At 67.6% G+C, this 57,671-nt stretch carries 35 protein-coding genes and 2 pseudogenes (1 of these 37 running past the window's edge); 22 read left to right on the top strand and 15 right to left on the bottom strand.

All coding sequences use genetic code 11. From position 1 onward, the window contains the following. Nucleotides 1-86 (bottom strand): annotated as a pseudogene (locus tag ACFV5H_RS26920) (IS6 family transposase); its annotated part reaches 133 nt to the left of the window's first position; the annotation flags it as partial. 44 nt (nt 87-130) lie between these two features. Between ACFV5H_RS26920 and ACFV5H_RS26915 the strand changes: the two are divergent. Then, on the top strand, nt 131-1,453 hold the full coding sequence (locus ACFV5H_RS26915; RefSeq protein WP_385197641.1) for an IS30 family transposase: 1,323 nt from the start codon (nt 131-133) through the stop codon (nt 1,451-1,453). A gap of 332 nt (nt 1,454-1,785) precedes the next feature. On the opposite strand, the gene ACFV5H_RS26910 is transcribed toward ACFV5H_RS26915, so the two are convergent. Continuing rightward, nucleotides 1,786-2,940, bottom strand: coding sequence for an IS701 family transposase (locus ACFV5H_RS26910; protein WP_385197640.1), 1,155 nt, complete (start codon nt 2,938-2,940; stop codon nt 1,786-1,788). Between the two features lie 346 nt (nt 2,941-3,286). Between ACFV5H_RS26910 and ACFV5H_RS26905 the strand changes: the two genes are divergently transcribed. The 3 genes and pseudogenes from ACFV5H_RS26905 (at nt 3,287) to ACFV5H_RS26895 (ending at nt 4,852) form a co-directional block, all read left to right on the top strand. Beyond that, nucleotides 3,287-3,370, top strand: a complete 84-nt coding sequence (locus tag ACFV5H_RS26905) for a hypothetical protein (RefSeq protein WP_385197660.1) — start codon at nt 3,287-3,289, stop codon at nt 3,368-3,370. A 250-nt stretch (nt 3,371-3,620) separates the two neighbouring features. After that, nucleotides 3,621-3,857, top strand: a pseudogene (locus tag ACFV5H_RS26900) (MarR family transcriptional regulator); the annotation flags it as partial. Between the two features lie 59 nt (nt 3,858-3,916). Further along, complete coding sequence (locus ACFV5H_RS26895) at nt 3,917-4,852, top strand: transposase family protein (RefSeq protein ID WP_385197639.1); 936 nt, start codon at nt 3,917-3,919, stop codon at nt 4,850-4,852. A 72-nt stretch (nt 4,853-4,924) separates the two neighbouring features. On the opposite strand, the gene ACFV5H_RS26890 is transcribed toward ACFV5H_RS26895, so the two are convergent. Beyond that, nucleotides 4,925-6,610 (bottom strand): ISAzo13 family transposase, encoded by a 1,686-nt coding sequence (locus ACFV5H_RS26890; RefSeq protein WP_385197638.1) that lies wholly within the window; start codon nt 6,608-6,610, stop codon nt 4,925-4,927. A 200-nt stretch (nt 6,611-6,810) separates the two neighbouring features. On the opposite strand from ACFV5H_RS26890, the gene ACFV5H_RS26885 reads away from it, so the two are divergent. Then, nucleotides 6,811-8,166: an IS4 family transposase gene (locus ACFV5H_RS26885; RefSeq protein WP_385197637.1), complete on the top strand. Its 1,356-nt coding sequence runs from the start codon at nt 6,811-6,813 to the stop codon at nt 8,164-8,166. 175 nt (nt 8,167-8,341) lie between these two features. Here ACFV5H_RS26885 and ACFV5H_RS26880 read toward each other — a convergent pair whose 3' ends face one another. From ACFV5H_RS26880 to ACFV5H_RS26860, 5 genes are all read right to left on the bottom strand, one after another. Next, nucleotides 8,342-10,336, bottom strand: coding sequence for a DUF2264 domain-containing protein (locus tag ACFV5H_RS26880; RefSeq protein ID WP_385197635.1), 1,995 nt, complete (start codon nt 10,334-10,336; stop codon nt 8,342-8,344). Continuing rightward, nucleotides 10,333-11,415 carry a LacI family DNA-binding transcriptional regulator gene (locus tag ACFV5H_RS26875; protein WP_385197634.1) on the bottom strand — a complete coding sequence of 361 codons (1,083 nt, stop codon included), beginning with the start codon at nt 11,413-11,415 and terminating at the stop codon, nt 10,333-10,335. Before ACFV5H_RS26875 ends, ACFV5H_RS26880 begins: the two co-directional genes overlap by 4 nt. 43 nt (nt 11,416-11,458) lie before the next feature. After that, complete coding sequence (locus tag ACFV5H_RS26870; RefSeq protein ID WP_385197632.1) at nt 11,459-13,105, bottom strand: extracellular solute-binding protein; 1,647 nt, start codon at nt 13,103-13,105, stop codon at nt 11,459-11,461. A gap of 62 nt (nt 13,106-13,167) precedes the next feature. After that, on the bottom strand, nt 13,168-14,055 hold the full coding sequence (locus tag ACFV5H_RS26865) for a carbohydrate ABC transporter permease (protein WP_385197630.1): 888 nt from the start codon (nt 14,053-14,055) through the stop codon (nt 13,168-13,170). Beyond that, nucleotides 14,052-14,909: an ABC transporter permease gene (locus ACFV5H_RS26860; protein WP_385197628.1), complete on the bottom strand. Its 858-nt coding sequence runs from the start codon at nt 14,907-14,909 to the stop codon at nt 14,052-14,054. Before ACFV5H_RS26860 ends, ACFV5H_RS26865 begins: the two co-directional genes overlap by 4 nt. Nucleotides 14,910-15,650: 741 nt before the next feature. Here ACFV5H_RS26860 and ACFV5H_RS26855 point away from each other — a divergent pair. The 3 genes from ACFV5H_RS26855 (at nt 15,651) to ACFV5H_RS26845 (ending at nt 20,370) form a co-directional block, all read left to right on the top strand. Then, complete coding sequence (locus ACFV5H_RS26855; RefSeq protein ID WP_385197627.1) at nt 15,651-17,372, top strand: hypothetical protein; 1,722 nt, start codon at nt 15,651-15,653, stop codon at nt 17,370-17,372. A gap of 193 nt (nt 17,373-17,565) precedes the next feature. Next, a complete protein-coding gene (locus tag ACFV5H_RS26850; protein ID WP_385197659.1) occupies nt 17,566-17,925 on the top strand; it encodes an alpha-L-rhamnosidase C-terminal domain-containing protein in 360 nt (119 codons plus the stop codon). A 105-nt stretch (nt 17,926-18,030) separates the two neighbouring features. Further along, nucleotides 18,031-20,370 carry a glycoside hydrolase family 28 protein gene (locus ACFV5H_RS26845; RefSeq protein ID WP_385197625.1) on the top strand — a complete coding sequence of 780 codons (2,340 nt, stop codon included), beginning with the start codon at nt 18,031-18,033 and terminating at the stop codon, nt 20,368-20,370. Between the two features lie 61 nt (nt 20,371-20,431). Here ACFV5H_RS26845 and ACFV5H_RS26840 read toward each other — a convergent pair whose 3' ends face one another. Then, nucleotides 20,432-21,418: a hydroxyacid dehydrogenase gene (locus ACFV5H_RS26840; protein WP_385197623.1), complete on the bottom strand. Its 987-nt coding sequence runs from the start codon at nt 21,416-21,418 to the stop codon at nt 20,432-20,434. A gap of 311 nt (nt 21,419-21,729) precedes the next feature. Here ACFV5H_RS26840 and ACFV5H_RS26835 point away from each other — a divergent pair, with 311 nt between their 5' ends. Next, nucleotides 21,730-24,465, top strand: a complete 2,736-nt coding sequence (locus tag ACFV5H_RS26835; protein WP_385197622.1) for a Tat pathway signal sequence domain protein — start codon at nt 21,730-21,732, stop codon at nt 24,463-24,465. Nucleotides 24,466-24,579: 114 nt separating this feature from the next. Beyond that, the gene (locus tag ACFV5H_RS26830; RefSeq protein WP_385197620.1) at nt 24,580-25,701 is read left to right on the top strand and encodes a substrate-binding domain-containing protein; all 1,122 of its coding nucleotides are present in this window, start codon (nt 24,580-24,582) and stop codon (nt 25,699-25,701) included. Between the two features lie 6 nt (nt 25,702-25,707). Here ACFV5H_RS26830 and ACFV5H_RS26825 read toward each other — a convergent pair whose 3' ends face one another. Beyond that, nucleotides 25,708-26,538 (bottom strand): DeoR/GlpR family DNA-binding transcription regulator, encoded by an 831-nt coding sequence (locus tag ACFV5H_RS26825; protein ID WP_385197618.1) that lies wholly within the window; start codon nt 26,536-26,538, stop codon nt 25,708-25,710. A 165-nt stretch (nt 26,539-26,703) separates the two neighbouring features. Here ACFV5H_RS26825 and ACFV5H_RS26820 point away from each other — a divergent pair, with 165 nt between their 5' ends. Continuing rightward, a complete protein-coding gene (locus ACFV5H_RS26820; RefSeq protein WP_385197616.1) occupies nt 26,704-28,224 on the top strand; it encodes a glycoside hydrolase family 31 protein in 1,521 nt (506 codons plus the stop codon). A 55-nt stretch (nt 28,225-28,279) separates the two neighbouring features. Further along, the gene (locus tag ACFV5H_RS26815) at nt 28,280-29,995 is read left to right on the top strand and encodes an acyltransferase (protein WP_385197614.1); all 1,716 of its coding nucleotides are present in this window, start codon (nt 28,280-28,282) and stop codon (nt 29,993-29,995) included. A gap of 34 nt (nt 29,996-30,029) precedes the next feature. Here the strand turns inward: ACFV5H_RS26815 and ACFV5H_RS26810 are convergent, their stop codons facing one another. Next, nucleotides 30,030-31,091, bottom strand: a complete 1,062-nt coding sequence (locus tag ACFV5H_RS26810; protein ID WP_385197612.1) for a rhamnogalacturonan acetylesterase — start codon at nt 31,089-31,091, stop codon at nt 30,030-30,032. A gap of 165 nt (nt 31,092-31,256) precedes the next feature. Between ACFV5H_RS26810 and ACFV5H_RS26805 the strand changes: the two genes are divergently transcribed. Next, nucleotides 31,257-32,225 carry an acetylxylan esterase gene (locus ACFV5H_RS26805; RefSeq protein ID WP_385197610.1) on the top strand — a complete coding sequence of 323 codons (969 nt, stop codon included), beginning with the start codon at nt 31,257-31,259 and terminating at the stop codon, nt 32,223-32,225. Between the two features lie 276 nt (nt 32,226-32,501). Here ACFV5H_RS26805 and ACFV5H_RS26800 read toward each other — a convergent pair whose 3' ends face one another. Further along, entirely contained in the window at nt 32,502-35,195 is a 2,694-nt protein-coding gene (locus ACFV5H_RS26800) for a carboxypeptidase regulatory-like domain-containing protein (protein WP_385197608.1), read from the bottom strand. An 835-nt stretch (nt 35,196-36,030) separates the two neighbouring features. On the opposite strand from ACFV5H_RS26800, the gene ACFV5H_RS26795 reads away from it, so the two are divergent. Together ACFV5H_RS26795 and ACFV5H_RS26790 are read left to right on the top strand one after the other, a co-directional pair. Further along, a complete protein-coding gene (locus ACFV5H_RS26795) occupies nt 36,031-38,358 on the top strand; it encodes a glycoside hydrolase family 28 protein (RefSeq protein ID WP_385197607.1) in 2,328 nt (775 codons plus the stop codon). 257 nt (nt 38,359-38,615) lie between these two features. Further along, the gene (locus ACFV5H_RS26790; protein ID WP_385197605.1) at nt 38,616-39,497 is read left to right on the top strand and encodes an alpha/beta hydrolase fold domain-containing protein; all 882 of its coding nucleotides are present in this window, start codon (nt 38,616-38,618) and stop codon (nt 39,495-39,497) included. Nucleotides 39,498-40,187: 690 nt separating this feature from the next. On the opposite strand, the gene ACFV5H_RS26785 is transcribed toward ACFV5H_RS26790, so the two are convergent. Next, nucleotides 40,188-41,216 (bottom strand): LacI family DNA-binding transcriptional regulator, encoded by a 1,029-nt coding sequence (locus ACFV5H_RS26785; protein ID WP_385197603.1) that lies wholly within the window; start codon nt 41,214-41,216, stop codon nt 40,188-40,190. 614 nt (nt 41,217-41,830) lie between these two features. Here ACFV5H_RS26785 and ACFV5H_RS26780 point away from each other — a divergent pair. The 6 genes from ACFV5H_RS26780 to ACFV5H_RS26755 all read left to right on the top strand — a co-directional run bounded on the left by ACFV5H_RS26780 (nt 41,831) and on the right by ACFV5H_RS26755 (nt 51,093). Next, nucleotides 41,831-44,599, top strand: a complete 2,769-nt coding sequence (locus ACFV5H_RS26780) for a family 78 glycoside hydrolase catalytic domain (protein ID WP_385197602.1) — start codon at nt 41,831-41,833, stop codon at nt 44,597-44,599. Then, nucleotides 44,596-45,912 (top strand): ABC transporter substrate-binding protein, encoded by a 1,317-nt coding sequence (locus ACFV5H_RS26775; RefSeq protein ID WP_385197600.1) that lies wholly within the window; start codon nt 44,596-44,598, stop codon nt 45,910-45,912. The genes ACFV5H_RS26780 and ACFV5H_RS26775 overlap by 4 nt, the downstream gene beginning before the upstream one ends. 70 nt (nt 45,913-45,982) lie before the next feature. Next, nucleotides 45,983-46,909, top strand: coding sequence for a carbohydrate ABC transporter permease (locus tag ACFV5H_RS26770; protein WP_385197598.1), 927 nt, complete (start codon nt 45,983-45,985; stop codon nt 46,907-46,909). Further along, on the top strand, nt 46,906-47,733 hold the full coding sequence (locus tag ACFV5H_RS26765) for a carbohydrate ABC transporter permease (protein WP_385197597.1): 828 nt from the start codon (nt 46,906-46,908) through the stop codon (nt 47,731-47,733). Before ACFV5H_RS26770 ends, ACFV5H_RS26765 begins: the two co-directional genes overlap by 4 nt. Then, nucleotides 47,730-49,301, top strand: a complete 1,572-nt coding sequence (locus ACFV5H_RS26760; RefSeq protein WP_385197595.1) for a glycoside hydrolase family 31 protein — start codon at nt 47,730-47,732, stop codon at nt 49,299-49,301. Before ACFV5H_RS26765 ends, ACFV5H_RS26760 begins: the two co-directional genes overlap by 4 nt. A 466-nt stretch (nt 49,302-49,767) precedes the next feature. After that, on the top strand, nt 49,768-51,093 hold the full coding sequence (locus ACFV5H_RS26755) for an SGNH/GDSL hydrolase family protein (protein ID WP_385197593.1): 1,326 nt from the start codon (nt 49,768-49,770) through the stop codon (nt 51,091-51,093). A gap of 49 nt (nt 51,094-51,142) precedes the next feature. Here ACFV5H_RS26755 and ACFV5H_RS26750 read toward each other — a convergent pair whose 3' ends face one another. Together ACFV5H_RS26750 and ACFV5H_RS26745 are read right to left on the bottom strand one after the other, a co-directional pair. After that, a complete protein-coding gene (locus ACFV5H_RS26750; RefSeq protein WP_385197591.1) occupies nt 51,143-53,002 on the bottom strand; it encodes a DUF1566 domain-containing protein in 1,860 nt (619 codons plus the stop codon). Between the two features lie 166 nt (nt 53,003-53,168). Continuing rightward, nucleotides 53,169-55,166 carry a hypothetical protein gene (locus ACFV5H_RS26745; RefSeq protein WP_385197589.1) on the bottom strand — a complete coding sequence of 666 codons (1,998 nt, stop codon included), beginning with the start codon at nt 55,164-55,166 and terminating at the stop codon, nt 53,169-53,171. A gap of 373 nt (nt 55,167-55,539) precedes the next feature. Between ACFV5H_RS26745 and ACFV5H_RS26740 the strand changes: the two genes are divergently transcribed. Next, nucleotides 55,540-57,126 carry a sigma-70 family RNA polymerase sigma factor gene (locus ACFV5H_RS26740; RefSeq protein WP_385197588.1) on the top strand — a complete coding sequence of 529 codons (1,587 nt, stop codon included), beginning with the start codon at nt 55,540-55,542 and terminating at the stop codon, nt 57,124-57,126. Nucleotides 57,127-57,671: the final 545 nt, after the last annotated feature.

Genomic DNA, 57,671 nt, shown 5'->3' with positions numbered 1-57,671 from the left:
AACGCGGACAGGAACCGCTGCGCTCCGCCGACGGAGCGGAAGCCCTTCATCGCGCGTTCGCGTTGCCGCGTCGGCTGATGACTGGGTGAGTTCAACCGGTCGATGCAACACCTCGTCCTCGGAGGTGTTGATGGGCAGGCCAGCAGGATGGATAGCGGCGTTGACCGGGCGGTCGCCGATGAAGTCTCCGGGTGCGCCGGCACTTTGGCAGGAGGTCGAACGTCAGTTCTGGCGGGAAATCGCGAAGGGACTGCTCGCCGAGGAGGCGGCAGCTGCGGTTGGCGTATCCCAGGCGGCGGGTTGCAGGTGGTTCCGTCACGGTGGCGGCATGCCACCAATGGATCTTGCTCCGCAGTCCGGCCGGTACCTGTCCTTTCACGAGCGTGAAGAGATCGCGATTCTCAAAGCACAGGGCATCGGAGTCCGGGAGACCGCGCGGCGTCTCGGCCGCGATCCATCAACGGTATCCCGGGAGCTGCGGCGCAACACCGCGACCCGCGGTGGTCGGCTGGACTACCGGGCTTCGGTCGCGCAGTGGAAGGCCGATCTCGTGGCCCAGCGCCCGAAGACAGCGAAGCTGGCCGCGAACGACCGGCTGCGGGACTACGTGCAGGAAAGGCTCGCGGGCCAGGTCAGCCGCCCGGACGGGACGGTACTGGGGCCGCAGGGCCCGCGGTGGAAGGGGAGGAACAAGCCCCACCGCGGCGACCGCCAATGGGTCATGGCGTGGAGTCCGGAGCAGATCGCGAACCGGCTGAAGGTCGTCTTCCCCGATGATGAGTCCATGCGGATCAGCCATGAGGCGATCTACCAGGCCTTGTTCATCGAAGGCCGTGGAGCGCTCAAGCGTGAGCTCGTTGCCTGCCTGCGCACCGGCAGGGCCCTGCGGGTGCCCCGGGCCCGGTCCAAACGGACGGCGTGGGCCCACGTCACGCCCGAGGTACTGATCAGCGAACGACCGGCTGAAGCCGACGACCGCGCCGTACCGGGACACTGGGAGGGCGACCTCCTGATCGGACTCGAGCGATCGGCGATCGGCACGCTGGTCGAGCGCACGACCCGATTCACAGTGCTTGTCCACCTGCCCCGCCAGGACGGTTACGGCATCGTCCCTCGTACCAAGAACGGACCGCCACTGGCCGGCTATGGCGCGGTGACGATGAAAGACGCGTTTGCGGCCACAGTCTGCACCCTGCCCGGGCAACTATGGCGGTCGTTGACCTGGGACCGGGGCAAGGAGCTGTCGGCACACGCCCAGTTCACGGTCGAGACCGGCGTCCCGGTCTACTTCGCTGACCCGCACAGTCCCTGGCAGCGCGGCACCAACGAGAACACGAACGGCTTGTTGCGCCAATACTTCCCGAAGGGCACGGACCTTTCTCGATGGGCGGCGGAGGATATCGAGGCGGTCGCTGCCACCCTCAACAGTCGCCCTCGCAAGAGCCTCGGTTGAAAGACACCCGCCGAAGCCCTCAACGACCATCTACTATCGATTACATACCGGTAGTTCGTTAAATCCGGCGGTAGAGATCAATGCCGTGTCCGGTGGTGACCGCGTCGATCAGGGCCTGGAGCTCGGCGGGCGGGTCGGTGTCCGTCCAGGCTTGCCACCATCGGTTGAGGGTGACGGCGGGGGTGAGCCAGGAACGGATGGCGCGTAAGGCCCTGGGCCAGCAGGGCGGTTGGGGCTGGTGGGGTATGGCTGGGCCCCCTCTCTGGCCCCTCGTCGGGGCAGAGGTCCGGCGCGGTGGCGTCCAGGGGTCCGGGTGGGGCGAACCATTGGTCCTAGCAGAAGGAGAAGGCGCAGTTGACCAGGGTCTGGTGGCGGCGGATGGCGCGGTCGGAGCGGACTTGGAAGTCGGCCCAGCCGAGTTCGTCCTTGATCTGCTTGTAGCTCTGCTCGATCCAGGGCCGCATACCGTAGAGGCAGACGATCTCGGCAAGGTCGGCCGACGGGTGTGGGCTGGTGGCGGCGGGGGGTGCGTCGGGGTGGGGCAGGTTGGTGGCCAGGTACCAGGTGGCCTTCTCCGGCAGGCTGGCTGGGTCGGTGGTGGCCACGACCAGCCGGCAGGGTGAGTCGGGGCCGTAGCCGCCCAGGTGGGCATCGGCGGCCCACCAGGTCTCGGTGTGCCCGTCGCGGAAGTGACGCTCCACGGGTGTCCAGTCGCCGGGATGTCTGGCATCCTTCCAGGTCAGGGCGTGGGCGGCGTCGATGGGGGTGTGCGGCTGGCCGGCCGGAGCCCAGGTGCCGCGGTGCGGCTTGAGTGCGACCACGTAGGCCAGGCCGGCCTTGCGCAGTGCGAGGTACCAGTCGTCGCTCACGGAGTAGGCGCAGTCGGCGACCACCGCCCGGCAGCCGAAGCCCGCCTCCTTCCCGCGGGCCGCGAGGGCAGCAGCCAGCTGCGGCTTTGTACGGAAGGCCGGATCGGAGCGGCCGCGGGCGAAGTGATGGGCGGGGGTGTAGGGAGTCGCGTGCAGCGGGTAGTACACGCGTCCGTCGGTCCACACCGTGGTCACCGTGACGATGCCGTTGTCGGTCTTACCCAACCGGCCCAGCCACTGCCGGCCCACGTGCGCGGTGGCCGTGCCGTCCTTGCGGTCCCCGGAATCGTCGATCACGATGACCCCGCCGTCGTGCGGAGCCGTCGCCGGCTGCTCGCGCAGCAGCTCAAGGCGCCGGTCGTTGATCCGCTCGGCCTCCCAGGGGGACTCGGACAGGAAGAACTGCAGCCGCTGCACCGCTGGCATCCCCGCACCGGCCACCGGTTCCGCCCCTGCCAGGCAGGTGATCGTCTTGTTCCGCTCCCGCGGCGCCAGCAGTCCGGTCAGGTACTCGCGAAACCCTCGCCGCTGGGCGAGGCTGAAGAAGAGGTCGTCGAACCGGGCGGCATAGTCCTCCAGCGGTCCCGGCGCAGGCGGACACGGACGGCGAGCAGTCATCTTCAGCCCCCAGCAAGGCAGTTGACTCCTACCACCGGCCTACGGCCAACCGAACCGGCCGTCAACCCACATCACCGCCGGATTTAACGAACTACCGGTAGTAAGCCGTTTTCCTCCTGTCCTGCGGAGGACGCAGGTCAGGAGGGTGGTGTGACGTGGCGAGGCCCTTGGGCGTTGCGACGGTGTTCTCTACGCACTACGCCTCGCCCGAGGAGCCTCGTTCATCCCGTATCGAACCACGTTCAACGTCTCTCATGAGCTGGTCGAGCACGTCTCGTGACTCATCTGTGCCCGCAAGTGTGAAAACGGCATGTAATGGCGCAAGTTGGGCTAATTCAACCAGGTCCTGCTCGCGCTGGTGTATCTGCTCAAGAATGAGATGCTGCCTCAGCTTGCGGTGGGATTCGGGATTTCAACCGCGACCGTGTGACGGTACGGGGATGAAACTCTTGAAGTCCTGGCCTCCTAGTACTCCAGTACGGTTTCGTGATCTACCCGCTGGCTGCGGGGGCGAGCGGTCGTCGGTAGTCGCCACGTCGGGTCGTGGCATGGTGCCGTGTGAGGCTGCGGCGCCCCTGAGGATGACGGTGGTCGGCGTTCCGACGCACATTCAGGACGAGTTGCAGTGAATGGCGCATTCCGGTGGTTCAGTGCGCCGGAGGGAATGTAGCGTCGCGATCATGGAATCGCTGATAGGCACCACCACTGACCAGGCGCCGGCGAACCCGGCCGCGACCGATGACATGCTGGCCACCCAACCGATCGGCTACTGGAGCGGCTTGGCCCATGCGACCGTCACGCGGTATCTACGTGACGCGATGGCCAAGCTCGACGTCACGCAGCCGCAGTACTGGGTACTCAACCGCGTGAACGGCGGCCCTGTGGCGCCGAGCCGCGAGGAGGTCGTCGCGCAGCTAGCGAGCTCGTGCACGGTAGGCGGTGAGGCGTCGAGCTTCTGATCGTCGATCATGGTCGTGTGGTGGGGAATGCGTCTCGTGCAGCGATCATCAGCGACCGGAGGGTCACGGGCCTGTCGGCCGACGTGATCGCTGAACTCGTTGCTGAACTGGGCCCGTTGTGGCATGAACGGCACCAGGCCAGGCTTGCGTCTCGGCCGCGGAAGCGTGCTGTGGGCGCGGGTGCGAAGCATCGGTTGGTGTTCGTCGACCGGCTCCTGGCCACGCTCGTGCACCTCCGACACGGGGTCACGCACGACGTGCTCGCCTGCTGGTTCAAGGTGGACCGCTCCACCATCACTCGGGCCATCGGCGAGGTGCGGCCCTTGCTCGCCGAGCGAGGGTGCACCGTCAGCCTGGGTGTACGGCTGCGGACCCTGGCCGAGGTCATCGACCACCTCGGTGCCGACGGGAAGACCGGGATCATCGACGGCACCGAGATCCGGGTCCGCCGGCCGGCCGCCGGAAGTAAGGACCGGGACAGGTTCATCTCCGGCAAGAACAAGCAGAACGCCGTCAAGACCATGGTGATCACGGATGGCGACGGGCGGGTGCTGTTCTGCAGTCCGACTAGGCCCGGAAGCTGCGCGGACATCACCCACGCCCGCCAGCTCGGGCTGGTCAAGCTCCTGGCCGACGGGCCCGCGGTGGAGATCCTTGCCGATGCCGGCTATCAGGGCCTGGGCGCCCAGACCGGCGGACGGGTGATCACACCGCCACATCGCAAGTTCAAGAAGAACGCTCCGGACTGGTACGAGGAGATGTACGAGCGGCAGCGCAAGGCGCACTCCTCGAGGCGGATCCGTGTCGAGCACGGCATTGCTCACTTGAAGAACTGGCGTGCTCTGACCCGCCACCTCGGCCGCCGCGAGCACATGAGTCACACCGTCCAAGCCATCGCCGGCCTGCTGTCCCACCAACAGACCGCGGACCTGACATCAGCACGACCGATGTGAACGCCGAGGCCCGCCGCGATTCTCGACGCCTCACCGCCTACCGTGCACGAGCTCGTTAGGGCTCGCAGAGAATCAACATGTTGGTTTGATCTTCGTGGGGTTGCTGTTGGCGAGGAACGCGGTGACGTCAGCAGGTGTCCGGAATCTGGCTGTCGAGGGTGGGATGGTGCGGCCGTGCTCGGCCAGGAGGGGCTGGACTTGGTGAACGGCCCTGGTGAGGGTGCTGGTGTTGACTCCGAAGAGCTGGGCGAGCAGGTCGCGGGTGCCGAGTTTGCGCAGGTAGAGCACGGTGGCCAGGACTCTGTCGGCGGTGGTCAGCTTGTCCTTGGCGCCAGCGCCCCGGGCACGGATGCGCTGGCCTCCTCGCTGCCGGAGCCGTCCTTGCTCACGTAACTCATCCAATTTCCCGGTCAGTTGGCTGATGAGTTCGTCCAGCGCCGGTTCGGGCATGCCGGTCAGCTCCGGGTTGCGCAGACACCCGGTGCAGGGCTGTGGGGACGGGTCACCGGCCGGTGGTGGGGTCGTGGCTGCACTGGTGGTGTCGCGAGGTCGGGGGTGGAGGGTGTAGTTCCAGTCGCCGTGGAAACGATGTCGGTGCATGGGCAGAGCGTCGATGTCGCTGTCGGTGACCTTGATGCCGGTGTCGTAGGTGCCCGGGTCGAGTTCGGCGTGGACGGTCAGCCCGGTGCGGGTGGTGGTCGCCGCGATGCTGTTCACGATGACGTCGTGGCTGGTCAGCGGGCGGCCACGCCAGTTCATGGAGATGTGGGAGAACAGCCGGTGCTCGATCTTGTTCCACTTCGAAGTGCCCGGCGGCATGTGGCAGACCGTGATGTCCAAGTGTGTCTCGGCAGCCAGGGCGGCGAGTTCGGTCTTCCAGGCGCGGGTGCGGTAGCCGTTGGACCCGCCCGCGTCCGCGGTGATCAGCAGACGGGTGGCGGCCGGGTAGTCGTGCCGGCCCCGGGCCTGCCACCAGCGGCGGATGGAGGCGACGGCGAACGCGGCGGTGTCGTGATCAGTGCCCACGGTGACCCAGCCGGTGTTCGCGGCGATGTCATAGATCCCGTAGGGGATCGCCTTGCCCGGTCCCTGCCGGTCCGGGAAGTCGTGCGTCTTGACCAGGGCCGGCTCACCGGCCGGCCGCCACTGGCGGCCCGCGTTCTTGTAGTCGCCGACGAGTTCCTTCTTCTTCGTGTCCACGCTGATCACCGGCTGGCCGGCGCCCATGTGTCCTCTGGCCTGCTCGTTGATGTAGCGGAACTGGGCGTCGCGGTCCGGGTGCTGCCTGCCCTCGATGGTCTTGGCGCCGGCCTGCAGGCTGAAGCCCTCCTCACGCAGCAGGTCCCCGACCGTGTCCGCGCTCACCCGGTGCCCCTGACCGGTGAGCTCGGCCGCGAGGTTTCTGGTCGACTTCACCGTCCAGCGCAGCGGCGACATCGGATCACCCCGTTCGTCGGGTTCCACCAGGGCCAGCAGCGCGGGCCGCAGCCCCGGATCAAGATCCGCGGACCTCTTCCGGCCACCACCGGGCCTGCGCACTCGGCCCAGGGGTTCCTCGCCGGTCTCCAGCTCGTCCACGCCCTTGCGGACCGTCGTCTCGCTGACCTGGGCCGCCCGCGCGACCGCCCGGATACCGCCGTGGCCCAGGATCCGGGCTTCGGCCCCCATCATCAGCCGCCGCTGTCGCTCGTCGAGGTGCGGGAACAACACCTCGAACCTCACAGTGAGTTGGCTGCGAACCTCGTCAGAGACGCTCATACCACAACAACGAGCCGCATCACGGGAAGCAACACCTTGATTCTCTGCGAGCCCTTAGGCCGGTGGGTGGGTCGTCAAGGAGGCGAACAGCAGGACGGGACCTCGGGTAAGTCTCTTGGTGTCGAGCCAGGGCGAGTAACCCGGAGGTCCCGTTGTTACCGAAGTCTGCCAGCGTCTCGTCGGTACTGACAGGCCCCGACGTGTACGCACCGGGCCATGTCGGTGAGCTGACCCAGATCATCGATCCCGTCCTCGTTGATGCGGTCATCGAGGAAACCACCGCGAGGGAACAACGGCTGCGTCTGCTCCCGGCGCGAGTCGTGGTGTACTTCGTCCTCGCCCTAGCCTTCTTCGAACGCTCCTCCTACCAGGGCGTCTGGGGCAAACTCACCGCGGGCCTCGGCAACACCGTCGTGGCTCATCCGTGCGCGTCGTCTCTGTCACGGGCTCGCCGCCGGCTGGGCGTTGCCCCGCTGCGTGCCCTGTTCACCGTTCTGGCCGGGCCAGTGGCCACCCCTGCCCAGACCTGCGCCTTCTACCGCGGGCGGCGCGTGGTCGCCATCGACGGCACCACGCTGAACGCCCCCGACGAGCCCGCTATGACCTGGCACTATCCCAAACACATCGGCCCCGTGCGCGAGTTCGGCTACCCGATCGTGCGTCTGGTGACCCTGGTCGAATGCGGCATCCGCGCCCTGGTCGACGCCGTCTTCGGCCCGGACCACACGGGGGAGATCTCCTACGCCCACCGCCTGCTGGACAGCCTGGACGCCTCGATGCTGCTGCTGGCCGACGCCTACTACGACGCCGTCGGCTTCCTGACCGCGGTCTCCGACACTGGCACGGCCTTCCTGCTGGGCTCCACACGCAAACGCCGCCCAACCGTCCGACATCCACTGTCGGACGGCTCCTACCGAACCTTCATCCAGTCCAACAACTACCGGGCAGGCCGCGGCTACGGGCAGCGTCTGGAAGTCAGGGTGATCGAGGCGTGGGTGACCGTCACTCTCGCCGACGGGACCCGGCGCACCGAGTTGTGGCGCCTGCTCACCACACTCCTGGACGCCGAACGCCATCCGACGGCGGAACTGATCGAGCTCTACCACCGGCGGTGGCAGGCGGAGACCTGCTACTTCTCACTGAAGTCCACCATCCTCGACGGACACATCCTGCGTTCACGGACGGTTCCCGGCCTGGAGCAAGAGATCTACGCTTTGCTGACCGTCTACCAGGCGTTGATCCGGATGGCCGGCGACCTCACCACTGCGCATCCTCGGTTGTCTCCCCGGCAGGTGAGCTTCACGGTCCTGCTGCAGGCTGCCGCCGACCAGATCGTCGCCGGGAACGGCATCACCGCGAGGGAGCCGGTGACGCTGGTCGGCGCGATCGGCCATGCCGTTCTGGAGAACCTGATCCCACAGCAACGACGGTGGCGGGTGAAGTCACGGATGTTGAAGAGGTACAGCAAATACCCCTTCAACCGGAAACGGCACCCCCGGAAGGCCCAGAAATATACCCTCCACACACAAGTGATCCCTGACGGATGGGCCCCTTGACATCAGCGTCCCCCGCCAAAGGCAACGGTGTTGACACCAAGTCAATCGGCCGATCCCGTAAAAGGCTGACCGCGCACATCCCCCTCTGACCGGATCAGGGCGGGGCAGACCGGCGGCCCCGCCCGGAAGCGGAGCAGACGGCCATGACGCTCCACGGCACCTGCAGTTCCGCAACTCACCCCTCCCGGCTTGCGCCGTCGTGGCCGCCGTCGGTGAGGTGCAGCACCTCCACAGCCCCATCCGGAAAGCAAATCCGGACACTTCCCTCCGACGACAACACCGCACGCACACCGGCGGCGCGCAGAACGTGCTGGTCCCACGGGACGGCGGGATCCGCCGTCAGCACGACCAGGGTGGCGAGGACGAGGGCGCCGCCCGGGTGCGCGGGGAGGGTGAGGACCGGAGTGGCCGAGTGGCGGCCGTAGGCATTGTGACCGACGGCGTGGACGACCGAGCCGTGGACCGGATCGGAGGCATGATCCCAGCCGAGAAGGCCGAGCACCGCCGAGGTGAGACCGTCACGTCGACACACACCTGCCCAATCGGGACCGACCGCTGCGGCGGGGGCTTCGTTGTCGTCGGCGACGGCCCAGCCACCTTCCTGCACAGCGGTCCCGACCGGCGCCTCGACACGGTGGACACGGACTTCCCACGGCCCTCGCACCACGCTCCAGGAGGCGATGCGCCCCACGTGCTTCTGCTCATCGGCCATCGTGGGGCTGTGCCAGGAAGACGCCTGCCCGGTCGCGACCCGGAGTGGGTGGATCCGGCCCCTGAGCGACGCGCCGCCCGGGCCCAGAAGCGTGATGTGGTTGTCCGGCCCGGCCGGGAGACCCGGACCGGGGGTTTCCGGCGCGGTCACGCTGGAGTAGGCGAACTTCGCGTAGTGCGGGCTGTCCTCGACCGGCACGGGAGGCGGGGGCAGCCGGTCGCTGCCGTGGTTGACCAGGCGCACGATGCCGTCGGCGGCTGTGGAGTGCAGCAGCCAGCCCGGCGCGGGCAGAGCCAGGCTACGGTCCGCCGTGTCGACAGGTCCGTGCTCCTCCACGTCCGTCCACACGGGATGCTCGGCGGGCAGCAGCAGCCCGAGGAACGCCTTGCTCGCCCAGTACGGAGATGCCGGCCCCGAGTAGGCCTGTGTGACGGGGAGGAACGGACCGTGCCAGCCCAGACTCAGCAGCCCATCGGGGCCGGGCACCCCATGGTCGGTGAAGTACTTGAGCGCCCCGGAGGCCAGCCGGCGGGTCAGACCGGGCCGCAGGGGAGAGGCACCGGCGAGAGCACCGGCCCACAACGGGGCGGCGGTGGCGTAGCGATAGGTCAGGGAACGCCCCTGATGCACGGGCGCCCCGTCGGAGCCGAAAAAGTACTGGTGGTGCTCGAGGAACGCGCCGAGCCGACGGTGATGGGTGGCCACCACGGCGGGATCGGCCCGGGGCCCCGCGATGCGGGACCAGAACACGGGGTACAGGTGCAGGGCCAAGGCGTTGTAGTAGTCGAACTTCCTGCCGTCGCCGTCCGTGTACCAGCCCTGGCCGCGATACCAGTCGTCCAGACGGGCCAGACCCGCCTCGATCTCGGCCGGATCGTGCGCGGCACCCACCGACCTCAAAAACTCCTCGACGATGACCTGGAACAGCCGCCAGTTGGAGTCGTTCGGTGTCGCGCCCACGAACCCGCCGAGCCAGTCGGCGACACGCTGGCGGACGGCGTCGGGCAGCCGATCCCACAGCCAGGGCCGGGTCTCGTGCAGGGCGATGGCCACGGACGCCGCTTCAACCATGGGCTGGCCACGGTCCTCGATCGGCGGCCAGTGCTCCGGGTGGTGCGGATCGGTACCGGCGGCCAGGCCGGCCGCGTAGCGGTCGACGAGATCGCCGATCACCGTGCTGCCCGGCGTGTCCGCGCCGCCGGCGCCCGCGATGCGGAACGCCGCCAGCAGGAAGGACCGGGCGTACCCCTCCAGACCGTCGGACCAGGCCCCGGCGTGACCGGTGCGCCCGGGGAGCCGGTACTGGGCCAGACCCGGTGTCGCGTACGGCACGAGAGCCGTCAGCAGCCGGTCGGCCATGCCCTCCCAGTGGGCCCGCGTGTACCCCGTGACGGGGGACAGGCTCAGGTCGGGGGGCGGCAGGTGACTGAGGGAGACCGAAGAGTACGACGCTGTCATTCCGGGACGGATCCTCCTGTAGGGAAACTGGCGCGCCAGGCGGAAGGCGGGCCCACACTGTCGCGAATGACGATGTGGGTACCCAGCACGTGAGACGTGCCGGTGCTCTCGTCCGTGTCCCGGAACGCGAGCCGGACCGCCTCCCGGCCCAACGCCTGGGCGGGAGTGCGTACCGTGGTCAGCGGCGGGTTGAGATCCATGGCAGCGGGGATGTCGTTGTAGCCGACCACGGAGATGTCCTTCGGCACGTGGAGCCCGGCGTCGGCGATGGCGCGCAGGGCTCCCCCGGCAACCACGTCGTCACCGGCGAAGACGGCGGTGAACTCCCGTTCGGAGGCGAGCAGGACGGCCATGGCCATGTATCCGGCGGCCCGGCCCAGCCCGCAGTTGACGACGTGCGCGGCCTCGGCCGGCAGCCCGTGCGCGGCCAGAGCCGCGTGGTAGCCGGCCACCCGGTCATCCACGGCGGTGTTGCCCGGCAGACCGCCGAGGAACACGATGTCGCGGTGGCCCGCCGACAACAGGTGACTGGTGATGGCCCGGGCCCCGGCCTCGTTGTCGAAGACGACCACCGAGGCCGGCAGCCGCAGATCCGGGGAACGGCGCCCGCACAGGACCAGGCGGGCCCCGGCGACGTCCAGCGCATGGGCGTAACGGGTCACCCGCTCACGGTAGGCATCGTCCTCGACGACACCCCCGACGAGGATGACGACGCTCGCTCCCTCCTCGCGCATCAGCTGGACGAAGTCCATCTCCCGCTGCGGGTCCCCGCCCGTCGCGCCCACCAGGCACAGCCAGCCGTTGGAGGCCGCCTCCGCCTCGACGCCCTCGGCGACCTGGGCGTAGAAGGGGCTGGTGAGCTGGCGCAGGACGACGGCGACCATCTTGCGGCCGCCACCGACCAGCGCCCGGGCATGAGCGTTCGCCACATAGTCCAGGGCGCGCGCCGCCCGCAGTACCCGGGTGCGGGTGGACGGCGGCGTCGGGTACTTGCCGCTCAGCACTCGGGAGACGGTGGCGACGGACACCCCTGCCCGCTCCGCCACGTCACGTATGGTGACCCGTCTCCTTGCCGCCATGCCCGTCCTCGTTTCCTCGTAGCTGTTCTCGTCCGGCGCCGTATCAACTGTTCGCCGCGTACTCCTCGGCGTACTCCTCGGCGATCTTGTCGCCGCCGCGCGACCTCCACTGCTTGGCGGCCTCGTCGAACTTCGACAACGACGAGCGCCCTGCGATCACAGACGTGACCGTGTCGTTGACCAGCGCGGAGAGAGTCGCCGCTTGCGCGGTGTTGGTGGGCGACTGGAGTCCGAAGGAGGCGTCGCGGATCGCGACGGGCACTACCTTCTGCTGCCAGGAGTGCAGTGCGCGTACGGCGTCCGGCATCCCCGGCACGAACAGCACCTGCGGGCCCTCGGCCAGGTAGCGGAAGGGCAGGTTGGTGATGTTCTCTACCTCGCCGAGCTTGGTGTACTGCGGGGAGCCGTCCTTGCCGCGGGTGAAGTGGGTGCCCTCCAAGCCGTAGTGGACGAGCTCCCACTCCTTCGTGCCGAACGGGGCGGCCAGGTAGTCGAGAATGCGCAGCAGAAGCTCGATGCGCTCCTTCTTGGCCTTCTTGAGGATGGTGTAGCCGAACGCGCGCCGGGCGGCGACGATCCCGCCGGGAGTGCCGTCCACGCTGTACGGGAGGGCGGTCACCGGGGTGAGGAGACCCTTGGAATCGGGGTACAGGGTCTGGTAGGCGCCGAATCCGTTCTGCTGGGACGCCACAGTCCCGTTGAGGAACAGGGTGTTGAGGTCCGGAGTGGACAGCGATGTGGCGTCGGGGTGGTAGGAACCGTCCTTGCGCAGCTGCGACTGGAAGGCGATCGCCGCCTTGAAACGTTCGTCGAGAATCCCGGCGTGAAAGGTGCCGTCCTTGTCCACGCGCCACCCCTGGGGGGCGTTGTGCGCGGCGGTGTGTACCGCGTTGCCGAACAGCGAGCCGACCGCGGCACCCAGCGCGTACGTCTTGCCCTGCGTGGCCTGCTTCGCCACGGCGGCGAAGTCCTCGGCGCTCCAGCTGTCCTTCATGCCGGCGTCGGCGAACTTCTGCTGGTTGAGATACAGGGTCGACCCGGGCAGCGGTCGCTCGAGCGGGATGCCGTAGATTTTCCCGCCGATGCGGCCCATGTCCCGCCAGGCATGCGTGGGAATGCCGGCCAGATTGGGGTAGTCCTTGACGGCGTCGCCGGACAGGAACGGGGTCAGGTCCTCGGCACGCCGCTGGATGAACTCCGCCTCGCGTGGCAGTTTGGCGCTGGCGAACAGATTGATGATGTCGGGCAGCGAGTCCTCGTCGCCGGCCATCACCGTGGCCATCTTCTGCGCGTAGTCACCCTGCGGGATGACCGTGAACTCGATCTTGACGCCGAGGGCCTTTTCGACCGCACGCCAGTACTGGTTCTCCGCCGACCCTTTGGGCGGCACACCGAAGGTGACCGACATGACCCGGATGGTGGAGCCGTCGCCCGGCGTGCGGGCGACCGACGTGGTCAGGTCGGCGGGGTAGGAGATGTAACCGGCCTGGACGCCCTGGTCGGTGGGCGCGAGGTCGGGCTTGGGTCCGGCGGCCGCCTGGTACGTCGGCCAGGGAGCCAGCTTCTTTCCGGCATTGGAGACATCTCCGCCTGATCCGGTGGAACAGGCGGTGAGCAGGCCCGGGACGGTGACGGCGGCGCCGCCCACGGCTATCGAGCGCAGCAGGGTGCGGCGGGAGAGGGTGGACATGGCTGAGGGACCTCTTTTCGGTGCGGCTCTGGGAAAGGCTGTGGGCGGGGACGGCGGCGGGATCAGCTCTTGATGGCGCCGGTGAGTACGCCCTTGGTGAAGTACTTCTGGAGGAAGGGGTAGACGAGCAGGATGGGCACGGTGGCGATGACCAGGACCGCCATCTGGATGGTCTGCGGCGCGTTGACGCTGGCCTCGCCTGTGGTGGTGTCGGTCAGCCCGACACCGGCCACGACGTAGGTGCGCAGTACCTGCTGGAGCGGCCAGTGATCGCTCTCCATGAAGAGCGAGGCGTAGAACCAGGAGTTCCAGTACGCCACGGCGTAGAACAGGCCCACCACCGCCAGAGCTGCCTTCGACAGCGGCAGCACGATGGACCACAGCACCCGCAGGTCGCTCGCCCCGTCCAGCTTGGCCGCCTCGAACAGCTCCTCGGGGATGCTCTGGAAGAAGCCGCGCAGCACCACCAGGTTGAAGACGTTGATCAGCACCGGGAGGATCAGCGAGGCGTAGGAGTCGAGCAGTCCCAGTTCCTTCACCAGCAGGAAGTTCGGGATCATGCCGGGCGGAAAGAGGAACGTGAACAGGATGAGCAGCAGCACGGGCTTGCCGCCCAGCACGCCGGGCCGGGACAGCGAGTAGGCCAGCGTCACCGTGCAGGCGAGGCTGAGCAGCGTGCCCACCACGGTCACCCCGGCACTGACCCCGAGCGCGTGTGTGACGATCCCGCCGTCGAAGATGTCACGGTACGCCTGGAGCGTCGGTTCGCCGGGCCACAGCACCCAGCCTCCGTTGGCGACGACCTCGCGCTGGGAGGCGAGCGAGGTGGACAGGATGACGAGAAAGGGGACGCAGACCAGAGCCACGACGACCAGCAGAGCCAGCACCTTGGCCACCTGGGTCACGGGCTTGGGCTTCTCCAGCCAGCCAGGACGGACTTGAGTGCTCACTTGTAGACCCCCTGCTCACCCAGACGGTGCGCGACCTTGTTGGCGGCGTAGATCAAAAGTGCGCCGATGACGCCCTTGAACAGGCCGGCCGCCGTGGCGAATCCGTAGTCACCCGAGACGATGCCCTGGTAATAGACGAAGGTGTCGATGATCTCGGCGGCCTCCGGGCCGACCGCGTCGCGCTGGAGCAGCATCTGCTCGAAGCCGACCGAGAGGATGTCGCCGAGCCGCATGATGAGCAGCAGGATCACGACCGGCCGGATGGCAGGCAGGGTGACGTGCCAGAAGCGCCGCCAGGGGCCCGCGCCGTCGATCGCGGCGGCCTCGTACTGCTGCTCGTCGACCTGGGAGAGGGCGGCGAGGAAGATGATCGTCCCCCAGCCTGCGTCCTTCCAGATGACCTGGGCGACGACGAGCGGTTTGAAGGCGTCGGGGTTGCCGATGATGTCGACCGTGTGCAACCCGGCCTCGCCGAGGTAGCTGTTGAGCATGCCTGTGTCACCGAGAACCTGCTGGAAGAGGGCGACGACGATCACCCACGAGATGAAGTGCGGCAGGTAGGCCACCGACTGCACGAAGCGGCGGACCGTCGACCAGGTGAGGCTGTGCAGCAGCAGGGCCAGAGCGAGCGGCACGGGGAAGTAGAACACCAGTTGCAGGACCGCGATCCACAAAGTGTTCAGCACCGCGTCCCAGAAGGCCCCGGCATCCTGGAACATCCGCGTGAAGTTGTCGAGTCCCACCCAGGGGCTGGCCCAGAGGCCGTCGAACGGTACGTACTCCTTGAAGGCGATGACGTTGCCGGCCAGTGCCCCGTAGTGGAAGACCAGGAAGTACAGAAGCCCGGGCACCATGAGAAGGAACAACGACCAGCCGCCGCGCCGGTGTGAGCGCTTTCGGTCTGGATGAGTGCCCGGCTTGAAACGGGGGGGTTGGCGAACCGCCTCCTTGCCGGAGCGGTCACGCAACAGCGCCGCCACAATGCCTCCTCGCCGTTGGGGGATCAGTGCGGTGGAAGCTAAAACGCTTTCATGCCACAGGTCAACACTTCTGACAAAATCTGATGCGTGTCTGAAGCAAAATGAAGCGTTTGTGGTTCGATCGGAAGGCTGCCCTCCGGTCGTGGCCGGGCCGCGCACACCCGTCACGGGTGACTGACCCGGCGCGTCCGTCGTGGTGGGGATTCCCTTCTGAAAACCTTTTCGAAGCCGTACGGACCCCGTCACGGGCGCACCGGCCGACTTCTTCTACGAGCTCCAACCGGCGTGGTGGCCGGCATCGCCAGGGCTGGTCCCCCTGGGAGCGCACATTGATGTTTGCGTTATGTATTGACTCACTTCGGAGGCGAGCGCAGCATCATGAAGCAAGTTGAAAGACGATGAGTCCATCGATACCCCACACGGATGACTCAGGGAGCCGCAATGAAACACAGGCACCACAAGAGAGACGCGAGGCTGCGGTCGGCGCTCGTCGGAGCGTCGGTCCTGGCGATGAGCGCGGCGCTCATCGCTGGGTTCGGTCCGACGGGTTCGGCCTCGCCATCGGCTGCTGGGGCGAAGCCCCGAGCACTCGCCTCGGCCACCACCTCCCGGGTGATGGAAGACCTCGGCCGGGGTGTCGTTGCCGTCCGGGCCGGCGGCACGGATGTCCTGGTCTCCTGGCGTCTGCTGGCGCTCGACCCGACCGGCATCGGCTTCAACGTCTACCGCTCCGCCGACGGCGGCGCCTACCGGAAAATCAACGACGAACCCGTGACGGGTAAATCCAACCTCATGGACGGCGAGGCAGATCTGGCGGTGGACAACAGTTACCGCATCCGGCCGGTCGTCGACGGCAGGGAACAGGTGCCCAGTGCGGCCTTCACGCTGTCAGCCGGCGCGGCGGACGAACCTGTGGTCCGCGTGCCCCTCGAAAGCGGCGGCCCGGTGAAGTTCGTCTGGGTCGGCGACCTCGACGGCGACGGTGAGTACGACTACGTCCTGGACCGGCAGACGTCCCCACAGACGCTGGAGGCCTACCGCAGGGACGGCACCCGCCTGTGGTCGGTGAACATGGGCCCCAACAGCGTCAACCAGAACAACATCGAAGGCGGGTCGGCCACCGTCGACGTCGGCAACTGGGACGGCGTGACGGTCTACGACTTCGACAGCGACGGCATTGCTGAGATCGCCGTGCGGATCGCCGACGGTGTCACCTTCGGCGACGGTGAGACCTTCACAGCCGAGGACGACGCACACCAGTTCATCACCATGCTCGACGGCAGAACAGGCGCCGCCCGCGCAATCGCTCCGGTACCGGACGACTACATCGCCGACGGGCCGATGTACGCCCGCTTCGGTGTGGGCTACCTCGACGGCGTCCGTCCCAGCCTGGTCGCCTTCATGAAGAACCGGATCGGCTCCGGCGACTTCAACTGCATGATCACCGCCTGGCGGTTCGACGGGAAGGGCTTGAACCGTCAGTGGACCTGGAAGCGGGGGGACACCAACGCCCCTGACGGCCACAACACCCGCATCGTCGATATCGACGGCAACGGCACCGACGAGATCGCGGAGATCGGTTTCGTCCTCGACGGCGACGGGAGCTTGCGTTACTCGATGGCGAGCCAGGGCATCGTCCACGGTGACCGCTTCCAGATCGCGGACATCGATCCAACGCGTCCCGGCCTTGAAGGCTATGGCGTCCAGCAGAGCAATCCCAGTGGACTGCGCGAGTACTACTACGACGCCGCCACCGGCAAGCTGATCTGGCAGCACACAGAGGAGGGAACCGCGGACGTGGGGCGGGGCGAGGCCGCCGACGTCGATCCGCGGTATCCCGGGATGGAGGTGTGGTCCTTCTCCGGCGTCTACAACGCTTCCACCAACACACTCACCCAGACCGAACCGGCCCTGAGCCCCTGGCCGCAGCTGAGCCTGTGGTGGGACGACGACCTCGGCAGGGAGTTGCTCAACAACGGCAAGCTGGAGAAGTGGGACCCGGAGAACCCGACGACGAGCGGCCGTCTTCCGAGGATTCTCTCGACCTGGAACCACGGGGCGGTCGACGCCTCACAGGGAGTCAACCCCACCATGGTCGGCGACATCCTTGGCGACTGGCGCGAAGAGGCCGTGTACACCAACGCCGACTACGACGAGCTGATCATCTTCACGACGAACCGGCCGACCGGGACCGGGCTCTACACCCTGGCGCACAACCCCGAGTACCGGAACTCGATGACCGTGAAGGGATACCTGCAGGACACCCATGTGGACTACTACCTCGGCCACGGCATGACGCGGCCCCCTCGACCGAACATCACCTACGTCGGCGGCTGACGAACTTTCCCAACTCAGCCAAAGCGCAGGGGACTCACCCCTGAACGGCCTGTTGCCACCCCACTTGGCTTACTGTTACTTTCCAATCGGAAGATTCAAGAAAACCGATGGGTTGTAACCGTGACAGGCAAACCAGTCGGCACCGACCGGGCAGCCGGGTCGGTGACAGGCCCCCGGGTGAACCACCGAGTCGATCCGCCCGGCATCGACACCCCGCACCCCACTTCTCCTGGCAACTGTCCTTGCCGCAGCGAGACGCTCAGCAGAGCGCCTACCGAATCCAGGCCTCCAGCGCGACCCCCACCACCCCGGCTGCCGGTACTTCTTCCTGCAACCGCATCTCGAATCCACCAGACGCATCACCCATGTGGCGGCGCATCACGAGTCCTCCTGTAGCCGCCTCGAGAGCGAGCGACGCATCGTTGGCCCCACGCTCTCCCACCGCGTCATGGAGCCCGCGAATACGACAGCCTCCCTGCGAAGCCCGGCCCTCGACGTCTCGCCCGTCACCGAGGACCGGGTGCCGCTCGCCGGGGCCGAGGGTGTGAGCTGACTGGACTCGGCGACTGGGTCCGCGTCCTTCCGGCTGGCGTCCGGCCCCCACCACATCACCAGCATTCTCCACTGAAGCACTTCAGAGACCAGGAGTCGCACCGCCATGCATCACCCGCCCCGGTCCGCCTCCCCGGCCGACAGCCCCCCGGCGTCCACCGGCACGGTCGTGATCGCCGCGACGGACACCGCCGACATCATCCACAACGTCGGCACCAGCACCATCACCGTCCACCCGGACGTCACCGCACCCCAGCTTCTCGCCTGCCTGGTCGCAGCGGACGGATCCCGGCAGCGGCACACCATCATCGACGCGGCCGGCACGGCCAGGCCCCACGGACCTGTCGCAGCCGGCGACCGGCTCGTCGTCGCCGCCGAGGACGACCGCACCCAAGGCTGCTACAGGCTGGCGGTATACGACACGGCCGCTCGCGCACGCGACGGTGACTACTGGGACCACGCGCTCTACGAGCAGGTGGACCGAACCGTCAACCGCCACACCCCGGTGTTCCCGGACCGCCGCTACGACATCACCGCGCCCGCCTACCGCGCCAGGATCCGTCGTGCCACCGAGACGTACGCCGTGGGCAACGAGGCCGGTGACCCGGCGGCCAAGGACTCGCCCCTGCTCTTCCGTTCCCGTGAGGTCTGGTTCTACGGCGACGCCCTGGACGCGGCGATCCGGGACTGCCACGCGGCGGGCGGCGGTATCGTCGTCGTTCCCGCGCAGGAGTCGCAGAACGAGGACGGCGCGTACTACACCGGCGCCATCCGACTGCTCAGCGGCGTGAACCTGAGGGTCGAGACCGGTGCCGTCGTGAAATTCATGCGCACACCGAGCAACGCGTACTACCCCGTTGTCCTCACCAGTTTCGAGGGCACCGACCTCTACAGCTTCTCGCCGCTGGTCTACGCCCTGGGTCAGCACGACATCGCGGTCACCGGCGGCGGCACCCTGGACGGCCAGGAGGACATGTGGAACTGGCGTCCCTGGAAGAAGGGCTACTGGGGCGAACGCTGGGCAGACGACAAAGACCCTGCTGGGTCGTTCGGACAGCAGGGCGTCATCAACCGTATGAACCGCGACGACCTGCCCGTCGAAGAACGCGTTTTCAGCGACGACGGGCAACTGCCCGAACACATCCCCGTGATCGAGGACGGAGCCGTGCGCCTGGTTCCTCCGCCGGCCGGCGCCCGCGCCATGAGGTCCGCTTTCCGGCCGTCGTTCATCCAGCCCAACCACTGCTCGAACGTCCTGATCGAAGGCATCCGGATCCGCAACCCTCCCTTCTGGACCATTCACCCGCTGAACTCCATGCACGTGCTCATCCGGGACGTCGACATCCACAGCGACAAGACGACCGGCTTCGAGGAGTGGTGGAACAACGACGACGGCATCGATCCGGAGTCCTGCCGTGACGTCGTGCTGGAGCGCAACAAGGTGACGGTCAGCGACGACGGCGTGGCGGTGAAGTCCGGCCGCAACACCAACGGCCGCAGACACCGCGAGCCCAGCCGGAGCATCATCATCCGCGACTCCGTGTACCGCAACGACGGCGGATGGTCGGCCGCCGTCTCCCTGGGCAGCGAGGCGTCCGGCGGCATCCATGACGTCTTCCTGCACGACCTGACCTTCGAAGGCCCCGGACTCGCCATGGGCATCAAGATCAAGACCAACGCGGCACGCGGCGGCGTCATCGAAAAGCTCTATGTGCGTGACTGCGTGCTGCAGCGGACACCGGCCCCGTACGGCCTGATCGAATTCAACGTGGACTACGAGGAGACGGCCCCTCACCCGCACACGGACGTCTTCGACCCCCTCGTACGCCATGTCTACCTGGACAACGTCAACACGGCGCATCCTTTGAACCGTGGCAGGACCACCTTCTCGTTCGCCACCTCGGCAGCGCGGTCGCCCGTGCGCGGGGTGCACTACCGCAACTCGGTATTCCACTCATCGGGCACCCTCGCGGACGGGTTCGCCCGCAACAAGAACATCGCGGACTTCGCCGTGGAGAACGTCACCTACATCGACCCGCGGACGAGCGCCGTCACCCGCTACGACACCGTCCCGCTCGACCTGCTGGACCTCACCGAGGCCGTCACCGACTCCGGAGACCGCATCCGCCTGGCACCGGCCGGCCTGGGAACGTCAGCGGTGACCGGGCTACCCGTCCCGACCTTCACACTCACCGGCCGCCTCGACCTCTCGTCCTGTCCTGCGTTCCCCCGCACCGGCCACGTCCGTCTCTTCGTCGACCGTGACACCGCTCCTGTCCCCGTCCAGATGGACCAGTCCGGAATCTTCGTGAGCGGCCCGGTCGAACTGGGCCATGAGCCCTACTGGTACCGGGACCGCCATTACCTCGCCGTCAACCTGTACGACGGCATCAGCATCAACACGGTGGTGTACCACGTGACCGTGCCGAAGACGGCCATCTCCTAAACGGCCCTTCCTGACGGCCTTGCGGTGCAGGAGCGCACTCACACCCTGCACCGCAAGCCAGTCACGCACGCAGCAGCGCAGCCTCCTGGGTCACCGCGTGGCGCGGGGCCGTACCGGCCGCGACGCGCGCCAGTTCGTCCAGGAGCAGCCGGCCGATGGCCCTGCGTTCCGTCCCGACCGTGCCGGCGACATGCCCCGTCAGCATCACGTTCGGCAGCGTGTACAGCGCGGAGTCGGGCGCCGGCGGCTCCGCGGCCGTCACGTCGAGCACCGCGTACAGGTCCGGGCGCTCGGTGAGGACCTGAAGCATGGCGGGCTCGTCGATCACCGCACCGCGCGCGGTGTTGATGAGCGTGGCTCCGCTGGGGAGCAGCCGCAACAGCTCACCGGTGATCAGGCCCTCGGTCCCGCCGGGGATCAGAGGGGTGTGGATGCTGAGGACGAGGGAGCGGGCCACCAGATCGGGCAGCTCGCCGATCCGCTCGGTACCCGCGGCGCGGAAGACGTCGTCGTCCTGGTACGGGTCCCAGGCCAGCGTGCGCGTCCTCAGCCGGGTGAGGTGGCCCGCCACCTTCTGCGCGATCGATCCGAACGAGACCAGACCGACCGTCTGCCCGTTGACGCCGGGTACCTCCTTCAGCGGCGGCAGCGTCTGCTCCCTCGGGATCCGCTGCGCACGCCGGTGCACGTCCTTGAGGGCCAGGACGGTCTGGGCGTAGACGTACTCGGCGACCGGCGCGTTATTGGCCTCGGCCGCGGACACCATGGTCAGACGACGCTTCCAGCAAGCCTCGGTGGTCAGCCGACGGATCGAGCCGGCCCCGTACAGCACGGTGTGCAACGCGGGCAGCTCGACGAGTACTTCTTCCGTGAGCCGGGGGGCGCCCCAGGAGATGACGAGCACTTCCGCCTCCGAGCGCCGGGGATGCGACAGCAGTTCCGCGGTGTCCGTGCAGTGGGCGACGACGTCGCCGATGCCGGTCAGCTCCCGCCATTCCGCCGGACCGAACAACTCCCCGCGCACCGTCGGGTCGAGCAGGACTGCCACGCGTGGGCGAGGTGACGGCCGGTCATGGGACATACGTACTCCAGGTGGTTGATGAGCCGAAGCAGTTTGTGTTCACATTGAATCGCAACGCATCAAGTGCTCGCTAGTTTTGTTCAGACTATGGCTCGGCTATTCAGCTTGGTGTAAGCATGTCCGCGCAGCGGAAGTGTCCGGCAGGCGACGTCATGCAGCCGCAGCGCTTTCCCCATGCCCCGCTCCCCGGACGTTTCCCCCCGGTCGGTGTGACCCGGCCGTAGCCCTGTCCGCACCGGCACGACCGCCCACCTTCCCGATCTTTAAGGAGCTGTCCCGTGGTTCAGTTGAGTCGTCGCTCCATGATCGCGTCAGCCGCAGGCGGCACCGCGGCCCTCTGGGTCTCGGCCGGAGCCGCCTCCGCCGAGCAGCGATCCACTCCGTCGGCAGCCCCGCTCGACCTGACGGGCCACGACCCCGTGGCCCTGCGCTGGCTCGAAGGCGGCACCCCGGCCCAACTCGCCGGCGGCACCACATGGGGCGTGCCCTGGCCCAGAGGAGCCTTCGCCCCCGACCAGGAGTTCGCCCTCACCACGGCGTCGGGCGAGGCCGTGCCCGTCCAGACCTGGCCCACGGGCTGGTGGCCGGACGGCTCGGTCAAGTGGACGGCGCACGCGATCGGCGACGCCGCGCCTCGCGACGAGACCTACCGGCTCGCCGCCGGCACCCCCGCCCGGCCGAAGAACACCGTCAGCGTGCACGCCGGACGCGACGACATCACCGTGAGCACCGGTGTGATCGACGTGGTGTTCCCCCGCAGCGGGGACCGAGTCGTCAAGGCCATCTACCGGGGCAGTACCGTCATCGCCAAGGACGGCCGCCTGGTCGCCTCCCGCCAGGACCGGCCCAGCACGGAGGGCTCCCCGGTGATCAGGGCGGAGGCATTCACGGGCTTCGTCACCTCGGTGCGCGTCGAACAGGCCGGGCCGGTGCGCGCGGTGGTGAAGGTGGAGGGCAAGCACCGCAAGGGACGGCGCGCCTGGCTGCCCTTCGTCCTGCGGTTCTCCCTGTACGCCGGTTCGGACGCCCTGCGCGCGGTGCACAGTTTCGTCTTCGACGGCAACGCTGACAAGGACTTCATCAACGGACTCGGTGTTCAGTTCAAAGTCCCGATGCGGGGACAGCTGCACGACCGGCACATCCGCCTCGCGGGCGAGGGCGAGGGTGTTCTCGCCGAAGCGGTCCGCGGCATCTCGGGCCTGCGCCGCGACCCGGGAGCGGCGGTCCGCGCGGCCCAGCGCGAAGGCAAGGCGACGCCCGACACCAGCACCTGGGACTCCCGCGTCACCTCCCGCCTGCAGTACATCCCCGCCTTCGGCGACTACAGCCTGCGCCAGCTCAACGCACACGGCTTCGAGATCCACAAGCGCACCGGGGCCGGGCACTCGTGGATCCGGGTCGACGGCGGCAAGCGCGCCGAAGGGCTCGGTTATGTCGGCTCCCCGTCCGGAGGACTCGCCTTCGGCATGCGTAACTTCTGGCAGCTGCACCCCACCGAACTGGAGGTCTCGGGAGCGGCGGGCGACGAGGCCACGGCCACCGTCTGGATGTGGTCGCCCCGAGCGAACGCGATGGACCTGCGCTTCTACCACGACGGCATGGGCCAGGACACCTTCGCGGAACAGCTGGAGGGCCTGGAGATCACCTACGAGGACTACGAGCCAGGTTTCGGCTCTCCCCATGGGGTGGCCCGTACCACGGAGCTGACCTTCTGGGCGCTCGGCGCCACACCCACCTCCGCCGGCTTCAGCGACCTGGCCGCCGCCAATTCCACACCACCGCTCCTGATCAGCAGCCCGCAGCACAACCACGCGGCAGGCGTCTTCGGCTCCTGGGCCCCCGTGGACCGCTCAGCCCCGGCAAAGGCCGCCCTGGAGGACAAACTAGACGCCATGCACCGCTACCACCGGGAGCAGGTCGACCAGCGGTCCTGGTACGGCTTTTGGGACTACGGCGACATCATGCACAGCTACGACTCGACCCGGCACGCCTGGTCGTACGACGTCGGCGGCTACGCCTGGGACAACTCCGAGCTCTCCACGGACCTGTGGCTCTGGTACCACTACCTGCGCACCGGTGACGCCAAGGCGTTCCGCTTCGCCGAGGCGATGACCCGGCACACCGGCGAGGTCGACGTGTACCACCTCGGCAAGTACCAGGGCCTGGGCACCCGGCACGGCGTGATGCACTGGGGCGACAGCGCCAAACAGGTGCGCATCAGCAACGCCGGCTACCGCCGCTTCTACTACTTCCTCACCGCCGATGAACGCGTCGGGGACCTGTTGCACGACCTGGTCGACTCCGACCGGTCCTTCCTGGTCCTCGATCCGGGCCGCAAGGTCAACGGCAGCAACGGCGTCTTCGACCCCGATCCGAAGGCCCTGGGCGTGGGCACCACCACCGACTGGGGAGCACTCGCCATGGCCTGGCTCACCGAGTGGGAGCGGAACGGAAACCCGATCGCCCGCACCAAGCTCATCAATGGCGCGCGGAGCATTGCCGCACTGCCCAACGGATGGGCGCAGGGCGGCGCCATCACCTACAACCTCGCCGACGGAACCTTCACCGGTCCGAGCGAGAAGAAGGTGTACGTCGGATCCCTCGGCTCTGTCTTCGGCCTGATCGAGGTGATGACCGAGCTCAACGAGTTGATCGACGACGCAGACGTGAAGGCGCAGTGGGTGAACTTCTGCCGCCTGTACAACTCCACCAAGGCCCAACAACGCGAAGCCACCGGCTCGGACTGGGGCAACCTCAATCTGAAGCAGGCCTACTCCCGCGCCACCGCCTACGCGGCGACCCAGTTGAGGGACGAGACCCTGGCCAAGCGAGCCTGGACGGAACTGCGCACCGGCCACGCGGGCTACCCCGACAGCCACTCCTTCGCATCGACCCGCATCGAAGGCCCAGAAGTCCTCAACCCGGTCGACGAGGCACGGCTGTCCACCAACGCCAGCGCCCAGTTCGGACTGGCGGCCATACAGTGCCTCGCCCTGGTGGGAGACGAGATCTGACCGGCCGGACCACAGGGGGAGGACCTCACAGGGCTCTCCCCGCCGCGGCCCACCCCTTGAACGAAGCAGTTATCTTTGCTTTATAATGCTTAATAACTGTTCGCTGGAGGATCAATGGCCGACATGCTCGTTGCGGAGCGATACGAGCAGATCGTCAGGGAGCTGGGTGCCTTCGGCGGCCTGAAGGTCACCGAGCTCGCCGCGCGCCTGGGCGTGTCACGGGCGACGGTCAGGCGGGACCTTCTCGACCTGGAGAGCGCCGGCCGCGTGATCCGCGTTCGAGGCGGGGCCATGCTCGCGCCCCAGGAATCCGGATCCGTCTCCCGCCCCGCAGGAGTCGCGCCCGCCGCCTCGACAGCGGCGGCCGACGCCCGCCGCCCCGCTCCTGAACGGCCGTTGGGCCTTCTGGTGCCGTCCGCCACGTACTACTACCCGAGGGTGGTAGAAGGCGTCCAGGCAGTGGTCGGCGAACGCCAGGCGCGCGTGATCATCAGCCTGAGCGGCTACGGCGAAGCCAATGACGCCCAGGCGATCGAGGAACTGGTGGCGGCAGGCGCCGTGGGCCTGCTGATCGCCTCTCCCGGCGGACACTACCTCTCGCCACAGACATTCGACCTCCTCACGGCCAGTGGCCTGCCGTTCGTGCTCATCGAACGCCAGCCGGCCGATGTGTACGCGCCCTGCGAGTTCGTGGTGACCGATCACCGGCAGGGCGCCTACACGGCGGTCCGTCATCTGGCGGACCAAGGCCATGACGCGGTGGCGCTGTTCACCAACGGCAGCCCCACCGCCGATCTGATCCGGGAGGGCCACACCGCGGCCGTCGAGCGTCTGGCGTTGAAGCCCACCGCCCCAGTCCTCGACAGCGGCTATCCCACGCTCGGCTCCGAGCAGGCGGACCAGTACTACGGCCAGTTCCTCGACGCCTGCCAGGAGAGCGGTGTCCGGGCCGCGCTGGTGCACTCCGACCACGACGCCATCGAACTGATGCGCCGTATGAGGGCGCGCGGACTGCGCGCTCCGCATGATCTTGCGTTGATCGCCTACGACGACGAGATCGCCGCCCTGGCCGACGTGCCGCTGACGTCCGTCGCACCGCCCAAGCACGAAGTCGGCGCCCACGCGGCACGGCTACTCCTCGATCGCCTCGACGCTCCCGACGCGGTCCCGATTCGCCAGATGTTCCTCCAGCCCCGGCTTGTCGTCAGGGCTTCGAGTGGTACAGCCCGTTCATGAGCCGCATTAGCGCTCGTCGGCCACCTCGACCTCCAGGCCGGTGTCTCGGCACTCCTGAAGGACCCGCTCGTCCGCCGAACGGCCGGTGACGAGGACGTCCGCCTGGTCGAGCTGGCAGACGGGCGCCAGCTCCACACGCCCGATCTTGGAACCGTCGGCGACCACGACGGTCCGGGCCGAAGAGCGCATCATCAACTGCTTCATCTCGGCCTCGGGCAGATTGAGATTGGTGACACCCCTGCTCGGGTGCACGCCGTTGCACCCCAGGAACACGGTGTCGGCGTTGATCTGCCCCAGGATGCCGCCGGCCAGCGGGTTGATCAGGGAGTGCTGCAGTGGACGCAGGGTGCCGCCCGAGACGACGACCGTGTAGCGGGGAACGGCTTGCTCCAGCACCAGCGCATGCGACAGGCCGTTGGTGATCACGACGACGTCCCGCAGATCCGCGCGTGCGACGAGGGCTTCGGCCACCGCCAGAGTGGTCGTGCCCGCGTCGAGGATGACGCTCTCCCCGGGGCTGACCATCTGCGCGGCGAGAAGGCCGATGGCGGCCTTCTCCTCGCCCGCCGCGTCCAGGGCTTCCTCAAAGGTCGACTCGATGGTCCCGCCTGCACGGCTTGCGGGCAGACCGGTCCGGTGAGTCGCCAGGGCGCCCCCGCGCACGCGGTGCAGTCGCCCCTGCTTCTCCAGAGAGTCCAGGTCCGCGCGCACGGTGACCCGCGAGATGCCGAACGCTTCGGCCAGATCACCGATGTGGACGAAGCCGTGCTTCTCCACGGTGGCCGCGATACGCAGGCGCCGCTCCTCAGCGGGTACGCCCTCAGACTCCAACATCATGACCGCACACTGGCGCAGACTGTTCGCGCTTGTCAATTCGCAAGGAATGGGTGGAGATGAGGGATTACAGGCGATCTAACTTTTCAATAGTTTCTCTTTCTTTCTGATTGACAAGTCCTTGTGGTGCTGGCGACGATGCGACAAGCCGATGAAGGGGACTTCCGTATGACGAAGACGCTGCGCGCCGCAGTGACCGTGCCCGTCGCACAAGGCGAGGAATGGTGGGGAGGCGCCGCCGCCGACGGCCTGGCCATGCCCCTCCGGGCCGGCTACAGAGCGGACCTGCACGACCTGGAAGGCAACCAGGGAATGCCCCTGCTGCTGTCCACCCACGGCAGACACATCTGGTCCGACCGGCCGTTCACCGTAGAGGTCACCGAAGCATCCCTGAACCTGCACGCCGACCCGTCCGCCGGTGTGCTGCTGGACCAAGGCCACCGCGATCTCGCCGGCGCCTTCCGTTCACTGATGACGAGACACTTCCCGCCCCAGGGCGGCCTGCCCGATCCACTGCTCTTCACCGCCCCGCAGTACAACCTGTGGATCGAACTCCTCTTCAACCCCACCCAGCAGGGCGTCCTCGACTACGCCCAGGCCATCCTGGATCACGGGTTCCCTCCGGGCATCCTCATGATCGATGACCGGTGGCACGAGGAGTACGGGAACTGGACGTTCCACAGCGGGCGCTTCCCCGACCCCGCCGCGATGCTGAAGCAGCTCCACGACATGGGCTTCAAGACAATGCTGTGGATCATCCCCTACCTCACTCCCGACTCCGAAGTCTTCCGGGAACTGCGCCGGGACGGCCTGCTGCTGCATGACCGGCACGGCCGCCCGGCCATAGGAGAGTGGTGGAACGGCTTCGGCGCGGCCCTCGATCTGCTCAACCCGCACGCCCTGCGCTGGCTGAAGCGCAGGCTCGAAAAACTGCGAGGGCTCGGCGTCGACGGCTTCAAGTTCGACGGGGGAGAGCCGCGCTTCTACGCCGCACTGGGGTGCGCCGACCCGCACGCCTACACCGTCGCCTGGAACAGATTCGGGACGGGCTACCCGCTCAACGAGTTCCGTGACGCCTGGCTCGCCGCGAATCTTCCGCTCGCCCAGCGGCAGCGGGACAAAGGCCACCAGTGGAGCGGTCCCGACGGCCTCGCCGCCCTCGTACCCAACGCCCTGGCCCAGTCCCTGACCGGTCATGCCTACGTGTGCCCCGACATGATCGGGGGAGGGGAGTACCAGTCCTTCACCAGCAGAGGGTTCGACGCCGAACTGTTCGTCCGCTATGCCCAGGCGGCGGCGCTGTTCCCGATGATGCAGTTCTCCGCAGCCCCCTGGCGCCTGCTGTCCGAAGAGCATCTCGGCCTGTGCAGGGACGCGGCCACCCTGCACCACCGCATGGGGACGGAGATCCTCGACCTCGCCCGCCTCTCGTCCCGCACCGGGGAGCCCATCATCAGGCCCCTCGAGTACGACCATCCCGGGCACGGATACGCACAGGTCACCGACCAGTTCAAGCTCGGCCCCGACATCCTCGTCGCACCAGTCCTCACCGCAGGCGCCGTGCAGCGGACCGTCGTCCTCCCTCCCGGCCACTGGCGGGCCGACGACGGCGAGGAGTACGAGGGCCCCGACACCCTGGAGATCCACGCGCCGCTCACCCGGCTGCCGTGGTTCAGACGTACAGCGTGACGCAACGCAACCGAAGACCCCGTACACCGGCGACAACACACGAGACGAGGGCGACATGACCGAACAACCGGCGCCGCACGGCCAAAACCAGCAGCCGATCGACCGCCCCGCGTACGAGTACTCGCCCTGGCGCTTCTGGTCGGAGGCCACCGACGAGGAACGCGACCGGCAGACCGCACTCCAGGCCAGACTCACGACGCGAGCCGACTGCACCATCGAAGAGCAATGCTTCGTGTCCTCCCTCGCCTCCGTGCAGAACACGGACCTGCGCCTTGGCCGCGGCAGCTACATCGCAGCAGGGGCCTACCTCACCGATGCCCTGACCACCGGCAGCGAGTGCACCATCAACGCGTACACCGTGGTCCGGGGCCGGGTGACACTCGGCGACTCGGTCCGTATCGGCGCCCACACCTCCCTTCTCGGCTTCAACCACACGTACGCCGACCCCGACGTCGAAGTCCACCGGCAGCCGCTCACCAGCCAGGGAATCGAGATAGGCGACGACGTGTGGGTGGGATCGCACGCCGTGATCCTGGACGGGGTGCGTATCGGAGACCGCGCGGTGGTCGCCGCCGGCGCGGTCGTGACGAAGAACGTGCCGGCCGGCGCCGTCGTCGGCGGCAATCCGGCGCGGGTCCTCAAATGGCGCGTTCCCCCGACGCCGAGCGCCGGATCCGCACAGGCGGACGATCTGGCCGCTCTGACGGCCCGGTGGGCCGACACGGCCCGCCGACAGGCCGAGGAGATCCTCGACCGGTGCTTTGTTCCCTCACCCGACGGCGGCTTCTTCGTCGACACCCCACAGTCACCGCCGAGTGTGCGCGCTCAGTGCGACGCCATCGAGATCGCGAATCTCTTGTGGGACAGTGCCCCCGGCCAACTGCCCGTGGCGGCCCAGACCGAGCGGCTGAGGCAGTGGCAGGACCCGGTCACGGGAATGGTCGCGCCTCTCCTCGAGGACGGCACTCAACGGCAGCCCCGGCCAGGCCTGTTCGACCAGGAAGCCGCCTACCACGTGCTGAGCGTGGGCTACGCGCTCGACCTCCTGGGAAGTAGCTTCCGGCTGCCCGTCCGCGTGGTGGCCGAAGCCCACCCCGAGGAAATCATCGAAGGGCTGGCCCAGCAGCCGTGGGACGGCGGCGCGTGGGCGGCAGGACACTGGGTCGACGTACTCGGCACAGCAATCCACTGGAACCGGAGGCTGGGCGAACCAGGCCGGGCCGGGGCCACCGAGGCACTCTTCGGATGGCTGTCCACCCGTGCCGACCCGAGAACGGGCATGTGGGGTTCACCCCGGCACGAGGACGGGCTGCTACAGATCGTCAACGGCTTCTACCGGGCCTCCAGAGGTACCTTCGCCCAGTTCGGCCTGCCGCTGCCGTACCCGGAACGCGTCATCGACACCGTCCTTACCCACGCCCGTGACCCCCGCGTCGTCCGCCCCGACCGGCACAACGCATGCAACATCCTGGACATCGCCCACCCACTGTGGCTCACCCGGAGCACGGGCTACCGTGAGGCCGAAGTGACCGGCCTCGCTCGAGGGCTGCTGCGCGCAGCGCTCGGTCACTGGACGGACCACCAGGGCTTCGGCTTCCGCGCACCGGGCGGCGACACGCTGAGTCGTCCCTCCACCACACCCGGCTTGCAGGGTACGGAGATGTGGCTTGCGGTCATTTGGTACCTCGCCGATCTCGCGGGAGTCACAGAGGCATTGGGGTACAGACCGCGTGGCGTACACCGCCCGGAACCGGCGACTGTGCTCCCGTGACGGCGCGCAGGAGCGCTTGCCGCCACGGGACCGGTCAGCGTACGAAGTGCGCGGGCACGAGCCGCTGGCGGCGCAGCTCAGCGGTGACAAGGGACGCGAACTGCAGAGCGCCGTAGGACGACGTGTGGGTGTTGTCCCCGTTGACGTTCGTCAGGAAGAGGTCCTTGGACGCCTCGACGCCCAGGCGCTCGACGAGCTCCTTGCTCAGCTGGGTCAGGTCGATGAGCGGGACGTCCAGCTCCGCGGCCACGGCGCGCATCTCGACCGGCAGGTTGGCCGCCATGACGTGCAGGGCGACCGAGTTGAGCGTGCCGTCGGAGTTGAAGCGGCGGCGGACGATCGGTGTCACGAAGACCGGTTGGCCGCCCTTGGCGACGACCCGCTCGGCCATCGTGGTGAGGTTGGCGCGGTAGGTCTCCGCCGAGGTGCTCTTGTCGTTGTGCGCGAGCTGGATGAGAACGAGGTCGCCACGGCGGATACGGGACTCGACCGCGTCGAACAGCAGCGGATTGTCGAGAACGCTCTGGCTCGACTCACCGGAGTCCGCGTAGTTGGCGACGGCGACCCTGCCCCTGAGCAACTGCGGGAGCTCCTGACCCCATCCCGTGTACGGAGCTCCCGGCTGATCGCACACAGTCGAGTCCCCGACCAGCAGGATCTGCGGCGCCTGCCGGGCCGGGGTCACGTGCAAGCCGGCGAGCCGGGGAGCGGAACCGCCGAAGTGCAGGTCCAGCCCTGGGCTTCCCACGGCGCCCGTCGGTTCGGCCTCGGCCTCGCGGACGTTCACCGTGAAGGTCCGCAGCACGTGCTCACCGGCCGCGGTACCGGTCTCGGCGAGCATGGTGCGGCGGGCTTCCGCCGACACACTGGTGCTTCCCTCGGCGGTACCGCCCAGCAGCACGGACACCTGGTAGTTGCCGGGGGGCACGTCGAAGTGGCAGGTGATCGGAGTCGTTCCCGCGCAATTGTCCGGCAGACGCAGCGGCGCTCCGCCGTGGGCCTGGGCCGGCACGGCGAGTACACCTCCGAATGTGGTGAGCGCGGACACCACGGCCGCACACCCGAGTGCGCGGCGAACCCTTCTGCTGACTGCCATGTTCCCTGTCCCTTCGCGATATGACGGAAGGCTCTCCTCAGCGATGGCTGAGCCCGTCTACGAGACTGACGCGAGCTGAATCAACCGTCAATATCTGTGCATAGTTGAATCTCTTCAAAGCAAGTTGCATCAATATTGGCGGTCTTCCTTGTAGACTCGGACACCATGGCCCTCTTCGATCTCCCCCTTACCGAACTGCGCACGTACCAGAGCGCGTCAGCGATGCCCGACGACTTCGACGACTTCTGGGCTCAGACCTTGAAGGAGGCCCGTCGACACGACCTGAACCCTCGCTTCGCGCCGGTCGAGACCGGGCTGGAGACAGTGCGCGTCCTCGACGTGACGTTCAACGGCTTCGGTGGACACCCCGTCAAGGGCTGGCTCGCCCTGCCTGCCGCAGTGACCGAGCCGCTGCCCGCCGTCGTGCAGTTCATCGGCTACGGCGGAGGCCGGGGCCTGCCCCACACACACCTGCTGTGGGCCTCGACCGGACGTGCGCACTTCGTGATGGACACGCGAGGTCAGGGCACCAGGCCGACGAGTGTCGGCGACACGCCGGACCCGGCCGGGACGGGCCCTTCGGGGGCAGGGTTCATGACACGGGGCATCGAGGCGCCGGAGACCTACTTCTACCGGCGGGTCTTCACCGACGCAGTCAGGGCGGTGGAGGCCGCCCGAGCTCATCCGCTGACCCAGGAGACCCGCACCACCGTCCTGGGGACCAGCCAGGGAGGTGGCATAGCACTTGCCGTGGGCGGCCTGGTCCCCGACCTTGCAGCGGTCCTGCCCAACGTGCCCTTCCTGTGCGACTTTCCACGGGCGACGACACTCACCAACCGCCACCCCTACCGCGAGATCGGCGACTATCTGAGCGCACATCGCGGGAAGACCGGGCAGGTTCACACCACGCTGTCGTACTTCGACGGTGTTCACTTCGCCTCCCGCGCCACAGCCCCCACCCTGTTCAGCACTGCCCTGGAGGACCGCACCTGCCCCCCGTCCACGGTGTTCGCGGCCTACAACGCGTGGGCCCACCCGGACAAAGAGATCGAGGTGTACGACTTCAACGACCACGAGGGCGGCGGCCCGTACCACGACGCGGCAGCCATGAGGTGGCTCGCGGATCGCTGCTGACGCCATCGCGCGAGCCGATTCCCCGCCGAAGCACAGACCGGAGCCAGAAGAAGCAACCCTGCGGCACCAGCAGCCACACCGTCGACGGATCGCAGCCGTACGTCGCGCCGTCACGGCGCCCTCTCGGCATCGAGGCGCGCGACTCGGTGCGCTGGGCCCGCACCAGCAGACGGCGGAGTGATGCGACTGAGGACAGGAGGTGGCGGGCGCGGCCCGAAAGACGCCCGCCACCCTCGTTCCTGCTCCGGCCGCAGCTAGGCGCGGAGACGCCGGGCTCTACGCCTCGGTCACCCGTACATTGTCGAATCCCCATGTGGCGCCGGAGGCACCTACGCCCGCGTAGCCGTAGGGGGAGGTCGAGTCGTTGACGTCGATGACGGGGCTGGTCTCGTCATCGACGTAGACCTTGATGTTGCTGCCCTGGGTCACGACTCGCAGATGGTGTGACGTGCTCCAGTCCGTGGCGCGCGTGGCGGAGGCCAGAATCACCACGCTGGCTGCGCCGCGGCCGAGTTCGATCTTGCCGCTGTACTGCCAGTCGACGAAGTAGCCGCCCGTATTGATGGTGTCGCCCTGGGCGGGCTTCCTGAACAGAATGGCCGCCCAGTTCTGTCCGCTGCCGTCGTAGCTGATGTCCGCCTCGTAGGTGGCGTCCTGCCAGACCTTGCCGGTGATGGTGGACGCGTATCGCCAGGAGTTGCTGCCGCCGACGGTGGTTTGGTGGTAGATGCCGTTGCTGACCGACCAGGCACCGGTGCCGGCGGTCCAGTTGCCGGCGCCGCTGCTGAAGTCGTCGAAGAAGTTGCCGCCGGTGACCAGTTCCAGGGTCAGGTCGGTGCTGACGGTGCTCCCCTTTTGCACCGTGACGTCTTCGATGACGGCATCGGTGAAATTGGTCTTGCTCGCGGTCACCGTGTAGGAGTCGGCGAAGACGTTGTTGAAGACGAACGAGCCGTTGACGTCGGTGGTCGTGGTGTAGGTGCGCGACGCGGAGGCGATGCTCACGTCCACAGCGGCAAGGAGGCTGCCGTAGCTGGCCGTCACGGTGCCGGAGATGCTGCCGAGCTGGTCGGAGACCTCGAAGGCGAAGGGCTCGCTGGTCACACCGTTGAGGGTGGCGACAATGGTGCCCGTACCGACACTGCCTGGAGTGAGGATGCTGCCCGACAGGGTGGCGTGCGAGGATCCGGAGGCGATGCGCCAGCTGACGGTGGCGGCGTCGAGGCAGTGCGGATACGTTCGGGTGTCGGTGCCAGCGAGCAGCAGGTTCTCCAGGTCGTAGGAGTCACCGTTCTCGGCCACGAGCAGGGGCGCTCCGGAGATCTCGAGGGTCTCCAGCGTCGCGGAGGACGCGGCCACGGTCTGGCCCGGACGGTAGTAGCGCAGCCCCACGTCCACGGCCGGGTCGTCGAAGTGCGACGGGTCGATCGTGGTGCTCGAGGGGGTTTTGCCGACGCCGACCTGACCCATGGGGTGGTAGCCGCCCTGGGTGTAGTTCTGCATGGCGAAGCGCAGGCTGGGCACGTTGCCGGCAGGGTCGAGCACGGCCAGCTGGATGACGTAGGTCTTACGGTTCGCCACCGTGGTCGGCAGGGTGAACGTGCCGGTCTCGGTGTGTTCGGCCGGCGCGGTGGTGTATTCGGCGACGGCCTCGCTCCAGGTACCGTTTTTCTTCTTGTCGAAGGCGGGGTAGCCGCTGCCGGGCTGCCAGGCGGTGATGTCGGTGTTGGCGAACGTGTCGCTCCACACGATCTCGCCCGTGGCCGGGTTCTTGAGGCTGACCTGGACGGGCCAGTTGTAGTACATCGGCGCGGCGCCGGTGTTCTTCACGGTGAACGACACGTCGAACGGCACACCCGGGTCGATGCGCTTGGGGTAGCTGAACGACGAGATGACGTAGCGGTAGCCCAGCGCCTTCTGGATCTTCTCGGCACCAATGTCGATGGCGGCCTTGTTCGCGAGGTAGGCCTCACGGCCGCCTTCCGCATCGAAGGAGGTCCACCGCGAGCCGTAGCTGTAGTCGCCCACCCAGGTGTAGTAGACAGCGTGGGCCGAACGGGCCAGGTTCGCGGTGTTGTTGCAGTAGTCCTCGTCGCCGCAGGTCTCACGCGTGTTGACGCCATGAACCGCGAAGCCGTTGTAGTCATAAGCGGGTTCACCGCCGATGGGCTTGGAGTCCCAGTTGGGTGCGGTGATCAGGTCGCCGATGCTGTCGTTGTAGTGGCCGAACTGGCTGTAGTCGGCCCACATGCCCTTGTCGTAGTAGCGGACCTGAACGTGCTTGTTGGTGAAGTACTGATTGAAGTAGGTCTCCAGGTTCGGCGGTTGAGCCGTCCCGTGCTGCTCGCCCCAGAGGCCGAAGATCCCCATCTGGACGTAGGCAACGCGCGGATCGTCGTCCCACAGCGTGCCCAGCCGCTGGATCATCCGCTGCAGACGCGCGTCGAAAGCGGCACTGGTGAAGTTGCCCGCGGCGAGGTCGGCGGGCCAGTGATCGCCGCCCAGCCCATAGAAGCTGCCCGTATTGCCGGAGGTCTCAGCGGGGAACCGCAGGTACAGACGAGGGATCACCTTGATCCCGTACTCCTCGTAGGAGCGCCACACGCCGTTGGCGTCCTTGCCGCGCCACCGCTGGTCCAGGTATGCGGCGATCTTGTCGACCCCGTCGTCCTCGTCGTCCTCCAGGTGGTCCCACGGGATGTAGGTCATCATCATCGTGGCCCACGGCATGTAGTCGAACGGCTGGTCCTCCGCGCAGTCGGGATCCGTGGTGTTGACGAAGAAGTCCTTGGCCACCAAGCCCATCAGAGGGTTCCTCAGAGCACCGGAGTACTCCACGGGGACGATCTCGGCGAGGTTGCTCTGAGCGGTCGTGGCGGCGTGGGCCCGAGTCTGTACCCCCAGTCCCGCGGAGACGAGAGATGCGGCCGCGAGCCGTCCGAGGCTGCGTCTGCTGAGGGGAGAGGTCATGATCAACCGCCTTACGGATCGGATGCTGGCTGAGCTGTCCCGGCCCGGGCAGTGCGGGGTAGGAATGCGGGCAGGCTGCGGCCGGCAGTTGGGAGGGGGAGTGGGTGCCGTGGGGCACGCAGGAACTGCTACGGGCGCGAGGTGGTGCTGGTGCGAAGGGGTAGGTTCACGCTTGTTGGCGGCTCGGCCATTAGCTGCCCCCGATACGCAGACCCTGAGCATCGGGGGCAGCTGTCAGACTCAGGAGAAGTTCCAGACGGCCGGGTCGGGGTGACCGAACCTCGGCGTCTGGTGCTTCTGATGGCCTGCACGGAAGACCACGTGGCGGCGTTGGCGTGTACCGTTCCACGCTACGACTGTATGGATCCGTTCGTTTTGGTGTCAAGGTGCGTGCACACTCTGCATGGCGGGGTCAGGGAGACTGCTCAGCTTTCTGGACCACGTCCGGTGGAGGACAGGCTTAAAAGAGCGCAGCCCGGAGTTGAGCGCGGCGACCACGCCCCGCCAGGGCGATGCAGAGGTCTTGTCTGACCTTGCGCGAATGTGCTCACATATTCGGCGGGCAGGCGTGCACTGTTCCACGCTACGGGTGGCGGGGACACCGTGGAGCCTGTCCCGTAGGCCGCGTTGTGTTGGCCCTGGTGCCGGCCACCGGACGACGGCACCCCTCTCCCCGCCGTGCATCTTCCACGGTTAGCCGTCCCTGGCGCCGTCCACTCCCGCTTTCCCCTTCGTTCCCTTATCGGAGCCGCATCCCATGTTCCTTCCGAGACCCCCGCACAGGTTCCTCCGAGCGCTGGTCGCTTCGTGCCTGGCCGCAGGCTGCCTTTCCGCCGTGACCTCCCTGCCCGCCGTAGCGGCGGGGAGCGGCGTACAGTCCACCGGCGTCGTGGTGGTGGCCAAGGGTGCCCTGGACCACGTCGTCTACAACGTGGGCACCAGCACCATCCAGGTGTGGTCCGGCACAACCGTGGCCGAGCTGCTCAGTGACATCACCACGCCCGACGGGGCGGCGCAGACGCGCAGCGTCGTCGACAGCGCCGGCACCGCGAAGACCGAGGGCGTGGTGAGCGCCGGTGACCGTCTGGAGGTGGTGGCCGAGGACGGTGTCACATCGGGCAGCTACGAACTGACGATCCACGACACCAAGGCGCGCAAGCGCGACGGCGTGTACTGGAACCACCCCCTGTACGACAAGACCGACAGCACGGTCAACAGCCACACCCCGGTGTTCCCCAACCGCGTCTGCGATGTGACCAGTTCGACGTACGAGTCGCTGGTCCGGGTGGCGACGGAAACCTACGCCACGGGCAACGAAGCGGGCGTCGCCTCCCAGACGTCATCGCCGCTGGTCTACGCGTCCCAGGACGTCTGGTTCTACGGCGACGCCATCAACGCCGCGATCAAGGACTGCCATGACGCGGGCGGCGGCATCGTCGCGATTCCGGCTGGCGCCTCACTCAACAGCGACGGCGCCTACTACTCCGGCGCGATCAACCTGCTGAGCAACGTGAACCTGCGCATCGACACCGGTGCCGTCGTCAAGTTCATGCGGAACAAGACCAACGAGTACTACCCGGTTGTGCCCACGAGCTACGAGGGCACGGACCTGTACAACTACTCGCCGTTCGTCTACGCCCTGAACCAGCACGACATCGCCATATCCGGCGGTGGCACCCTCGACGGCCAGGAAGACATGTGGAACTGGCGCCCCTGGAAGAAGGGTTACTGGGGTGAGCCGTCCGTCGAGAACACCAGTACCACCGCGTCGTACGGCGAGAACGGCATTCTCAACCAGATGAACTTCGACGACCTGCCTGTCGAAGAACGCATCTTCACCGACGACGGCCAACTCCCCGACACCATCCCGGTCGTGGACGGCGATACAGTGCGCCACGTCGCACCGCCGGAGGGAGCGAAGGCCCTGAAGTCGACCTTCCGCCCCAACTTCATCGAGACCAACGACTCCTCGGACGTACTGATCGAAGGAGTGAAGATCCGCAACACTCCGTTCTGGATCGTCCACCCACTCAGCTCCACCAACGTTCTCATCAGAGATCTCGACATCTACAGCAACAAGACACTGAATTACGAACGCACGGGCTGGAACAACGACGACGGCATCGACCCCGAATCCAGCCGAAACGTCGTCATGGAGAACAACACCGTCACCACCAGCGACGACGGCGCCGCCATCAAGGCCGGCCGTAACGTCAACGGCCGCGAGCATCGTGCTGCCAGCGAGAACATCATCATCCGCGATTCCGTCTACCGCAACGACGGCGGAGGATCTTCCGCCATCTCCATGGGCAGCGAGATGTCGGGCAGCATTCGCAACGTCTTCATTCACGACACTGTCTTTGGCGGCCCGGGACTCGTCATGGCTCTGAAGATGAAGACCAACGCCGTCCGAGGGGGCGTCGTCGAGAACATCTACATGCGCGACTGTACCTTGGAGAAGGCGTCGTACGGACTCGTGAACGTCGACAGCGACTATCCCGAGACCGTCCCGATCCCGAACGCCGATGTCTTCAACCCGACGGTCCGCAACATCTACATCGACAACGTCGACACAGCATCGACTATGACGGCAGGCAAGACCACCTTCATCTTCTCCAGCGCCGCGGCGCGTTCTCCCGTCGAGAACGTCTACTACCGCAACTCGGTCTTCCACACCACGAGCACACTGGCCGCCGGATTCTCCAAGACCAAGAACATCAAGAACTTCGTCGTCCAGAACGTGAACTACATCAATCCCTCTACCGGAGCCACCACCCGATACGACACCACGCCGTTGAACCTGCTGGACACAACGGTGGCTCAGACCGAGGCCGGGACGAGCATGCCCCTGACTGCCTCATCGATCGCCCAGCCCAACACGATCACCGCTCTTCCGTCCGGGGCGTTTCGCATAGCCGGCCAGATCGATCTCGCGCGCTATCCGACGTTTCTCACCGGGGGCGTGATCAGAGTCTTCGTCGACCGCTCCAGCACCGCGGTCGCAGTGACGGTGAACAGCGACGGGTCCTTCGTCAGCGGTCCGATCACTCTTGACGACTCCCAGAGCTGGTACACCGACCGGCACTACGTGGCCGTCAACTTCTACAACGGAATCAACATGAACACGATGGTCTACCAGGTCGCTACCGAGGACACCGAGTAGAAACGAGCCTGGCGAGCGCGGCGCGGCCCCTTGAACCCGCAGGGGGCCGCGACCGGCGTTCGGCCAGCAACAACCTGTCGTTCATGAGCGTGAGTTGGATGATTCCGCACCTCGTAGGCGGCGCTTGGCGTCTGTTTGCCAGTCGTCCTCTGTGCGGCGGCGCCTCACGGACTCAGATTCCTTCTGTACGGAGTGAATGATGTGCGTGACTGTTGAACAGATGGAGCCCGGGGCGGCTGTCTGTGAGTACTGATCGGATGGGGCCGATCCGTACCCTGCCCGCTGACATCGCGGGCAGGGCTCCTGGTGGGATAGACAAGGCCGTGACGGTGGAGGACCACTGTGTCCCCGGTCCGCACGGACCGGTGCCGGTACGGTCGTACCGACCTGCGGCGCCTCCGCGTACCGGCCTGTTGTGGATGCACGGCGGAGGCTTCAGAGCCGGCTCGCTCGACATGCCCGAAGCTCATGACGTAAGCCTCGCTCTCGCAGCGCGGGCCCAGGCGCTCGTGGTCTCTGTCGACTACCAGCTCGCCTCGACAGACGTCGTCTACCCGATGCCGCTGGACGACGTGTACGCCGCATGGCGCTGGCTGTGCGAGGACCCCGGTCACGGACACCTCGCCGTCCGGGCCGTCGGCGGTGCCAGTGCCGGAGGCGCTCTCGCCCTGGGTGCGGCCATCCGCGGCCGGGACGACGGCCTCCCCGCCCACCAGCTCCTCCTGGCCTATCCCTTCGCCCACTACCCGAACCCGGCGCTGGACGAGGCCACCATGCTGGCCCTCGCAAGAATGCCTGAAATGCCCAGGTTTCCCCCGGCATTGGTTGAATCCATGGTCGCTGACTACGTTGGCCGGATCACAGATGTGCCCCAGCTGGCCCTGCCCGGGGCGGCGCGGCTCGATGCTCTCCCGGCCACCGCACTGCTGCTTGCTCAGTACGACGATCTCCGACCGTCGGGGGAACTGCTCCACCGCCAACTGGATTCCGTCGGCGTGCCGGTGACTGCCCTTGTCGCGCTTGGCGCTCCGCATGGGCACCTCAACGCTGATGCCGACGCTCCGATGGTGGTGGATTCGCTGCGTTTTCTGGCCCGGGCGCTAACTGGTCCGGACTGGAAAGCGAAGGTGACACCATGAACGGGGCCGCCGGGGTCTAGGACTGATGACTGGGCTCGCAGCCACCGAGGGCGCCTACCGGCCTCGAAGTCTTTCTCGCCCGGGAACACAGGCTGCTGCACGACCCGGATATGGCCCGGGCAGGCGGGAACCTGGTGGCGCTGCTGTTCGACCTCGCCCAAGGCTGGCCGCACCGTTCTGCCCGGGCTCTGCTGCTGGTACAGCTCCACACTCTGGCCCACGGCTACGACACCTGGACACGGAGGCTTCCTGACCCGCTTTCATGTCGCACCTGAGGACGTCGCCACCAGAGCCACAGGGCAGCGACGGCCCTGCCGCGCGGCAACGCAATGTGAGCGCAGGCAGGCAGGGTGGTCGGACCGGCATGCGCCGTCCCACTTCCCTGTACCGAGGTGAGGAGGGGCAGCGGGCGGCAGCTTTCGTCGCGGCCAGACGGACGGTAGTGGTCAGCCCGTCGGAGGGGCGTCCAAAGGCTTGATTGGCTGGCTTACTGGCGGATCTCCATTGACGGGCCGCGCCCAACAGCACGCTGGTGGGCGCGGCCCGGGCTCGCATGCCCTACGGGCTGAGGGCTGGCATCGCTCTGCGGGCGGTGGCACAGGCGCACCCAGCACGACGACTGCTTGTGTCGCCTGCTGGGGGAGGGACCGATTCCACGTGGTGGTGGCTCGCCGTCAAACGGCCGGCCCGTTAGCTGTCCGAGTGCGTTGCTGTGGTGGAGCGTGGCACGAGGGTGGGTGTGATGGAAAAGAGGACGGGTTTGGTCCGGCCCGAGATGCGTTCGTGGAGCAGCCGCGCGCTGGTCGCCCCGGTCATACGGCCGGACTGATCGACGGAGGTTAGCCCGATCTGGGGGAGGGCACCGACGCTGGTGTTGTCATAGCCCACCACGGAGAGGTCCTCCGGCACGCGCAGACCGAGTTCGTGGGCCGCGCGCAGCACGCCGAGCGCAGCGACGTCGGCGCCCGCGAAGATGGCCGTCGGCCTCTGTGCCCGACGCAAAGCAGTCTGGGCGCCCTGGTAGCCCCCGTCCTCGGTGAACGACGTGTACACGACGTCCGGTTCGAGTCCCCGGTCGCGCATGGCCGCCACGTACCCTTCGGTCCGCGCGGCGTGCGCGAGGATCTGAGGCCGCTTGAGGGGTCCTGGAGGCGGGGCGATGTGGCAGATGGACTGGTGCCCCAGTGCGGTGAGGTGCTCGACGACCAGGCCGGCACCGACGATGTCGTCATCGACGACACTGTCGTAGTTGCGGCCACCGCCGTGCCGGGCGATGACGATGGTCGGCACCTGCGTGGCGATCTTCTCCAGCCAGTCCTGGCCGACCGCGGGCGCGACCATGATGACTCCGTCGACCTGGCGGTCGATGAGGGTCTCCACCGACCTGCGCTGGCGTTGGTCGTCGTTGGTGCTTGCGGCGAGTATGACCTCGAAGGGGGTCTGTTCCAGCTCGTCCTGGATCCCCTCGACGATTATGGGTGCGAACGGGGAACCGATGTCCACGAGCAGGACCCCGACGGTGTAGGTGCGGCCCCGCATGGCGCGTGCGCCCGCCTTGGGACGGTAGTCGAGGTCCTCGATGGCCCGGTTGACCTTCTCCAGCATCTCGGGGCTGACGCCGTAAGCGTTGTTGAGGACCTTCGAGACCGCGGACTTCGACACCCCCGCGCGGCGGGCCACGTCTTCAATGGTCGTCCGCTGTGGCCTCGTTGACGCCACTTCCGCCTCCCGTTTCCGAACCTGTGACGAGAGCGACGATCCAGTTCTCGGCTCCCCAGTGTCAGGGGTTGTGTGCGGCCGGCCGCTCGATAACTCGTTGGATGTGCTGTGCATCGTAAACTATTCCACACCGGTGCGGGAGTATGGGCGGCTGACTGAATCTGGAGGAGTGTCTCGCGTGACCTCCCTCTTCGCCAAGGTGCGGGAAGGCGCCGCCGCCGCGTAAGCCGTGGACCGCTCCTACAGCTCAGTTTTCGTGCAGCCGAACCGCCGCGCAGTCCGGTGTCCGGTGTCCGGTGGCAGGTGCCCCACTGCGACCTCTGGCTCGGTCGCTGCTGAGGTCTTTTGCGGCACCGGTCGAAAACTCGCCGTTTCCGACCTCTTGACGCACGTCGTGCCGCCCGTCTAGCGTCCCGCCGCGTAAACCATTCCACACGACCTGGAAACTCCTGGGCAACGTTCTGCACCACAGAAGGATTTGCGTGTACATGCCACAGGTGCCGACTTCCGTATCGGCTGCCCCCACCCCCGCGCCTGATGTGCCCCGAATCGAGCATGCGACCGGTGCGGGGCCGACCATCGTCACCAGCCCCACGCCGCGGCTGTCCTGGATCGTGAGCAATGCCCCCGACTCCTACACGCAGGTGGGCTACGAGATCGAGATCGAGCGGCGGGGCAGCGTCGAGAGCTTTTCATTCGAGGGGCCCCACCAGACGCTGGTTGACTGGCCGACCACCCCACTGCGCTCGCGTGAACGGTTCAGCGCCCGGGTCCGAGTCTGCGACGAGACGGGATGGGGACCCTGGGGGCCGCCCGCCCACGGTGAATTCGGATTGGCCGGGGCCTCGGACTGGAGCGCCAGACTCATCAGCCCCCGTGACATAGGGCTGCCCGGGCAGCCGGCCCCGATTCTCGGATCACGCATCCACCTGCCCGCCCAACCCGTGGACGCTCGGCTCTACATCACTGCCCGAGGTGTCTTCGTTCCGTTCGTCAACGGGCAGCGAGCCGGGGACCTGGAGCTCGCCCCGGGTTGGACCTCCTACCACCACCGGCTCCGCTACCACGTTCTCGACGTCGCCTCCCTCCTCCAGCCCGGCGAGAACACCATTTCGGTATTGCTGGGCGACGGCTGGTATCGCGGACGACTCGGCTCCGACGGCCGTGCCCTGTACGGCGACCGGTTGGCGTTGCTCGCACAAATGGAGATCACCCTGGGGGACGGCTCAAGCCTCGTGCTCGCCAGCGACTCCTCCTGGCAGGCGCGCGACAGCGCAATCCTCGCGGCCGATCTGTACGACGGCCAGACCACCGACCTGCGCGCCACCGCCACGAACGGGGCGATTCACCCCGTGGAAGTCATCGACTTCGACCTCGGCACGCTCGTTCCCGAGGAAGGCGCCCCAGTGCGCTCCGTCCAGGTGGTGCCCGCACGCCAGCTGTGGACGAGCGAGTCCGGCAGCAGACTGGTCGACTTCGGACAGAACCTCACCGGCCGACTGCGAATCCGTCACGGCGAGACGCATGAGGAGAACACCGTCACCCTGCGCCACGCCGAGGTCCTGGAGAACGGGGAACTCGCCGTACGCCCCCTGCGCTCGGCCCGCGCGACCGACGTCTTCCACACCCCGCCCGGCCCGGCCGGTGAACTCGAACCATCTCTGACGTTCCACGGGTTCCGCTACGCCCAGATCGAGGGACTTCCCGAGGTGTCCGCCGACGACGTGGACGCCGTGGTACTCGCCTCGGACCTGCCGCAGACGGGCTGGTTCAGCTGCTCCCACCCCCTGCTGGAGCGGCTGCACGAGAACATCGTCTGGAGCACCCGCGGAAACTTCGTATCCATCCCCACCGACTGCCCTCAGCGTGACGAGAGGCTCGGCTGGACTGGAGACATCCAGGTCTTCGCCCCTGCTGCGCTCTTCCTGTTCGACTGCGCAGCCTTCCTTTCATCCTGGCTGCGTGACCTGAGCGCGGAACAACTGCCCGACGGCTCAGTGCCGCTGGTCGTGCCCGACATCTGGGGCGACACGACAGCCGCGGCGGGCTGGGGCGACGCCGCCGTGGTCGTGCCGTGGACCCTCTACCAGCGCACGGGAGACACCGAGATCCTTCGGCGGCAGTTTCCCAGCATGCGCGGCTGGGTTGAGCGTGTGCTGGCCCTCGCCGGGCCCGGACGGCTGTGGGAGGGCGGATTCCAGTTCGGGGACTGGCTCGACCCCTCCGCACCGGCCGACAATCCGTTGCAGGCCCAGACCCCGCCAGAGGTCGTGGCCACCGCCTACCTCGCGTACGCGGTCAGGCTGCTGGCCGACAGTGCCGCCGTCATCGGCCTGGTGCGCGAAGCCGAGCACTACGACCGCGTCGCGGCCGAGGTACGGCACGCATTCCGAGGCGCCTACATCACCCCCGATGGGCGTGTCATCGGCGAGTCCCAGACCGCCTACGCCATGGCCATCATGTGGGATCTGTTCGACGACGAGCACCTGCTCGCGGCCGCCGGCCGACGCCTCGCCGACCTCGTGCGGGCTTCCGGTTTCCGCATCGCCACCGGATTTTTGGGAACCCCCCTCGTCGCCGACGCGCTCACCCGAAGCGGCCACGTGGATGTGGCCTACCGCCTTCTTCTCCAGACGGGCTGCCCCTCGTGGCTCTACCCCGTCACCCAGGGTGCGACCACGATCTGGGAACGCTGGGACAGCCTGCTGCCGGACGGCAGGGTGAACCCCGGTGAGATGACGTCCTTCAACCACTACGCCCTCGGCGCCATCGCCGACTGGCTGCACCGCACAGTGGCCGGTCTGGCACCCGCAGCGCCTGGTTACCGCCGCATCCTGATCGAACCCCGGCCCTGCGCCGAACTCACCCACGCCACCGCATGCCACCGCACCCCCTACGGGCCGGCCTCGGTCGCCTGGCGGCGTGCCGCGGGTCACCTGGAGGTCAGCGCCACCGTCCCCGTGGGAACCGAAGCCGAGGTCCGGCTCCCCGGCGCCGAGGACAGTTTCACCGTCGGACACGGCGCCCACACCTGGCGTGTGCCTGATCCTGTCACCGAAGCACCCTCCAGGCCCGTACGCACCATCCGCGATGTCATGGACGACAAGGACCTCTGGGACGGACTAGTCGCTCTGGTGGCCGACCTGACCGGCAGGCCCGCCGACGAAGCGGGTGTCGCCGCCCAGCTGGCCCCCTGGTTGAACGCTCCAGCACATGACCTCACCAGCGCCCTTGGCGCTCGCGACGCCATCGACGCGGTACCCCTGCGTCAAGGCGTCGACCTTCTACTCGGCTCGCACCACAGCCCCACCACGTCAGCGGCCGCCACTCCCACCTCCTCCACACCTTCATTCGCACGAACCCTGCAAGGAGATCTCACATGACACGTCTCTTCCGGCGGTCGGCTGCCCTGTTGACCGTCTCGGCTCTCGCCTCCGGCCTCCTCGCCGGCTGCGCCTCGCCCTCCGGCAGCAGCGACAGCGACGGGAGTTCGCTGACCTTCCTGATCGGTAACGACGCTGGCGAGATGGCCATGGCCAAGGCCGAGATCGCGGCCTTCAAGGCCGCCAACCCGGACATCAACATCGACGTCCAGACTCGCCCCGCCGGGTCCGAAGGCGACAACGCGGTTAAGACGAAGCTGTCCACCGGCGACATGGCGGACCTCTTCACCTACAACACCGGATCGCTGCTGCAGGCTCTGAAGCCGACGGATACGCTGCTCCCGATCGAGGACGCGAGCGTCGAGTCGGCCCTCGCCGACAACTTTGTGACCGCCGCGACCAGCAGTGGCAAGCTCTACGGCGTGCCCTTCGGCCTCGCCTCGGGCGGCGGGATCCTCTACAACACCAAGGTCTACGACAAGCTCGGCCTGGAGATCCCGAAGACCTGGTCCGAGTTCATGGCGAACAACGCCAAGATCAAGAAGGAGGGCCTGGCCCCGGTCATCCAGACCTACGGCGAGACCTGGACCTCCCAGGTCATGGTCCTCGGCGACTACCACAACGTGGAAGCCGCGGAACCCGACTTCGCGACCAACTACACGGACGGCAAGGTCAAGTACGCCACCAACAAGGCCGCCCTGGCCGGGTTCCAGCACATCGAGGACCTCAACAAGGCCGGTTACCTCAACTCGGACTACCGCTCCGCCACGCTCAACGACGGCCTGAAGATGCTGGCGGAAGGCAAGGGCGTGCAGTTCCCGATGGTGGGCGCCTCGGCCTCCGCCCTGGCCACGGTCGCCCCCGACCAGGCAGGCGACGTCGGCATCTTCCCCATCCCCGGCACCGACGCCGCGTCCTTCGGCCTGACCATGTGGGCGCCCAGCGCTCTGCTCATCCCCAAGACAGTCAAGGGCGCCAAGCTCGAGGCTGCACGGAAGTTCCAGGCATTCGTCGCCTCCAAGCAGGGCTGTGAGGCTCTCACCAAGGACGTTGCGCCGACCGGCCCGTACATGGTCAAGGCCTGTTCCCTCCCGGACGACGCCAGCCAGGTCGCCAAGGACACCCAGAGCTACATCACGTCCGGCAAGGCGTCCCTCGCTCTGGAATTCAGCTCGCCCGTCAAGGGCCCGAACCTGGAGCAGATCTGCATCCAGGTCGGCTCCGGCATCGAGTCTGCGCAGCAGGGGGCCGAGGACTACGACAAGGACGTCCGCAAGCAGGCCGACCAGCTCGGCCTGAACTGGTCTTCCTGACCCACCGTCCGCCGCTGCTGGCCCGCCCTCCCGGGCCGGCAGCGCGCCCCCCGAAAGGCCCCTCACCCTCATGACACAGACCCTGTCAAGCCCCGCCGTCCGTGAGACGGCGTCCCCGCCGTCGAGGAAAAGGGCCCGACGGACGGCAAGCCCCTATCCGACCTGGTTCTATCTCGTCCCGGCCGTCATCTACATCGGGTTCTTCCTGGTCCCCACGCTGCTGTCGTTCTACTTCGCCTTCACCAGGTGGGACCTGTTCACCTCGGAGTGGGTGGGCCTGGACAACTTCCGCACGTTCTTCGACCAGCAGGAATTCTCGATCGGCCTGAAGAACACCGTCATCTATGCGCTGATCACTTGCACGCTGAAGGTCGTGCTGGGTCTCGCCATCGCCATGGTGCTCACCTCAGCGATCTTCGCGCGCGGCTATCTGCGGTCGGTGATCTTCTTTCCCACGTTGGTCAGCACAATCGGTATCGGTCTCGCCTTCACCGTCCTGCTCAACCCTGAGAAGGGTCTGGTCAACAACTTCCTCGGCAGTGTCGGCGTCGACGGTCCGGCATGGCTCGTCGACCCGAGCTGGGCACTGGTCTCCGTCGCGTTCGTCGACGTGTGGAAGGGCGTGGGCCTGGCCACCGTCATCTATATCGCCGGCCTGGTCTCCATCCCCGCCGAGTACAAGGAGGCCGCGCGGGTGGACGGTGCGTCGGCCTGGCACACCTTCCGCCATGTCACCCTGCCTCTGCTGAAGCCGGCGACGAGCACCGTGATCCTGCTGTCGTTCATCGGCGGCCTGCGGTCGTTCGACCTCATCTGGGCGATGACCAAGGGCGGTCCCGGATTCACCTCGGACGTCATCTCCTCGGTGATCTACAAGCAGTACCAGGCAGGCTTCTTCGGCCTGTCCGCAGCCGGCAACGTCGTGCTGTTCCTCGTTGTGACCGCGCTGGCGGTCCCGCTGTCGTGGTACCTGAACCGCGGTGAGGTGGAGTCGTGAACCGCATCAAGTCCATCAGCGCCGGTCTGGCCGCCATCGTCGTGAGCGGGGCGTTCTTCCTCGTCCCGTTCGCGTTCATCGCCGTGACCGCGAGCAAGACCGCCCAGGACTCCGCCACGCTGGACTTCTCCTGGCCCACCGACTTCGTGCTGTGGCAGAACCTGAAGACGGTCGTCGCCAGCCGCGACTACATGCTGATCCGGGCCTTCGTGAACAGCATCCTGCTCACCGTCGTGTCCGTGGCGGTCATCGTCGTGCTCGGCGCGATGGTCGCCTACGTCTGGCAGCGCCGCCGCAGCCGCTGGAACTGGGTCGTCAACCTCGTGGTGCTGTCCGGCCTCATCGTGCCGCCCGCCGTCGTCACCACCATCTGGGTGCTCCAGGAGATGCACCTGTTCAAGACGATCCAGGGCCTGATCCTGGTCGAGGTCGCCTACGGACTGCCCTTCTCCATCCTGCTCTTCCGCGCCTTCATCGCCACCGTGCCCCTCGAACTGGACCAGGCCGCCATGCTCGACGGCGCAGGCCCGCTGCGCACCTTCTTCCAGGTCATCTTCCCGATCCTGCGCTCGGTCATCGTCACCGTGATCGTGCTGCAGACCGTCACCATCTACAACGACTTCGCCAACCCGCTCTACTTCCTGCCCGGCGACCAGTACCCCACCGTCCAGCTCACCTTGTTCAACTTCCAGAGCCAGTACCTCACCGAGTACAACCTCCTGTTCACCGACATCCTGCTGGTCACCATCCCGCCGCTGATCATGTTCATCTTCTTCAACCGCAAGATCGTCGAAGGCATGGCCGCCGGATCGGTGAAGGGATGACCAGCCCCGCCGCAGACACCACCCTCGTGTCGGAGTCCGTCGCCGACCGGCACGACATTCGCCTGCTGCCCGCAGAGCGGTGGTGGGGCGGCGCCGTAGCCGACGGCACCCTCATGCCGTTCGGACGGCAGCCCCACCGCCGCGATCTCGCGCACTCCGCCGGACCGCTGGGCGACCCCTTCGGCGGGAACCAGAGTGCGCCGCTGCTGCTCTCCTCGCACGGACGCCTCGTATGGTCGCCCCACCCCTTCTCGTTCGAGGTCGACGACACCCGGCTGCGGCTGGACGGCCAGGACATCACGGTGGCGCGGACGGGAACCGGCCTGCGCGAGGCCTATCTCGCCGCGAGCGCCCAATGGTTCCAGCCGACCGGGAGCGCCCCCGCCCGCAAGCTGTTCAGCGCCCCGCAGTACAACACGTGGATCGACAACCCCTACACACCCACCCAGCACTCGGTCACCGAGTACGCGCACCGCATCCAGGCCCTCGGAATGCCACCGGGCGTCATCATGATCGACGACTCCTGGTCGCCCGCCTACGGCACCTGGACGTTCGACCAGGCACGGTTCCCCTACCCGGCCGCCATGGTCAGCCGACTGCACGAGGCCGGGTTCGCCGTCATGCTCTGGGTGGTTCCCTTCGTCAGCCCGGACACAGCGGTCTTCCGCGAGCTGGAGAGCCGCCGGATGCTGGTCCGCACCAAAGACGGCACCACCAAGCTCCAGCGATGGTGGAACGGCTACAGCGCGGTGCTGGACCTCACCCAACCGGACACGGTGACCTGGCTGAAAGACCGCCTCGACGACCTGCGCCGGGAAACCGGCGTCGACGGGTTCAAGCTGGACGGCGGCGACCTATGGGCCTACAGCGACGACGACGTCACCCATGCCCCGACCACACCGGTCGACCACTGCCGGCGCTGGGCCGAGATCGGGCTCGACCATCCCTTCAACGAACTGCGCGCCTGCTGGGGACTTGGCGGCGCCCCGCTCGCCCAGCGTCTTCGGGACAAGCCGCCCACCTGGGGCGAGGACGGACTGCGCTCCCTCATCCCCGAACTCGTCGCGCAAGGGCTCCTCGGGTACCCCTATGCCTGCCCGGACATGATCGGCGGCGGTGAGATCAACGCCGTGTCCGCCGGCGGCGTCGACCAGGAGCTCTACGTCCGCTACGCGCAACTGGCCACGATGGCACCGATGATGCAGTTCTTGGCCCTGCCCGACCGGGTCCTGGACGAAGAGCACCGAGACGCCGTTCTCCAGGCACTCAAGGCACGAGAGGAACTGTGGCCGCTGCTGGAGACCCTCATCGACCAGGCCGCCACGACCGGTGAGCCGATTCTGCGTCCGCTCGCCTACCACCACAGCGAGTCGGCCGAGGTGACCGACCAGTTCCTCCTCGGCCTCGACGTCATGGTCGCCCCCGTGCTCGACGCGGGCGCCACCAAGCGCCAGGTTGTCGTCCCCGACGGCGACTGGGCCGACGCGGACGGACACGTCACCCGCGGCCCGGCCGTGGTCGACGTGCCGGTCACCCTGCACAGCATTCCCCTCCTCTTCCGGGCCTGACCGCGCTCCATGCGCCCGTGCACCGCCTCGCCCGTCCCAACGGCCGGGCGAGGACCCGCAAGTCGAACTCTCTCCAGTGAGAAGGGAAGCCGGCCGTGCCCTTTCCCCCGGCCAGTCGCACTGTCCCGCCCGTCACGCGCCCCAGGGCGCCACGGCGTTCCGATACGGGCACAGGAGGCCGGTCTCCCGGTCAGCCACCTGGTGCTGACGACGAGGACATCACCGGGAATCTCCGGCCTGCAGGCGGTCACACGGCGGAGCGAGCAGCGAAGCCGCGGGCGGCGCCGACGGGCCCATGGACCGAAGGCGTCTGCCGTGAGGTCGTGACCTTATGTGAACGGATCATGCCTCCGGCTCCGCTCACCTCGTGGCGGAGCCGGTAGAAACCCACGAGATCAAGGGAGATCAAGTGCACCGGACGCAAAGAAGACCCTCCTGGGCCCGGTTGAGGACCGCGGTGGCCACCGTGAGCTTCGCACTGCTGGCAGCCCTCGCCGCTCCACCGGCCGCTGTGGCCGCGGTCCCCGACGCTGTGACTCTTCTCAGCGAGACATTCGACGCGCAGACCGATCCCGCGAACTTCGGCTTCCCCACCGAAGCCGGCATAGCAGACGGGGTACTCAACCTCACCCCGCATTCGAGGAGCTACACGACATCCGTGAAGTCCTTCTCCTCCGCCATCAGCACCGAGCGGACACTCGACCTCAGCTTCGACTGGAAGACGGCTGTCGCCAACAGCGGCCGCAACACAGGTATCGAACTGCGTGACAACGCAGGCAACCTCGTCTTCGCGATCGCCGCGAGCTCCACCCAACTGCGGTACGCCACGGTGGGACCGGTCTCGGATTCCACCGCCGCCCCGGCCAGCCTCAATCCCACATGGGCCCTCGTGGATTTCGATGCAACCCAGTGGTACACGATCGACCTGCACATGGACTTCACGGTCGGCACGGTCCAGTACACGATCACCAGCAAAGCGTCCTCGCCCAGGGTGGTGGTCTCGGCGACGGCAGCAACCACCGCGACCGGCCTGTCCCGGATGGTGGCCTGTGACTACTACAGCCTCGGGGCGCAGTCGATCGACAACTTCCGGATCCAACGTCCCGGCACCGAAGCCAGGGGAGCTTTGGCCGGATCGACGGTGTACGCCCTCGGAGACAGCATCGTCCACGGTCACAGGTACGCACGCGGCTTCATCGACTTCGTCGCCGAACGTGAGGGAATGGTGCTGAGCGATCGAGCGAAGAACGGGGCCTCGATCGGCCCCTCCAGCAACCAGGTCATCACCCAGGTGAACTACGCGTCGTCCGTTGCCCCGGACTACGTCGTCTTCGACGGAGGAACCAACGACGCCCGACTGATGTACGTCGACCAGGCCTACACGCTGGGAGCGCTGAGCAGTTCCACCGACCCGGCCGACTTCGACACCACCACATACACCGGCGCACTGGAAAACCTCATCTACACGATGAAGCACAAGTGGCCCACCGCACAGATCGTGTTCGTGGCCGTCCACAAGCTCGGCGACGAACTGGAGTGGGACACCCGGATCGCGCTGCGTGAGGTGACCTTGGAAGCGGCGCAGAAGTGGGGAATCGCCGTTGCCGATGTCCACGGTGACACCACCTTCGACGGCAGGGACGATGCGCAGGCGTCCGCCTACAGCTTCGACAACCTGGCCAACGGCTACCCGGGCAGCAACGGGAGCGGGACCCATCCGAACATAGCCGGCATCACGCAGTTCTATGTTCCCGTGCTCACCGCGAAGCTGGCCGAACTGGCCGGCTCCTGACCAGGGGCGGGCCGCCCTCCGGAAGGAGGACGGCCCGCCCGCTGTGCTCTCAGCTGACGCAGCGGACGTAAGCCCCTGCAAGGGGACGGTGGCTGGTGATGCCGTCGTTGTAGCTGAGGAACCACCGCTGGGAACGGTCCGGGGCGAAGACACTGGAGGACCAGTACGCGCCAGTGCGCGGGGTGTCCGGGAAGGCCTCGAGGTCGATGGCCGGGGTGACACGGCCGTCATCGACCAGGGTGGCGAGCTCCTTCGATGTGGGCAGCCGCCAGGTGCGACCGCCCAGGGAGAGAGCGGAGCAGTAGTCGTCAGCTCCGGTGGCGCTCATGGTGCCCGGCGCGGTCGCCCGCTGCCAGGTCAGACCGGTGGCCAGGTCGGTGACCTGCCCTGCCGAGATCCGGTACGAGGGACGGCCATCTCCACCGCCGCCGCGAACGCAGCGTACGGCGGAGGAGCCTGACTGGTAGGCGGCGTTGCTGCTCAAACCCTCGTAGAAGTTGATGATCCAGGCACGCAGAGGAGTTTTCGGCACGGCCCAGGCGGAGGACGTCCAGAAGAAGGTGGGCGGAGTGCCGGGGAAGGCCGAGGTGTCGATGGCCGGGCCGGAGCGCGTGGTGTCCACCAGGGACATCAGCTCGATCCGGGAGGGCACGTGCCAGCCGCGTCCGCCGAGGTCGAGCCCGGCACAGTAGGAGCGTGCTTCGCTGAAGGTGTAGGTGTCGGGTGCAGGCGTGCGCTGCCACACCAGACAGGTGACGTCGTCGCGTACCGTGCCGTCGCCGAGGTCGGTGTAACTCGCCGCGTGCACGCCGTTCGCGCTGCCCGGCATCGGCCAGTCCGCCCACCCGCCGGCCAGCGCGGTGCCGCAGCCGGCGCGCACCGTGGCGGTCGGTGGGCGCTCCGCAGGCGAAGACGCCTCGGCGGTCTTCTTCGGGGCCGCCTTCTTGCTCGTCGTCGGCCTCGCCGACGACGGGGCGGAAGAAGGCGAGGCGGAGGAGGCGACGGTGGCGGGGGAGGAGGGGCCCGCAGACGTCACAGCGGCCTGCTCGACGGCGCCGCCACTCTCATCCGGCACCACCGTGTAGGCGGCCCCGAGAGCGCCGATCATGGCGGCGGCGAGGCCGGCTGCCAGCAGCGTGGTCCTGCGGGCCGTCGGATCGGCGCGGGCGGCACGGTGCCGGGCGGTCAGCCTGTTCTGCCGCTCCTGGTCCAACGCGGTGACGACGGAGTCGACAAGGGACGACGGAACAGGCACGAGGTTCTCGTCCGCCACCAGCACATCGGGCGCCGTGCGGCCGACGGTGAGGACGAAGCAGTCCGCGCACTGCTGCACATGGGCGGCGATCCGCTCACGCCACTCCGGAGAAGGACGACCGTCCCACTCGGCCGTGCACCAGGCCAGATTGTCGCACCGGGACACGGTGAGAGCGCCCACGACTGCACGCGCGGTCGCCACATGGCCGAGCACGCGGTGGACGCCGGTCTCGGTGTCCGCGGCGGACAGGCCCAGCACGCTCATCAGGTCGGGGCGGGTCATCTCACCCATCGCCTCAAGCCACCACAGCGACCAGACGACCCGGTCGTCCTCATCCAGCCAGTGTCCGGCGTGTACCAGTTCGCGTCGCTCCCCGGACAGGTGCTGCCGCAGACAGTGCGACTCGGCGAAATCCACCAAAGGCTCCTGCCCGCCGAACTGCTCGGCCGAAGGCTTCACTGCCGCGCTCAGTGCCCGCCGGGCCGCGCCGTTGCGCAATTCACGTTCGGCACCCGCACGCGGGAGCCTGCGAAGGGCCTCCAGCACAGCCTCTTCCACGCAGTGGTCGACTCGGGCGTGCCGCGCCAGCGCGCGACCCACGACGTTGTAGACGAACGGCAGCAGACGCCGTGCCAGCGCTTCCCGAGCCCGCACGTCGCCTTGCCGCGCGGCTGCGACAAGTTTCCGCTCTTCCTCATGTATCTCTGCCATGTCCCTGCTGCCTTGTCTGCTTGTACCGGGGCTGTCGTGGAGGGGGCTGTGATGCTGGGACGCCGGGTCCGCGGCGCCGACCCTGGGACGCCGCGGACCCGGCGGGTCTTCAGGAGTCCTCGCGGCGTCCGTGCCGTTCGCTTCCGTGCCGGCCCTCGTCGTGGTTGCGGCCCCGGGGGGTGGGCGTGGCGCTCTCGCTGGGCGTGGCGCTCTTGTCGGCGTCGCCGACGTACGTGATGTCCGGGCGGGGCGGCTGGGACATGCCGCTGCCCAGGTAGTAGTCGACCTCGTGGGACTGGATGTACCCCTTGACCGTCATGTCAGCCCGGTAGGCAGGGTTGTGCGCGAGGGTGTAGAGCCGGGTGTCAGTCGGCCGGTCCGTGGTGAAGATGATCAGCTCGTTGTTGTCGTTGTTCGTGTACACCGCTTCCTCACGCCAGTCACCGAAGATGTCGGCCACCAGCGCGGGGGTGTTGAGTGAGCCGAAGCCCTTCGCCCCGTACTTCCAGGCCGTCAGCAGACGCGGCAGGCCGCGTCTGCTGCTCGGGGCGTCGGGGTTCCACTTCTCGATCTTGGCGTCGTTGAGTAGTTCCATGCTGGTGTCGCCGTCCCACCAGATGCCCAGGGCCGGCCAGGGTGCCTTGTCGGTGTCCTTGACCAGCAGGTCGTCGGAGCCGGCGTTGTACAGGCCGGAGAAGGACCAGGCCTCCATGCCGGCAGCGTCGGGGTCGATGTCGCCTACCAGGCCGCGGCCGACGTCGACGATCTCGTCCGCGCTGTGCTTCCAGATCATCTTCCCGGTGGAGGCGTCGTAGTAGAACTCGCGCAGTCCGCTCGGGTTGTACTGCTGGATTCCGTAGCCCTCGAGACCCGGCCGTTCGGGATCCATGTCGGCGATGTAAAAGCGGTCACCGTGCAGGACGCCCTGGTCGGCCAGGCTGTAGCGCAGCGTGCCGTCGCCGTTGAGGACGAAGCCGACCTCGGCGATCTCGTCCTTCCCGTCGCCGTCGACGTCGATGACCCGGGTGTTGTGCCCGTCCCACGCTTCCTGGTCGCCGCGCAGCCACTTCCACTTGCGCTCGACGGTGGACCCGTCGAAGGTCCAGGCCGTGTACATGAGGTTGAAGGAGCCGCGCTGGCCGATGCGGTTCTTCATGTAGGCGACCAGGGTGGGGGTGTGGCCGTCGAGGTAGCCCACGGCGAAGCGCGCGGCCAGAGGCCCGTCCGCCAGGTAGTCGTCGGGCACCGGTGCCGTGGCGCGCGGGGCGCCGGTCAGACCGTCGAGCATCGCGATGAACTGGTGATCGCCATCCTCTCCCTCATCGAAGGTGGTGCCGTCGCCGAAGGTGACGCCATTAGCGATGCGGGCGGCGACCTCCGCCCGGCCGTCGCCGTCGAAGTCGTAGACGGTGATGCCGTCCCAGTGGCCGGTGTCCACGGACGTGGCGCCGCCTTCGATGTTGTTCACGTTCGCTCCCGCCGGCCCCATGTCCATGGACCACAGGAAGGTGCCGTCGCCGCGGTACGCCTCGACAGTGCGCGGGGCGGTCTGCCGGTCGACGACGTAGTCGTACTCCCCGTCCCCGTCGAGGTCGCCGACCCAGGCGAACTTGATCGGGGCGCCGTCGCGCAGCGGAACGCGGACGACCGGCTCCTGGGCGTGGTTCGCGCCGAGCGTGAAAGGCGAACTGGCCTCCCGTTCCTCACCGTTGACAACCGGCCGCACTTGGTAGGTGACGTCCGACGAGAGATCAGCGGTGGTGTCGGTGAAGTTGGTACCCCTGGTCAGCACCTGCGGGTTCAGCTTCGTGACAGCGCCCGCCTTCCCGATGGAGCGGTACACGTTGAAGCCGATGTCTTCGGGGTCCAGCCCCAGCAGCCGCCAGGAGACAAGGACGTCCGTCGCACCGCTGCGGACGGCGACCACGCCGCGGCCGAGGTCCTCCATCGGACGTGGCGTCCCCGTCGACTCCGAACCGGACTGGCCGGGGGAAGCGATGCCCAGCGGCGACAGGTCGGTGAGCAGCGCGAGGGACGCAGCCACAGCGGCTGAGCCCATGCCGATGGACCACCAGACAGCCTTGCGGCGACGGTGCTTGGGGTGCACAGGAGTCTCCTGTTGTCTTCTCGGGCACGGCGCGGGGCATCACTCGGGTGAGCCCGGCGCGGTACCTCGGTTCGGGGGCCTTACGCATGGGAGACCGCAGCGGGAAGCCGATGTCTCAGAAATCTCTAAAACCTTCAGAAGTGATCTGGGTCACACGGCTGCTGCCCCTGCGGGGCCAGCCTCATCGGTCCCGTTCCCATAGCGCGGGCCCCTTCGGAGCAACACGACAACGCCGTCGTGCGGCAGCCTCCGCGCACGGAGCCCACATTCACGGGTGGCACACTGTCTCGCCGTGACGGACGCTCCCGGGCCGGACCCCGGATGCCGCATCCGTCACTGCTCGCACCGAGCGAGGGGAAGGACGGTGGCGCGCGTGCGCACGCGCGAAGGGGAAATACAGGCGGACGCGGCCAAGGTCAGGGCTGCCGCAGACGGGGACCGCCAGGCCCTGGACTCCCTGGTGGCCGCATATCTTCCGCTGGTCTACAACATCGTCGGACGGGCGATGGACGGCCACGCGGACGTCGACGACGTGGTGCAGGAGACCTTGCTGCGCGCGGTCAACAACCTGCACGCCCTGCGCGAGCCGGACCGCTTCCGCTCCTGGCTCGTCGCCATTGCCGTACGGCAGGTACGCGACTGGGCCCAGGCCCGCCGCACGCGGCCCCAGCCCGGACTTCCCGACGACACCGTCGCGCAGGCGGACCCGCAGGCCGACTTCGCCGACCTCACCATCCTCCGGCTGGAGCTGTCCGGGCAGCGCCGCGAAGCGGTGGAAGCCACGCGCTGGCTGGAAGAAGCCGACCGGGAAACCCTGTCCCTGTGGTGGATGGAGGCCGCCGGCCAGCTCACCCGCAGCGACTGGGCCGCCGCCGACGGACTCGACCCACACCAGGCCGCCGTCCGCGTGGGGCGTGTCAAGGAACGCCTGCAATCGGCCCGTTCGGTACTGCGCGCCCTCGCAGCCAAGCCCCGCTGCCCGGAGTTGGCGCAGTCTCTGCCGACCTGGGACGGCCGTCCCAGCGCTCGCTGGCGCAAGCGGCTCAGCCGCCATGTCCGCGACTGCCCCGTCTGCGCCCGCGCCTCCGACCGCATGATCCCTGTAGAAGGGCTGCTCGGCGGCCTCGCCCTGGTCCCGCTGCCCCTGGGCATGTCGGCCCAGCTGATCCTGGGCACCTTGACCGGATCCGGCGGCGCGGCGAGCTCCGCCACGACAACCGGCTCCAGCCCCTCCACGGTCGCCGGGCAGGCAGGACAAACCCTCGCCCGCCTCACGAACGCGCCAATGGCGGTGGTGGCATCCAGCATCCTGGTGCTGTCCGGCGCGGGCCTCTGGTACGGGTTCGCCGGCCCGTCGGATTCCCGCACGCCAGTGGCCACTCCCGCCAGATCGGCGGTCGCGGCACCGGCGCCGCCCACGCCCTCCCCGTCCTCGCCGCAGCCCTCCGCCGCCAGTACGACGCCGTCCGCGAGCCCCACCACCGCACCCACCACGGCTTCCCCCTCCCCGTCAGTGTCAGGCGTGCTGGGCCCGCACGCGCTGCGGGCCGCCGCCCAGCCGAACAAGTACATCGGCATCAGCGAGGGGCAGGCGGTCATGGTCAAGGCGCCCGACGCGGCGTCGCTCACCGCGCGCCAACTGATCTTCACCGTCACACCAGGGCTGATGGGCACCGGCTGCTACTCGTTCCGGCACGCAAACGGTTCATACCTGCGTCACACGGGCTATCACGAGGGCGCCGTCGAACTCGGCGCCAACGACAACAGCGCCCTCTTTCGCGCCGACGCCACCTTCTGCCTCCGCAAGGGAGCGATAGCCGGCACCAAGGCCTTGTTCGCCTTCAACAGCCCGCTCTCCCACCTGCGTTACCGCGACGACGGTGAACTGTGGCTCGAGCCTTCGCAGAACGCGGACCCGTCGTACGGGAGTAGTACATCGTTCCAGTTCGTCGCACCATGAGCGGTGCTTGGCCCGGCAAGTGCTCGCGGTGGCGCGGCCGCGGACGGGGAACCTCTCGTATGCCGTGCCGCTGCCGGCGCGCGGGTTCTCCGGCCCCGGTCCGCACTCACCCCCATCGTCGGCCAGGGCATCATCCAGGGAGCCGACGACTCGTTCATGCCGACGGCACGACGGCACTGGGCGGGGCACTGCGCGAACGCACCGTCTTCACCACTGGCGCTGGCAGCGTGGGTGGTGCGCAGCTGCTTGCGGGCAAGCTTCCCGGGGCGCCGATTCTCGTCGTTGACGCTGGGTCTCGCTCCCCGAACCCGCGGACCAGATGTGTCGTCATCGCTGCACGATCCCTGCTCTGCCCTGAGACTCCATGAGCTTCTTCAACTTGGCCACCGATCCGGTGACATGAACCGTCAGCACGGAGTGTCGAGAACACTCGAAGTCCGTGATCCTGAGTGTCGGCGACGGCTGAAAAGTGGACCAGCGGCGACGCTTGAAAGTTGACCCCCTTCAGGGGTCTGGCTCGTTGAGTCAGGCCGGGAGGAGTGGTG

The sequence above is a fragment of the Streptomyces sp. NPDC059787 genome, from assembly GCF_042732315.1.
GTDB lineage: Bacteria > Actinomycetota > Actinomycetes > Streptomycetales > Streptomycetaceae > Streptomyces > Streptomyces atrovirens.
This window is presented reverse-complemented; position numbering and strand designations above follow the sequence as displayed.

What these genes read in the sequence shown, in the direction of transcription:
- ACFV5H_RS26825 (WP_385197618.1), bottom strand. Translation starts at nt 26,538, where the DNA reads ATGATGTTGGAGTCTGAGGGCGTACCCGCTGAGGAGCGGCGCCTGCGT.
- ACFV5H_RS26820 (WP_385197616.1), top strand. Translation starts at nt 26,704, where the DNA reads ATGACGAAGACGCTGCGCGCCGCAGTGACCGTGCCCGTCGCACAAGGC.
- ACFV5H_RS26775 (WP_385197600.1), top strand. Translation starts at nt 44,596, where the DNA reads ATGACACGTCTCTTCCGGCGGTCGGCTGCCCTGTTGACCGTCTCGGCT.
- ACFV5H_RS26790 (WP_385197605.1), top strand. Translation starts at nt 38,616, where the DNA reads ATGGGGCCGATCCGTACCCTGCCCGCTGACATCGCGGGCAGGGCTCCT.
- ACFV5H_RS26830 (WP_385197620.1), top strand. Translation starts at nt 24,580, where the DNA reads ATGGCCGACATGCTCGTTGCGGAGCGATACGAGCAGATCGTCAGGGAG.
- ACFV5H_RS26910 (WP_385197640.1), bottom strand. Translation starts at nt 2,940, where the DNA reads ATGACTGCTCGCCGTCCGTGTCCGCCTGCGCCGGGACCGCTGGAGGAC.
- ACFV5H_RS26890 (WP_385197638.1), bottom strand. Translation starts at nt 6,610, where the DNA reads ATGAGCGTCTCTGACGAGGTTCGCAGCCAACTCACTGTGAGGTTCGAG.
- ACFV5H_RS26845 (WP_385197625.1), top strand. Translation starts at nt 18,031, where the DNA reads ATGCATCACCCGCCCCGGTCCGCCTCCCCGGCCGACAGCCCCCCGGCG.
- ACFV5H_RS26805 (WP_385197610.1), top strand. Translation starts at nt 31,257, where the DNA reads ATGGCCCTCTTCGATCTCCCCCTTACCGAACTGCGCACGTACCAGAGC.
- ACFV5H_RS26860 (WP_385197628.1), bottom strand. Translation starts at nt 14,909, where the DNA reads ATGGTGCCCGGGCTTCTGTACTTCCTGGTCTTCCACTACGGGGCACTG.
- ACFV5H_RS26760 (WP_385197595.1), top strand. Translation starts at nt 47,730, where the DNA reads ATGACCAGCCCCGCCGCAGACACCACCCTCGTGTCGGAGTCCGTCGCC.
- ACFV5H_RS26800 (WP_385197608.1), bottom strand. Translation starts at nt 35,195, where the DNA reads ATGACCTCTCCCCTCAGCAGACGCAGCCTCGGACGGCTCGCGGCCGCA.
- ACFV5H_RS26770 (WP_385197598.1), top strand. Translation starts at nt 45,983, where the DNA reads ATGACACAGACCCTGTCAAGCCCCGCCGTCCGTGAGACGGCGTCCCCG.
- ACFV5H_RS26815 (WP_385197614.1), top strand. Translation starts at nt 28,280, where the DNA reads ATGACCGAACAACCGGCGCCGCACGGCCAAAACCAGCAGCCGATCGAC.
- ACFV5H_RS26915 (WP_385197641.1), top strand. Translation starts at nt 131, where the DNA reads ATGGGCAGGCCAGCAGGATGGATAGCGGCGTTGACCGGGCGGTCGCCG.
- ACFV5H_RS26870 (WP_385197632.1), bottom strand. Translation starts at nt 13,105, where the DNA reads ATGTCCACCCTCTCCCGCCGCACCCTGCTGCGCTCGATAGCCGTGGGC.
- ACFV5H_RS26875 (WP_385197634.1), bottom strand. Translation starts at nt 11,415, where the DNA reads ATGGCGGCAAGGAGACGGGTCACCATACGTGACGTGGCGGAGCGGGCA.
- ACFV5H_RS26880 (WP_385197635.1), bottom strand. Translation starts at nt 10,336, where the DNA reads ATGACAGCGTCGTACTCTTCGGTCTCCCTCAGTCACCTGCCGCCCCCC.
- ACFV5H_RS26810 (WP_385197612.1), bottom strand. Translation starts at nt 31,091, where the DNA reads ATGGCAGTCAGCAGAAGGGTTCGCCGCGCACTCGGGTGTGCGGCCGTG.
- ACFV5H_RS26855 (WP_385197627.1), top strand. Translation starts at nt 15,651, where the DNA reads ATGGAAGACCTCGGCCGGGGTGTCGTTGCCGTCCGGGCCGGCGGCACG.